The organism is Methylocella sp., assembly GCA_037200525.1.
GTDB lineage: Bacteria > Pseudomonadota > Alphaproteobacteria > Rhizobiales > Beijerinckiaceae > Methylocapsa.
In genome coordinates this window covers 2448879-2506549 of record JBBCGG010000001.1, presented here as the reverse complement: position 1 = coordinate 2506549, position 57671 = coordinate 2448879, and the positions used below count along the sequence as shown (strand labels likewise).

General features: G+C 61.0%; 46 protein-coding genes, 1 tRNA gene and 9 pseudogenes (2 of these 56 cut by a window edge). 23 read left to right on the top strand and 33 right to left on the bottom strand.

Going from position 1 to position 57671, the window contains the following annotated elements; genetic code table 11:
• The 3 genes in view from glgA to glgX are tightly spaced (at most 13 nt apart) and all read left to right on the top strand, a layout consistent with a single transcriptional unit that may run on beyond the window.
• On the top strand, window positions 1–518 hold the end of the coding sequence (gene glgA, locus WDN46_12265) for a glycogen synthase GlgA (protein ID MEJ0094171.1). Its footprint begins 961 nt before the window's first position; the window shows 518 of its 1479 coding nt (coding positions 962–1479); the start codon falls outside the window, past its left edge; the stop codon is at window positions 516–518.
• A 13-nt stretch (window positions 519–531) separates the two neighbouring features.
• The gene (locus WDN46_12260; protein MEJ0094170.1) at window positions 532–2160 is read left to right on the top strand and encodes an alpha-D-glucose phosphate-specific phosphoglucomutase; all 1629 of its coding nucleotides are present in this window, start codon (window positions 532–534) and stop codon (window positions 2158–2160) included.
• On the top strand, window positions 2157–6425 hold the full coding sequence (glgX, locus tag WDN46_12255) for a glycogen debranching protein GlgX (protein ID MEJ0094169.1): 4269 nt from the start codon (window positions 2157–2159) through the stop codon (window positions 6423–6425). The genes WDN46_12260 and glgX overlap by 4 nt, the downstream gene beginning before the upstream one ends.
• 119 nt (window positions 6426–6544) lie before the next feature.
• Here glgX and WDN46_12250 read toward each other — a convergent pair.
• A pseudogene (locus WDN46_12250) lies at window positions 6545–7215 on the bottom strand (IS5 family transposase).
• A 100-nt stretch (window positions 7216–7315) separates the two neighbouring features.
• Between WDN46_12250 and WDN46_12245 the strand changes: the two are divergent.
• Entirely contained in the window at window positions 7316–7705 is a 390-nt protein-coding gene (locus WDN46_12245; protein ID MEJ0094168.1) for a hypothetical protein, read from the top strand.
• A gap of 255 nt (window positions 7706–7960) precedes the next feature.
• On the opposite strand, the gene WDN46_12240 is transcribed toward WDN46_12245, so the two are convergent.
• Together WDN46_12240 and WDN46_12235 are read right to left on the bottom strand one after the other, a co-directional pair.
• Window positions 7961–8389, bottom strand: a complete 429-nt coding sequence (locus tag WDN46_12240) for a hypothetical protein (GenBank protein MEJ0094167.1) — start codon at window positions 8387–8389, stop codon at window positions 7961–7963.
• Window positions 8390–8450: 61 nt separating this feature from the next.
• Window positions 8451–8915 (bottom strand): hypothetical protein, encoded by a 465-nt coding sequence (locus WDN46_12235; protein ID MEJ0094166.1) that lies wholly within the window; start codon window positions 8913–8915, stop codon window positions 8451–8453.
• 68 nt (window positions 8916–8983) lie between these two features.
• Between WDN46_12235 and WDN46_12230 the strand changes: the two genes are divergently transcribed.
• On the top strand, window positions 8984–9673 hold the full coding sequence (locus WDN46_12230; protein MEJ0094165.1) for a hypothetical protein: 690 nt from the start codon (window positions 8984–8986) through the stop codon (window positions 9671–9673).
• Window positions 9674–9696: 23 nt separating this feature from the next.
• Window positions 9697–10140: a hypothetical protein gene (locus tag WDN46_12225; protein MEJ0094164.1), complete on the top strand. Its 444-nt coding sequence runs from the start codon at window positions 9697–9699 to the stop codon at window positions 10138–10140.
• A gap of 261 nt (window positions 10141–10401) precedes the next feature.
• Here the strand turns inward: WDN46_12225 and WDN46_12220 are convergent, their stop codons facing one another.
• The 3 genes and pseudogenes from WDN46_12220 to WDN46_12210 all read right to left on the bottom strand — a co-directional run bounded on the left by WDN46_12220 (window position 10402) and on the right by WDN46_12210 (window position 11834).
• A complete protein-coding gene (locus WDN46_12220; GenBank protein MEJ0094163.1) occupies window positions 10402–11046 on the bottom strand; it encodes a hypothetical protein in 645 nt (214 codons plus the stop codon).
• 60 nt (window positions 11047–11106) lie between these two features.
• On the bottom strand, window positions 11107–11730 hold the full coding sequence (locus WDN46_12215) for an IS5 family transposase (protein ID MEJ0094162.1): 624 nt from the start codon (window positions 11728–11730) through the stop codon (window positions 11107–11109).
• A pseudogene (locus tag WDN46_12210) lies at window positions 11697–11834 on the bottom strand (transposase). Before WDN46_12210 ends, WDN46_12215 begins: the two are co-directional and overlap by 34 nt.
• A 217-nt stretch (window positions 11835–12051) precedes the next feature.
• Between WDN46_12210 and WDN46_12205 the strand changes: the two are divergent.
• From WDN46_12205 to WDN46_12170, 8 genes are read left to right on the top strand one after another with little or no spacing between them, the layout of a single operon-like run.
• On the top strand, window positions 12052–12348 hold the full coding sequence (locus WDN46_12205) for a hypothetical protein (GenBank protein ID MEJ0094161.1): 297 nt from the start codon (window positions 12052–12054) through the stop codon (window positions 12346–12348).
• A gap of 9 nt (window positions 12349–12357) precedes the next feature.
• Window positions 12358–12780: a hypothetical protein gene (locus WDN46_12200; GenBank protein ID MEJ0094160.1), complete on the top strand. Its 423-nt coding sequence runs from the start codon at window positions 12358–12360 to the stop codon at window positions 12778–12780.
• Window positions 12781–12793: 13 nt separating this feature from the next.
• On the top strand, window positions 12794–15757 hold the full coding sequence (locus WDN46_12195) for a lytic transglycosylase domain-containing protein (protein MEJ0094159.1): 2964 nt from the start codon (window positions 12794–12796) through the stop codon (window positions 15755–15757).
• A gap of 2 nt (window positions 15758–15759) precedes the next feature.
• Window positions 15760–17859, top strand: coding sequence for a hypothetical protein (locus WDN46_12190; GenBank protein ID MEJ0094158.1), 2100 nt, complete (start codon window positions 15760–15762; stop codon window positions 17857–17859).
• Complete coding sequence (locus WDN46_12185) at window positions 17856–20336, top strand: hypothetical protein (protein MEJ0094157.1); 2481 nt, start codon at window positions 17856–17858, stop codon at window positions 20334–20336. Before WDN46_12190 ends, WDN46_12185 begins: the two co-directional genes overlap by 4 nt.
• 21 nt (window positions 20337–20357) lie before the next feature.
• A complete protein-coding gene (locus WDN46_12180; protein MEJ0094156.1) occupies window positions 20358–20876 on the top strand; it encodes a hypothetical protein in 519 nt (172 codons plus the stop codon).
• Window positions 20869–21393: a hypothetical protein gene (locus WDN46_12175; GenBank protein ID MEJ0094155.1), complete on the top strand. Its 525-nt coding sequence runs from the start codon at window positions 20869–20871 to the stop codon at window positions 21391–21393. The genes WDN46_12180 and WDN46_12175 overlap by 8 nt, the downstream gene beginning before the upstream one ends.
• Entirely contained in the window at window positions 21386–21766 is a 381-nt protein-coding gene (locus tag WDN46_12170; GenBank protein ID MEJ0094154.1) for a hypothetical protein, read from the top strand. Before WDN46_12175 ends, WDN46_12170 begins: the two co-directional genes overlap by 8 nt.
• A gap of 136 nt (window positions 21767–21902) precedes the next feature.
• On the opposite strand, the pseudogene WDN46_12165 reads toward WDN46_12170, so the two are convergent.
• The 6 genes and pseudogenes from WDN46_12165 to WDN46_12140 all read right to left on the bottom strand — a co-directional run bounded on the left by WDN46_12165 (window position 21903) and on the right by WDN46_12140 (window position 27568).
• Window positions 21903–22052: pseudogene (locus WDN46_12165) on the bottom strand (DUF4142 domain-containing protein).
• A 28-nt stretch (window positions 22053–22080) separates the two neighbouring features.
• A pseudogene (locus WDN46_12160) lies at window positions 22081–23233 on the bottom strand (IS3 family transposase).
• The gene (istB, locus tag WDN46_12155; protein ID MEJ0094153.1) at window positions 23214–24065 is read right to left on the bottom strand and encodes an IS21-like element helper ATPase IstB; all 852 of its coding nucleotides are present in this window, start codon (window positions 24063–24065) and stop codon (window positions 23214–23216) included. The pseudogene WDN46_12160 and the gene istB overlap by 20 nt, the downstream one beginning before the upstream one ends.
• A pseudogene (gene istA, locus WDN46_12150) lies at window positions 24055–25639 on the bottom strand (IS21 family transposase). Before istA ends, istB begins: the two are co-directional and overlap by 11 nt.
• A 318-nt stretch (window positions 25640–25957) precedes the next feature.
• The gene (locus tag WDN46_12145; GenBank protein ID MEJ0094152.1) at window positions 25958–26743 is read right to left on the bottom strand and encodes an SDR family NAD(P)-dependent oxidoreductase; all 786 of its coding nucleotides are present in this window, start codon (window positions 26741–26743) and stop codon (window positions 25958–25960) included.
• 24 nt (window positions 26744–26767) lie between these two features.
• Window positions 26768–27568 (bottom strand): SDR family NAD(P)-dependent oxidoreductase, encoded by an 801-nt coding sequence (locus WDN46_12140; protein MEJ0094151.1) that lies wholly within the window; start codon window positions 27566–27568, stop codon window positions 26768–26770.
• Window positions 27569–27674: 106 nt separating this feature from the next.
• Here WDN46_12140 and WDN46_12135 point away from each other — a divergent pair, with 106 nt between their 5' ends.
• From WDN46_12135 to WDN46_12125, 3 genes and pseudogenes are all read left to right on the top strand, one after another.
• Window positions 27675–28571, top strand: a complete 897-nt coding sequence (locus WDN46_12135) for a LysR family transcriptional regulator (protein MEJ0094150.1) — start codon at window positions 27675–27677, stop codon at window positions 28569–28571.
• Window positions 28572–28643: 72 nt separating this feature from the next.
• Window positions 28644–29988: pseudogene (locus WDN46_12130) on the top strand (IS1182 family transposase).
• Between the two features lie 142 nt (window positions 29989–30130).
• Window positions 30131–30897 (top strand): annotated as a pseudogene (locus WDN46_12125) (IS5 family transposase).
• A 360-nt stretch (window positions 30898–31257) separates the two neighbouring features.
• Here the strand turns inward: WDN46_12125 and WDN46_12120 are convergent.
• The 8 genes and pseudogenes from WDN46_12120 to WDN46_12085 all read right to left on the bottom strand — a co-directional run bounded on the left by WDN46_12120 (window position 31258) and on the right by WDN46_12085 (window position 37261).
• Window positions 31258–31935, bottom strand: a complete 678-nt coding sequence (locus WDN46_12120) for a hypothetical protein (protein ID MEJ0094149.1) — start codon at window positions 31933–31935, stop codon at window positions 31258–31260.
• A gap of 72 nt (window positions 31936–32007) precedes the next feature.
• The gene (locus tag WDN46_12115; GenBank protein ID MEJ0094148.1) at window positions 32008–32631 is read right to left on the bottom strand and encodes an IS5 family transposase; all 624 of its coding nucleotides are present in this window, start codon (window positions 32629–32631) and stop codon (window positions 32008–32010) included.
• Window positions 32598–32735 (bottom strand): annotated as a pseudogene (locus WDN46_12110) (transposase). The gene WDN46_12115 and the pseudogene WDN46_12110 overlap by 34 nt, the downstream one beginning before the upstream one ends.
• Before the next feature lie 68 nt (window positions 32736–32803).
• Entirely contained in the window at window positions 32804–34366 is a 1563-nt protein-coding gene (locus WDN46_12105) for a DEAD/DEAH box helicase (protein MEJ0094147.1), read from the bottom strand.
• A 40-nt stretch (window positions 34367–34406) separates the two neighbouring features.
• The gene (locus tag WDN46_12100; protein ID MEJ0094146.1) at window positions 34407–35129 is read right to left on the bottom strand and encodes a caspase family protein; all 723 of its coding nucleotides are present in this window, start codon (window positions 35127–35129) and stop codon (window positions 34407–34409) included.
• 8 nt (window positions 35130–35137) lie between these two features.
• The gene (locus WDN46_12095; GenBank protein MEJ0094145.1) at window positions 35138–35407 is read right to left on the bottom strand and encodes a hypothetical protein; all 270 of its coding nucleotides are present in this window, start codon (window positions 35405–35407) and stop codon (window positions 35138–35140) included.
• On the bottom strand, window positions 35382–36029 hold the full coding sequence (locus tag WDN46_12090; GenBank protein MEJ0094144.1) for an antitoxin: 648 nt from the start codon (window positions 36027–36029) through the stop codon (window positions 35382–35384). The genes WDN46_12095 and WDN46_12090 overlap by 26 nt, the downstream gene beginning before the upstream one ends.
• Window positions 36029–37261, bottom strand: coding sequence for a hypothetical protein (locus WDN46_12085; GenBank protein ID MEJ0094143.1), 1233 nt, complete (start codon window positions 37259–37261; stop codon window positions 36029–36031). Before WDN46_12085 ends, WDN46_12090 begins: the two co-directional genes overlap by 1 nt.
• Before the next feature lie 9 nt (window positions 37262–37270).
• Here WDN46_12085 and WDN46_12080 point away from each other — a divergent pair, with 9 nt between their 5' ends.
• Together WDN46_12080 and WDN46_12075 are read left to right on the top strand one after the other, a co-directional pair.
• Window positions 37271–38059, top strand: a complete 789-nt coding sequence (locus WDN46_12080; protein ID MEJ0094142.1) for an ImuA family protein — start codon at window positions 37271–37273, stop codon at window positions 38057–38059.
• Window positions 37974–38405: a hypothetical protein gene (locus WDN46_12075; protein ID MEJ0094141.1), complete on the top strand. Its 432-nt coding sequence runs from the start codon at window positions 37974–37976 to the stop codon at window positions 38403–38405. The genes WDN46_12080 and WDN46_12075 overlap by 86 nt, the downstream gene beginning before the upstream one ends.
• Before the next feature lie 13 nt (window positions 38406–38418).
• Here WDN46_12075 and WDN46_12070 read toward each other — a convergent pair.
• Together WDN46_12070 and WDN46_12065 are read right to left on the bottom strand one after the other, a co-directional pair.
• Window positions 38419–38595: pseudogene (locus WDN46_12070) on the bottom strand (IS481 family transposase).
• Window positions 38596–38623: 28 nt separating this feature from the next.
• A protein-coding gene (locus WDN46_12065; GenBank protein ID MEJ0094140.1) for an IS3 family transposase occupies window positions 38624–39792 on the bottom strand; the annotation gives its coding sequence in 2 pieces (ribosomal slippage) (window positions 38624–39528 and window positions 39528–39792; 1170 coding nt in all).
• 135 nt (window positions 39793–39927) lie between these two features.
• On the opposite strand from WDN46_12065, the gene WDN46_12060 reads away from it, so the two are divergent.
• Window positions 39928–40575 carry an alpha/beta hydrolase gene (locus WDN46_12060; protein MEJ0094139.1) on the top strand — a complete coding sequence of 216 codons (648 nt, stop codon included), beginning with the start codon at window positions 39928–39930 and terminating at the stop codon, window positions 40573–40575.
• Window positions 40576–41033: 458 nt separating this feature from the next.
• Here the strand turns inward: WDN46_12060 and WDN46_12055 are convergent, their stop codons facing one another.
• Both WDN46_12055 and WDN46_12050 read right to left on the bottom strand, forming a co-directional pair.
• Window positions 41034–41690: a hypothetical protein gene (locus tag WDN46_12055; GenBank protein ID MEJ0094138.1), complete on the bottom strand. Its 657-nt coding sequence runs from the start codon at window positions 41688–41690 to the stop codon at window positions 41034–41036.
• Window positions 41690–42193 carry a helix-turn-helix transcriptional regulator gene (locus tag WDN46_12050; GenBank protein ID MEJ0094137.1) on the bottom strand — a complete coding sequence of 168 codons (504 nt, stop codon included), beginning with the start codon at window positions 42191–42193 and terminating at the stop codon, window positions 41690–41692. Before WDN46_12050 ends, WDN46_12055 begins: the two co-directional genes overlap by 1 nt.
• Before the next feature lie 834 nt (window positions 42194–43027).
• On the opposite strand from WDN46_12050, the gene WDN46_12045 reads away from it, so the two are divergent.
• The gene (locus WDN46_12045) at window positions 43028–43411 is read left to right on the top strand and encodes an IS5 family transposase (protein MEJ0094136.1); all 384 of its coding nucleotides are present in this window, start codon (window positions 43028–43030) and stop codon (window positions 43409–43411) included.
• The gene (locus tag WDN46_12040; GenBank protein MEJ0094135.1) at window positions 43300–43794 is read left to right on the top strand and encodes an IS5 family transposase; all 495 of its coding nucleotides are present in this window, start codon (window positions 43300–43302) and stop codon (window positions 43792–43794) included. Before WDN46_12045 ends, WDN46_12040 begins: the two co-directional genes overlap by 112 nt.
• Window positions 43795–44106: 312 nt before the next feature.
• On the opposite strand, the gene WDN46_12035 is transcribed toward WDN46_12040, so the two are convergent.
• On the bottom strand, window positions 44107–47469 hold the full coding sequence (locus WDN46_12035; protein ID MEJ0094134.1) for a transglutaminase family protein: 3363 nt from the start codon (window positions 47467–47469) through the stop codon (window positions 44107–44109).
• Between the two features lie 174 nt (window positions 47470–47643).
• A complete protein-coding gene (gene aspS / locus WDN46_12030; GenBank protein ID MEJ0094133.1) occupies window positions 47644–49449 on the bottom strand; it encodes an aspartate--tRNA ligase in 1806 nt (601 codons plus the stop codon).
• 215 nt (window positions 49450–49664) lie between these two features.
• On the opposite strand from aspS, the gene rnd reads away from it, so the two are divergent.
• Window positions 49665–50843 carry a ribonuclease D gene (gene rnd / locus WDN46_12025; protein MEJ0094132.1) on the top strand — a complete coding sequence of 393 codons (1179 nt, stop codon included), beginning with the start codon at window positions 49665–49667 and terminating at the stop codon, window positions 50841–50843.
• Window positions 50844–50869: 26 nt separating this feature from the next.
• On the opposite strand, the gene ppx is transcribed toward rnd, so the two are convergent.
• The 7 genes from ppx to WDN46_11990 all read right to left on the bottom strand — a co-directional run.
• Window positions 50870–52387, bottom strand: a complete 1518-nt coding sequence (gene ppx / locus WDN46_12020) for an exopolyphosphatase (protein MEJ0094131.1) — start codon at window positions 52385–52387, stop codon at window positions 50870–50872.
• Window positions 52388–52394: 7 nt separating this feature from the next.
• Window positions 52395–54650, bottom strand: coding sequence for an RNA degradosome polyphosphate kinase (locus WDN46_12015; GenBank protein MEJ0094130.1), 2256 nt, complete (start codon window positions 54648–54650; stop codon window positions 52395–52397).
• Window positions 54651–54894: 244 nt separating this feature from the next.
• The gene (locus WDN46_12010; GenBank protein ID MEJ0094129.1) at window positions 54895–55377 is read right to left on the bottom strand and encodes a hypothetical protein; all 483 of its coding nucleotides are present in this window, start codon (window positions 55375–55377) and stop codon (window positions 54895–54897) included.
• Window positions 55374–56453 (bottom strand): enoyl-CoA hydratase/isomerase family protein, encoded by a 1080-nt coding sequence (locus tag WDN46_12005; protein ID MEJ0094128.1) that lies wholly within the window; start codon window positions 56451–56453, stop codon window positions 55374–55376. The genes WDN46_12010 and WDN46_12005 overlap by 4 nt, the downstream gene beginning before the upstream one ends.
• Window positions 56454–56588: 135 nt before the next feature.
• Window positions 56589–56662 (bottom strand) — tRNA-Gly (locus WDN46_12000).
• 106 nt (window positions 56663–56768) lie between these two features.
• Entirely contained in the window at window positions 56769–57392 is a 624-nt protein-coding gene (locus WDN46_11995) for a tetratricopeptide repeat protein (protein ID MEJ0094127.1), read from the bottom strand.
• A 7-nt stretch (window positions 57393–57399) separates the two neighbouring features.
• Window positions 57400–57671: the 3' end of an A24 family peptidase gene (locus WDN46_11990; GenBank protein MEJ0094126.1), read on the bottom strand. It continues 340 nt past the right edge of the window; the window shows 272 of its 612 coding nt (coding positions 341–612); the start codon falls outside the window, past its right edge; its stop codon occupies window positions 57400–57402.

Genomic DNA, 57671 nt, shown 5'->3' with positions numbered 1-57671 from the left:
ACGGCATCGGCGCGCAGCTCGCCGTTCTTGGCGCCGGCGAGCCCGCGATCGAACAACAATATCGCGCCGCAGCGAAAGCGCGTCCAGGCCGCGTCGGCGCCGTGATCGACTATGATGAGGCGCTCGCGCATCAGATCCAGGCCGGCGTCGATGCGCTGCTCATTCCTTCCCGTTTCGAGCCCTGCGGCTTGACCCAGCTTTGCGCGCTGCGCTATGGCGCGCTGCCCGTCGTTTCGCGAGTGGGCGGCCTTGCGGACACAATTATCGACGCCAATGAAATGGCGCTCGCTTCAGGAAGCGGGACCGGTTTACAATTTTCTCCCGTCACCAGCGAAATGTTTGAGGCGACGCTCGAGCGCGCCGGGCGGCTTTGGGCCGAACCAAAGGTCTGGGATGCGTTGATCGAAAATGGCATGATGACCGACGTATCCTGGCGACGCCCGGCAGCCGCTTACGCAAAGCTTTACCGCGACCTCATCGCCGAGCGGTGTCTGTCGCAGAGAGTCTCAAATTCCTAATCTGGAGAAACGTATGATCCGAACCATCGCCACAACGCCTTTCGAGGGCCAGAGGCCTGGAACCTCCGGATTGCGCAAGAAGGTTCCGGTGTTTCAACAACCCGGCTATCTCGAAAACTTTGTACAATCGATTTTCGATTGCCTCGAAGGTTTTCAAGGCGCGACTTTGGTGGTCGGCGGAGACGGGCGCTTCTTCAATCGCGAAGCGATCCAGATCGTTTTGAAGATGGCTCTCGCCAATGGATTTGGACGGATTCTGGTTGGCCGAAGCGGCATATTGTCGACGCCCGCCGCCTCGAATCTCATTCGCAAAACCCGCGCCTTCGGCGGCGTCGTGCTGAGCGCCAGTCACAATCCCGGCGGTCCAAACGGCGATTTTGGCATTAAATACAATGGCGGCAACGGCGGCCCCGCCCCAGAAAAAGTGACCGAGGCCATTTTTGCTCGCTCCAAGACCCTCTCGGAATATAAGATCCTCGACACAGCTGATGTCGATCTCGATCGGCTGGGATCCATGAGACTCGGACCCGGCGATGTCGAGGTGATCGATCCCGTCGCCGACTATGCGCAGCTGATGCAGCAGCTGTTCGATTTCGACAAGATCAGCGCCTTATTCAAATCCGGATTTCGCCTGCGCTTTGACGCCATGTCGGCCGTGACCGGTCCTTACGCCACACGGATCTTTCAGGACCTGCTTGGTGCGCCAGCAGGTTCAGTGATGAACGGCAAGCCGTTGGCCGATTTCGGCGGACATCATCCAGATCCAAACCTTGTCCACGCCAAACATCTGCTCGACCTTGCAATGACGCCGGGTGGTCCAGATCTTTGCGCGGCCTCCGATGGCGATGGCGACCGCAATCTCATCATCGGGCGCGGCCGCTTCGTCACGCCTTCTGACAGCCTTGCAATCCTCGCCGCCAATGCGCATCTGGCGCCAGGTTATGCGCAGGGGATCAAGGGCATCGCGCGCTCCATGCCGACCAGCCAGGCCGCCGATAAGGTCGCCAAGCGGCTCGGCATTCCACTCTTCGAGACGCCGACGGGATGGAAATTCTTCGGCAATCTGCTCGACGCCGGGATGGCGACCATCTGCGGCGAGGAGAGCGCCGGCACCGGCTCAGACCACGTCCGCGAAAAAGACGGGCTCTGGGCGATCCTGCTATGGCTCAATGTTCTCGCAGCGCGCGGCGAAAGCGTCGACGCTATCGTGACGAAACATTGGGCCGATTACGGCCGCAATTATTACGCGCGGCACGATTATGAGGAAGTCGAGGCCGACGGCGCCAATGCATTGATCAAGGCGCTGCGCGAAAGCCTTCCGAGTTTCAAGGGCAAACGCTATGGCGCGCTGACAATCGCCGCCGCCGACGATTTTTCCTATCATGATCCGGTCGACGGTTCGGATTCGAGCCATCAGGGCATCCGCCTGCATTTCGAGGATGGCGGCCGCATCGTTTACCGGCTGTCGGGCACGGGCACGTCCGGCGCAACTCTCAGAGTCTATATCGAGCGCTTTGAGCCCGACCCCACGCGGCAGAGCCTCGACACCGGCGTAGCGCTAGCCGATCTCGTCGCGCTTTCCAACGATATCGCAGGGATCAAACATTTCACCGGGCGCGAGGCGCCGACGGTAGTCACCTGAGCCCCGGAGCGCCAAAGGGTCTCTATCGCGTCGCTCCTGGCCGCCCCGAGCCGCTCGGGGTTTTTGTCGAGGATGGCGGGATCAATGTCGCCGTAGCGTCCAGCAGCGCCGAGGCGATCTTTTTCGCTCTGTTCGACGAGGCGGATCGCGAGATCGCACGGATTCGCCTCGCCAGTCGCACAGGAGATGTTTTCCACGCGCATATCGCGGGCGTCGGCGTTGGCGCCCGCTACGGGCTGCGGGCGAAAGGGCTTTTTGACCCTACCGCGGGTCTCTGGTTCAACCCCGAGAAACTGCTGGTCGATCCTTATGCGACAAGGCTCGATCGTCCTTTCAAGCTCGATGCGCGCCTGTTCGACGCGCGCCTTCGCGGCGATCCGGCGGACGACTCCGACAGCGCCTCCATCGTTCCAAAAGCGATCGTCGAGCCCCCGAGCCAATTGCCGCCGCCACGCCACCAGAACGTCGCATGGCGCGACCTGATCATCTATGAAATGCATGTCCGCGGCTTTACGCGCACACATCCGGATATCCCGGAGTCCATTCGCGGAACCTTCGCGGGCCTCGCGCATCCGGCCGCCATAGCTCATCTGACCCGACTCGGAATCACAGCCGTCGAGCTTCTGCCGATCGCCGCATGGATCGATGAGCGCCATTTGCCTCAATTGGGGCTGACTAATTACTGGGGCTATAATCCTGTCGCCATGCTCGCGCCCGACCCAAGGCTTGCTCCCGGCGGCTGGCCGGAGGTACGCCACGCCGTCCAGACGCTGCAAGCTGCCGGCATCGCAGTCATCCTCGACGTAGTCCTGAACCATACCGGCGAGAGCGACGCGCTTGGCCCTACCCTCTCCTTGCGCGGCCTCGATAACCTTGGTTTCTACCGTCTTCAAGCGGGCAATCCGGCGATCTACGAAGACCAAGCTGGCTGCGGCAACGTGTTGGCGCTCGAGCGGCCGCAAGTTCTGAGGCTCGCCCTCGAAGCGCTGCGCACATGCGCCATTCGAGCCGGCGTCGACGGTTTTCGCTACGATTTGGCGAGCGTTCTGGCTAGAAGCGAGAGAGGCTTTGATCCAGCGCATCCGTTTATCGCCGCGATAGCGCAAGACCCTACCTTGCGCGGCCTGATCCATATCGCAGAACCCTGGGATCTCGGACTTGTTGGCTACCAGCTCGGCGCCTTTCCGCCCGGCTGGGGCGAATGGAACGATAGCGCGCGCGATACTTTTCGGCGCTTTTGGCGCGGCGATGGCGGTCTTGCCGGGCCTCTCGCGACAAGGCTCGCAGGATCGGCGGACGTCTTCGCCCCACGCAATCGTCTGCTGTCGCGCTCGATCAATTTCGTCGCGGCGCATGATGGATTTACGCTCGCCGATCTCGTCGCCTATACAGCCAAGCAAAACGAAGCAAACGGCGAAGATAACCGCGATGGAGCCGACGAAAATCTGTCCTGGAACTGCGGCGTCGAAGGCGAGACGCTTGATCCCATCATGTTGGGCAGGCGCAAGGGCGACGTCCGCGCATTGCTCGCAACGCTGATCGCCGCGCGCGGTACGCCAATGCTCTGCATGGGCGATGAACTCGGCCGGACGCAGCGTGGCAACAACAATGCCTATGCGCTGGACAATGCGCTCGCCTGGGTCGATTGGGCCAGCGCCGACGCTGAGCTCATCGATTTTTCCGCGCGTCTCATAAAACTTCGACGCGCCGTCGCGGCGTTGCGCAGCGAACAGCCTTTGACAGGCGCTCCGCGCGACGCCTCCGGCATTCCCGACGTCGAATGGCTGACGTTAAACGGCGCCCCGTTCACTGTCGCGGACTGGGACGACCCAGACGCAAAGACGTTGACGGCAGCGTTTTATGACGCAGCCGATGCGGACTCGGAGCCGAGCCGAGCCGCCGTTCTGTTTAACCGTAGCTTCGGCGCCCTCGAAGCTCGGCTGCCAGAGCCGCGCGATGGCTATGCTTGGCGCCTCGAGATTGATTCCGCAGACCCTCGCGCTCAGGCGAAAGCATTCGACAATCGTAAAATTTCGCTCGCGCCCCGCTCCGTGGCGATCCTCGTCGAGAGCGTAGCGCCATCCATGCCGCGCAGCCGCGTCGATGATTATGCGCTCAATGCCCTCACCGCTGCGGCGGGCATTGCGAGCGAATGGTGGGACGTCGCGGGGCGCCGCTATCTTGTTCCAGCGGACACGAAGCTGGCGTTGCTGGCAAGCCTCGGCCTGCCGGCGGCGACGACCGGCGAGGCTCGCGCCCATCTCGCCGCGCTCGCCGAGGAGCGCGAGCTCCGCCCGTTGCCGATCGCGACGACGAGCGCGCTTGGCGGTGAGAGCAGCATTCGCCTTGGCGGAGCCCTCGCCGATCTGGAGCGGCGTTTTGCGCTGACGATCGCTCTGGAAGACGGATCGACCCGAGAGATTGAAATCCGTGCGGACGCCGGACGCCGCAGCGCCATTGCCGCGACGGACGGACGCCGGGCCGTTGTTCGCGACATTCCTCTGCCGGAGCTGCCGCTCGGCCGACATAGAATCATCGCCGATGCCGCGCCGGACTGCCCCGGCCATCTCGCCATTGTTCCGGCAACGGCGTTCCTGCCGCCCGCGCTGCAAAAAGGTCTGCGCGCTTTCGGCGTCAGCGCGCAGCTCTACGCCTTGCGACGCGATGGCGCAGAAGCTCATGGCGATCAGGGCATCGGCGATTTCACAACCTTGCGGCTGCTCGCGGAAGCCGCCGCGGGCGCCGGCGCGGCGACCATCGGCATCAATCCCCTGCATGCGCTTTTTCCAAGCGATCCTTCACGCGCGAGCCCCTATCATCCCTCCGACCGGCGTTTTCTCGACCCGCTGGCGATCGACGTCTTTGAGCCGCCGGCAGAATTGCTGACCGATGCGGTCCGCGCCGAGATTTGCCGCGTCGGGCAGCCGGCGACAAAGCTCTCCGCGGCGAGGATGGTCGATTACCCCGCCGTTGCGGCGCTCAAGACCCAGCTCTTCCACGCAATCCATAAGACCTTCGCCGATCTCGCGCTCGCCGCGCCGGAAAATCCCCTCGTCATCGACTATAAAAACTTCGTTGCAGCTGGGGGCGAAAGCCTTGAGCGCTTCGCCATTTTCACGGCTCTCGAGGACGCTTTTGGCGGGACGCTCGGCAAATTCCCAGAGGCGCTGTCGTCGGCCCATGCGCCGGGAATCGCCGCTTTTCGCGGCGCGCATGAAATGTCGATCGCGCGCGCAAAATTTTTGCAATTTCTGGCCGATCGGCAACTCGCCGCCGCCGCGCTCGCTGGTCGAAAAGCAGGTTTGACGCTCGGTTTCTATCGCGACCTCGCGGTCGGCTGCGCTCCGGACGGCGCGGAGGCTTTCTCGGAGGCCCATCGGCTGATGCGCAATGTCTCGATCGGAGCGCCGCCTGACCTGCTCGGGCCAAAAGGCCAAGTCTGGGGCCTGCCGCCGTTCGATCCCCGCGCGCTCGCCAGCGATGGTTTTGCCTCGTTCGGTCGCCTCATCGCGGCGAACATGGCTTACGCCGGAGTTTTGCGCATCGACCATGTGCTCGGACTGAAACGGCTGTTTCTCGTGCCGGACGGAGCGGCGGCATCGGAGGGCGCCTATCTCGCCTGCCCGTTCGAGCCGCTGATTGGTCAAGTCATGCTGGAAAGCGTCCGCGCCCAGACCGCCGTCGTCGGCGAGGATTTGGGCACCGTGCCTGAAGGTTTCCGCGCGCAACTGGCGAAAGCGCACATTCTCTCCTACAAGGTCATGCGCTTCGAGCGCCACGAGGCCGGATTGCTGCCGCCCGAGGCCTATCCGCATCTCGCCGCGGCTTGCGTCGCAACACATGATCTGCCGCCGCTCGCCGGCTGGTGGCAAGCATCTGATATCGCCGAGGCGGATGCGCTGGGCCAACTCGCCGATGTCGAGACCGCATTAGCCGTGCGTTCTGCGGAAAAAGCTGAGGTGATCGACGAGATCGCCAGCGCGGATTTTTCCGTGGAAGGCGTCGATCTCGATGCGCCGTTGAGCGAAGCCGCCGCCGCCGCCGTGCATGGCTTCATCGCGAAATCAGGCGCCGCCTTGGTGCTGATTCAGGCCGACGATCTAGCCATGGAGACGATGCCCATCAACCTGCCGGGCACAGACCGCGAGCGCCCAAACTGGCGCCGCAAGATTTTCGAGCCCGTGCAGGGGATGTTTGCGCTGCCCGCCGCGCAGGCGATCCTCAATGAGGTGCGGCGCTGGCGGAAGCCTTCGTCTGAAGCATGACTCGATCTAGGCAGTAGTGACGAATTACCTGAGCATGATAGCAATAGCGGCGAGCAATACGAAGCCTCGGTAGTTTGCGAGGAGCTTGTCGTATCGGGTTGCGACGCGCCGGAACTGCTTCATTTATTGAAGAAACGCTCGACGAGATTGCGCTCCTTGTAGAGCGCCTTGTCGTAGGGGAGCGGCGCGCGGCGATTGGATTTTGATGGGATCACCGGCTCAGCCTCACGCATAAGAACAGCCTTGCGCAAGTGATTGGCGTCATAACCTTTATCGGCGATGATCGCATCGGCCGCAAAGCCTTCGATCAGGGCGTGCGCTTTTGTGATGTCGTTGCGCTGCCCAGGTCCGAGAAGGAGCCGAACGGGGTTGCCGAGTGCGTCTGTCGCGGCGTGGATTTTGGTGCTCAAACCACCGCGAGAGCGGCCCAGGCCTTGGGCATCCGCCCCCCTTTGGCGATCCTTGCGCCGGCCGCGTGCTGATGGGCGCGCACGATTGTTGAGTCGATCATCAGCCATTCGAGATCGGCCTCGGCGGTGAATGCCTCAAGAAATCCGTCCAAGGCGCCGCGCTCGATCCAGCGATAGTAGCGGCGTTTCACCGCCTGATGGTCGCCGAAGCGTTCGGGCAGATCGCGCCAGCGGCCGCCCGAGCGGGCCATCCATAACAGCGCGTCGACGAAGCGTCGATTGTCGCAGCGCGGCCCGCGCTGGCCGGCTCTTCCGCCTGGCACAAGATCACAAAGCCGCTCCCATTGATCGTCTCGCAGCGCATCGACATCCCGAATCATCAAGGCTGATCTCCAAAAATCAGCCTTGAATCATGGAAAGATCCTCGCGAGAATCCCCCAAACGCCGAATTCGTCACCACGGCCTAGCGCGGCTACGCTCGTGCTTTGCGTCGCGGCGACGCCAGGTCTTTCGCTGAGTGCGTCCAGCGGGCCTTTCGACGGTTTGTCGGGCTATTGGAGCGGAGCCGGCACCATCACCATGTCGAACGGCTCCAGCGAGCGCATCCATTGCAAAGCGGAGTATGCGATCAACGATATGGGAAAGGCGCTCAATCAGAGTCTCCGCTGCGCAAGCGACAGCTACAGATTAGAAATCAGTAGCAACGTGATATTCAACAGCGGCGCGATTTCCGGCACTTGGGGAGAGGCGACCCGACACGTGACGGGCAATATCACAGGCCGCGCATCAAACGCGGAAATTCAAGCAAGGGTCGACGGAGCCGGTTTTTCCGCAGGGATACAGGTGCATTTCCATGGCGACAGGCAATAATCGGTCTCGATTAGACCGACCGGCGCCACAGAAGTCGCAGACGTCGCCATTACCATGCGCAGAGGATAGATCGCGCCAACTGGGCGCTCACCATTTGCCGCGACGAGATCATGCTGGTGGAATCGGCACCAAGTCATGGCAGCGGCCGGTCGATTTCGATGATAATCTGCCGCCCTGGTGAACTATGGAACGTCCGCAAGAAGCCGGGCCCGCGAAAGACGCCCTAGCGGACGGAATCGCGCGGTGACGGCTGAATTAGGTCACATCCATTCGCGCCATGGCGAAGTTTCGCAGCCGCGTATGCAGCGTGATGGGAGGCCGTCGAATCAGGCGCAACAGTAGCCCCCCCAACGGGAGCTGTTCGGCCGGCGTTGAGGGGTTATTGCGCCGGAAGTCACGGATGGCTGCGGCGCCTACTTTCCAGATTCGAGTTGGCTGGGGACTCCGTCGGATATACCGAAGCTCTATCGAGCGATAATTGGACACGCCGAAGACTGATCGGCTATCGGGAACGCTGCGGACGGCCTGGGTGAGGGCCTCAAGGTTGCCGTTCATCAGGACTAATTGTCTTGCGATTTCTATCAGGGCCTCGGCGTTTTGGTTTCCGAAGAGAGCGGTCCGTAGTCCAGCGACAATTTCATCCGCATTGTCTAACGTTTGCGTGCAAGCTTCAACGTCGTTCATCGATATCCCTTCCTCCGGCCGACTGCAGCCCGTTCTCGCAATGAACGCTGCGGGAGCGGATTTATTTCGGCTCACCCTTCTTTATTTTCGCGCGGCGATTTTTAAGCTTCGTCCGTTCATTTTGCACGAGCGCCTTTTTCAATCGATTCATCCCGATCTCAGGGCTGGGGTCGCCGTCAACTTTGATCGTGGCGATTTTCTCGTCCAGCGCCTGGATCTTCTCGTTGATCTCGCCGATTGCTGGGGGCTTCTTCTTCAGTCGGACCCCCGCTCCTTCGCCATTTTCCTCAACGAAGATCACGCCCGCGCTGGAGAAGGCGGCAACGATTGCGTCGACCGTACGCGCCTGCGCCGCAAGGGGGCCGGGCAATTGCTCAAGCCGTTTAACGGTGGGGAGCGATAGTCCAGACGCGTCGCTAAGGTCACTTTGATCCCATCGCAAGAGACCACGAGCAGCCCTTACCTGTTCGCTAGTAATCATATTCGAGCCCTCAGGAATAAATAAGTGGCCTTTCGGCGTTGACAAGCCCCTAGAGATTATCTTATTCCTTAGGGATCGCACAAGGCGATTTAGAAAGTCAAGGAGCAACAGCAATGCCGAACAACACAGTTCGGGCAGCCGATACCGGCTTGCCAAATCTCAACCGCCGCTCAGCCCTCGCAAAGGTGGGGTTGGGGATAGCCGGCAGCGCGGCGCTTGCCTCCGGGCCTGTCGCGGCCGCGGCGCGGGGCGGCTCAGTCTCGCCGGAGTTATTGCGCTTGATCGAGACGCACCGCCGCACTTGGGCCGCGGTGGAGGAAGCGTCGTCAAAATTCGCTACTGCCGAGGTCGCTTACCGCATGCATTCACCTCCAGAGTATGCCCCTCTCAGCCCGGCCGGGAAGGACTATCATGCAGGCCGCGATCATGCGGCCATTAAGGCGCAGATCAACAAGTCCCATCAATTCCGTTCCGACGACTCATGGATAATCAAACACGGGTCTCCCGAAAGGCTCCAGCAATACGTCGACCTCTGCGACGCGGTTAAGGACGAGGCGGTTGCCGGAGTCGATCGCTTCTTCGCCCAGGATGAGGAAGCCAAAAGGTTGAGCGGTTTGGGCGTCGTCGAACATGAGGTCTCCGCCGCGTCGGCGGCGGAGACCAATGCGTTGTTGATGCTGTGCGAATACCGATGCTCAACACCCGGGGACGAAGCCGCACGGCTGCGATATCTTGCCTGCGTAGAGGATATCTGCGATCGCAGTGACGCACTTGAGGCGCTTTTTTTGGCCGCCGGCGACTAGGCAGTCTAGAGTATGAAAGCGAGATGAACGAGATCATCGGCATTGCGTCGGATTACGTCGAGCTCCGCACTCTCATCGCGACGCGGCGGAAGCCACTCGGGCTCTCTCAGCTTGCCGTCGACGAACTGGCAGGCATGCCAGGTGGCCTGACCGGCAAGATCGAAAGTGGCGCCAAGTATTTTAGCGGCTATTCCCTTGGACCGATCCTTGGCGTCTTGGGAATCGCCATCGCGGCTATGCCAACCGCACCTCCGCATGGCGATACCGCAGACGGATCAGGAAATTACGTCGAGAATTACAAAATAGTCCGAAAAAAATCGGGAGCGAAAGGCGGCCGCGCGTACGTCAATAACACGACGCGAGAACAGCGCCGTAAATCAGCCAGCCATGCCGCGAAGACGAGGTGGCGCAAGTGGCGCAAGGCGAAGGCGGTGTTGGACGCACGGGCGAAGCGAAAGGGCAAGTGATTATACTGTCGTCGCTCCAGCGGCTCAAGTTGTCTACGACTGGCCCTCACTCTTTTGCCCGACAGTTGCTTCTTCGGCTGTTCTTCCGCTGAAATGTCTCGGTGATTAAAATGCAGGGTCCACCTGTAGCTGATTCCCAGGTCGTTCGGGACTCGCAAAGTTGTACGGACGTACCGGATGCCCTTCGGACGGCGTCGCGCAGCGGCTTTCGCTGTCGCCGGGCGGCTCTATCGCTGACCGAACAGGGGCGGAAGGCCCGAATCAATCTTGGGGCAAAAGCTCACCCTCCGATCGATCAACTTTGTCATGTCTCTCGCCTCCATCGCGCTGTCTCTCCCGAAACGCCGCCCGCGCCATAGCGACGCGATTGGAGCCTGCAAGAACATCGCGGTCGTAGACCGAGCGTGTCATATTTCGGCTAGAATGCCCGGCGAGTTTGGCGCGATCGTCTGAGCTCGCGCCAGCCTCGCCGCCTTCAGTGATCCCCCCGGCGCGGATGTCTCGGTTCCATAGCTTGGGAGATAAGCCAGCGCGATCTCTAACCATCCGCCAGGCGCGCTGGAATGCTACCTCCCCATACGGAAAGCCGGTATTTTCGTTGATGATCAGCGGCCCGGTCCGCGATTCCGGAGGGATCAAGGCAAGCTCATCCACGACCATAGGGCAAAGCTTAAGGTCGATGTGCGTCCGCTTCGCGGTGGTCTTTTCGGTTTTCGTCGGCGTCAGGGTCAGGACCATATTGGCGTCAATGGCGGCCCAGGTCGGCCCGATCCACTTCTGGCCTCCTCCGATAATGGTGGAAGGTCGCGGATCCGAAAGTGGAACCCATTGGCCTACGATGTCCCATTGCCGAGCCGCTGTTTCGAATTGGAGCGCATAACACAAGGCAGCACCGTGGCGGCCCATTGCGTGCGCCGCTGATCGAGCTGCCTCGATATCACCCGCGACAGGGGCTAGGCTCAGGACTCATTGATTGAGATAGAAGAGGACGGCGGCTGCGATGCAGATGGCGGAGAAGAAGGTGTGGGCGCATCGATCATAGCGGGTTGCGATGCGCCGCCAGTCCTTGAGCTTGGCGAACATGTTCTCGATTTTGTGACGCTGGCGGTAGAGCGTCTTGTCATAGGCAATGGGAAGCTTGCGGCTTCTGGTTGGCGGGATGCAGGGCTCGACGCCCCTGGCCTTCAGCGCGGCGCGGAACCAGTTGCTGTCGTAGCCCCTGTCGGCGATCAACATTGAAGCGGGCGGTAAAGCCTTGAGCATCAGCCGCGCGCCCTTGTGGTCGCTCATCTGGCCCTCCGAGAGCAACATGACGAGGGGCTTGCCGGCGCCGTCGCAAACGACGTGGAGCTTCGAGTTCAGTCCGCCTTTCGTGCGCCCGATACGGCGGGGAAGAGCCCCTTTTTGAGCAGGCTCGCCGCTGTGCGATGCGCCTTCAGATGCGTGGCGTCGATCATGATGCGCTCGGGCTTTGGACCTTCGCCAGCGAGCGCGGCGAATATGCGGTCGAAGACGCCGAGCCGGCTCCAGCGGATGAAGCGATTGTAAAGCGTCTTGTGCGGCCCGTAATCCTTGGGCGCATCTTTCCATTGCAGGCCGTTGCGGATCACATAGACGATTCCGCTGACCACCCGACGGTCGTCAACCCGCGGAACGCCATGCGACAGAGGAAAATGCGGCGCAAGCCGCGCCATCTGCCGCTCGCCCAACAAAAACAAATCACTCATCCCAGCCTCCCCATGCGGAGACCAGGAATCACATCTCAGGCAAATTTAATAGGTCCTGAGCCTAGGCGTCTTTGGCGCAGTCCAGCAGGGCAATGCGAATGCCGAGGGATCGGAGTTTCAGGCGCAGCAAGCAGAGCGCGCGTCGCAGTTCGGCCAGATCAAGGCCTTGCAGACCTCGACATTCATGTCCCGGAACTTGCAAACGTCGATCGATAATATTCAGGCGGTGCGCGCTTCGGCGAACGTCGAGGGCGATAGCCCGACCGGCGAGGCGATCGAAAACAATGTCCGTACGACCGGTCAGCAACAGATCTCGCAAAAGGTGCAGAATATCGACGCACAGTCACAACAGGATCAGGATGCGGCGCAGTTCTACACGCAAAGCGCGAATAACGCGTTGCTTGGTGGGTTGCTCGGCGGCGCTGGTAAGGCTCTCGGCGGCTTGGCGTCCGCAGCCCCGGCCCTCCTCGGTCTGCTATAGGATTCCCCGATGGCTCTCGAAACCACTTCGCACCAACGCTGGGGTTATACGCAGGCCTTGCGGCTCGATTTCATCGAATCCACTATGATGGAACTTGCTCACAGTCTGATGATGAACAGATGGCAGGGGATAGCGGCGCGCGAAGAGCGACGGAAGTTGCTCGATCAAAAGGTTGCGGACCCGCGCCAAGGCTACACCGAGGCCGCGCGCAACGCTGACGACGCGGCATTCATCGCAAAGACCCTCGATATCATAATGGCCAGCACCGCGCGTGCGATGTTTCTGGAGACCGACGACGCAGCTCTTACGCGAGCCGACCACGACGTTTTGATTATGTGCGGATCGTTCACGGAATCTGAGCGCGTCCGGCTCATAGGCCTCGTGGAGGACTGTCTTCATCAACTCGGCGCGCCACGCCCGGCTTTTCATTGAACAGGATTCCCCGATGGCTCTCGTAAATATTCCACAGCAGGGCGACATCACCGCAGAAGATCCGACCTCGCGCGTGTCCGGCGGCGACGTGACCCGCTCTGCCGACTTCGTTGCGCAAGGCGCGGAACAGCTCGGACCGGGGCTCGAGGATGTTGCCGTACCGCTGGCCGAACAAGCGGGCCGAGAAGATGCGCAGAATGCCTCCGTCACCCGCGATCCGAGCGGCCAAATCCAAATACTGACGCCGCAGACCAGCGTGATCCTGGGTAAGGCTGGTGACGAATATGAGCATGCCGTTTTGGCCGGGACGGTAGCCCGCGGACAACTTAATACATCAGCTGATCTGGCTGACATGCGCGCCCAGCATGACGGCGATCCTGCCGCCTTCAAAGCAGCTTACGCAAGCTACCGCGCAGCCTCTCAGGCGGCCTATGGGCCTAGCGCGATCGGTCAGACGCTACTTGCCAATGCAGATTCACTTTTCGACCAGAATTACCACAGTCTCGTTGATCAAAAAGCGAGAGTTGACGTTTCGAACGCGAAAGACGATCTCCTTGCGCAAAGACAGGCGACGATAACCGATCTAAGCCAGATGGCCTCTTCCGGCGTGACCAGTGGGCCAGTTTTCGAGCAGAAAAAGGCGCAGCTCGCTTCGCTCCACGACGCGCTTGAGGTCAATTCGCTCTATCAGATGCCGAAAGCCGTGGTCGATAATCTGCGCACGGAAGCGACCAATGCGGTCTCCGGAGATGCAATTATCGGTCATGTCGATGCAGTCGCTCAGTCGCGCGGCATGATCATGGCGCAGAAAGATGCCTATGATTCAATCGACAAGATCAGCGGATTTTCAGACGCTGATCGCGCCGTTGCAAAAAGGATGGTGGACGCTCGAATCAGCTTCCTGACGAACCAAAACTCGGTCGCCATCCAAGCCAATTCGCAAAAGATGCAGCAGGCGCGAGATGTCATCGCAGCCGGCGGGACGCTGCCCGGTCCCGTTTGGGACGATATGCGCCAGTCGGCCAAGAATACCGGCGATCCCGCGGCCGTTCAGCAATTCAATGCCCTCGAACAGGTGAACCGATTTCATCGGGCCATGCCCGGTCTGACGCCGAACCAGCAGGCGGCGCAAATGGGCGTCGGCGGTGCGCCGTCGCTTGAACAGGTTCACGGCGCAATCATCGGACAGGAATCGGGCGGGAACCCGAATGCTGCGACCAGCTCGACGGGAGCCAAGGGGATTGGGCAAATCGAGCCCGCGACCTTTGCCCAATATGCGAACCCCGGCGAAAACATCAACAATCCAGCCGATAATCTTGCGGTCAGCAAGCGGATCATTCACGACTATTACACGCGCTATAACGGTGACGCTGCGCGCGTGGCTGTGGCCTATTTCTCGGGGCCGGCGAACGTTGCGCCGGTTGGCAGCCCTACGCCATATATCCGGAACAGCGCCGATCCGACAGGAAAAACCACATCCTCCTATGTAGCTGATGTGACGGGCCGGCTCGCCGGCGGCGCGCCGGCGAGCGTCAATGGCGTCCCATTCACGCCGCAAGAGTTAGCCGCTAACCCGTTCCTTGGCTCGGAAGCGCTGCGCCAGGTCGCGAGCGATCAAAAGATGCGTTCGAATCTCTACGCGAATTTGCTCACGCAGGCCGATGCCCAGATCAAAAATGGCAATACTCCGTCGCCGCAGGTCTTCGCGCAGATCGACCAAATCGGACGCACAAGCACTGATCCAACGATCCAACAGCATTACCAGGAGCACTTACAGACGGTCGCGGCAGCTCATGTCGCGCAGATCGCGTCATCAATGCAGCAGGCGGAGGGACAGGCTTTCCTCGATGATTATTCACGAGCTCAGCAGGGCGCCGATCTGACACATATGCAAATCGCGAGCACGGCAAACGAGATCTTCAAGAAGAGCCAAGACGAGTTCAAAAACAATCCGTTTCAATATGCGGCCAAGCGCGGCATAGCGGCCCCTGTTCCTCTGCTCGACTTCACGCAGGGGCCGGATGCCGTTGCTGCTGCCCTCTCGGCGCGCAGTGCCGCCGCTTCCGCACTATCAACGAAGACTGGCGTTCCGCAATCGGTGGTCGCCCCTAAGGAGATCGACCAAGTCAAAGACGTGGTGGCGAACGGTCCGCTAGATCAGCGCATGGGCCTCATGGGAGCGATTTCAAACTTGCCGGAAGCGCAGCAAAAGGCGACGCTAGCGGCTATCGGTCAAACCGGGAAGGCTGGGCAGATCTTCACGGTCGCCGGTTCTGTCAATCGCTACGCGCCCGCGGCGGCGACGGACATTGTGCAGGGCGCCGCTCTTCTCCAAACCGAACCGCGCCTCGCGCCGAAAGCCGCCGACATCCAAATGAATACCATGCGGACGTTCCCCGCCAACGATTTCCCGTCGCCGGTTATCCGCGGCGCGGTGCAGAACGCGGCAGAGGCCTATTATGCTGCGCAATCAGCCAAGACAGGCGACACTAGCCAGGTATTCAATTCAGACCGTTGGAAGTCCTCTGTCGACGCAGTGACCGGCGGCATTCTGAGCTATCGCGGTTCGAACGTGATCGCGCCGACCTATGGCGCGAATGCGGGACAGCTTCAGGCCGCGGTTATCGGCTTGACCGATGATGACTTTAGGGGCGCGAAGACGGCGGACGGTTCAACCTTCCCGGCGGCGGCGCTTAAACCCTCCCTGGGCGGCATTTTCAGAGGCTCGAACTGGCGGCTTGAATCGCGCGGCGAGGGAACCTATCGCGTGTTCTCAGGAGACGACAAGGCGCGCCAATATCTTCAGAATGCGGACGGCGGCGCATTTGTCCTCGATCTTCGATCAGCCATGAACCGTCCGAGCGTCGGGCCATATCTCGGTGACGATACGTCGAATGCTGTCGAACAGCCCCCGATGAGCCTTGCCAGCAAGACCGGCGGCGGGTTTGGCGCCCCCTCGAATAACAGGGGCCTTTGACCATGCTCGATAGCTTTCAAACCGAGCAGCAAGACGGCGACGCCGCGGCGGCGCGCATGCCGGCGCAGACCATCGAGACAACGCCGACGCAGGCATTTTCCGCTGCGTGGGACGCCAGCACGCGCAACGATACCGTCATGGCGTCGGTCAACAATATGGCCGACGCGGCGCAGGACCATTTAGATCGCGTCGAGCAAGTCACCGGAGAGCGCCTGCCCAATCCCTATCGCAGCGGCGCGAAAATGTTCTTCCTGGGAGCTGGAGACCAGCAAGGCGCGCTCGATCAGGTTCAGGACCGGACGCAAGATCTTGCAGAAAAGTTCAACGATCCCTCGCTGAATTTCCCCGACAATGACACCCTATATCAATCGGGGCTCGCCAAGGCGCGCGCCGCCCAACAGAACGTCGCCAGGATCAGCCAGGGCGCGCAGGGATTTGGATCAGGAATTGCCGGGATTGCAGCTGGCCTTGGCGCGCAATTCTCGGATCCCGTCACCGCCGGTCTGAACATCGCAGCGCTGACTACGTTGCCGGAAGGCAACGGGTTATTGCGCTCGGCGCTGCTGACCGGCACTTCGATGGCCGCCCAGCAGGCCGCGCAGGAAGCGCTCACCTTTAATTACAAGAGGGCCGTAAAACCTGAATACGGGTTCGGAGATTCGGCGGAGGAGATCGCGACGGCTGGGCTTGGCGGCGTGGCGCTTGATCTCGGCGGCAAATTTCTCGGCATGGGCGCCGGGGCGATCTGGAGAAGTCTTCGCACCACGGCGCCCGACGTTGCCGCTCGCGTAGCGCCCGAGCTTCAAGATGCCGCCAATGTCGCGGAGCGCGTGCAGGATATCGCGGCGAACAACCCCTTCAGGACTGGCGTCGATGGCGCGGCCGCACATGGCGAAGCGGTGACGAAGATCGAAAACGACCTTATGACGGGACAGACGCCAGAGCTTCCGGCCTCGGCTGCGGACCATGCGCGGACCATCCCCGACCACGTGCAGCAACTCGACGCCTCGGCGCGTGCGGCATTTCCAGATCTGTATCAACGCGCAGATGGTCTTGACTCGGACATTGCCCAGGGTCGCGCGGAACTGGCGCGGATCGCCGAAGAGCGCGCCGCCGGTCCTGCCGATCTTGGCGGCGAGCGCATTGCCGATCTTCAGAGCCAACTTGCCGCATTTACGGGAAAGCGCAGATCCTCGCCGGCCGCGCAGGATATCCGCGACGAGATCGACCGCCTACAAAGCGAGAATGTGGGCATCGGCGAGTCGAGCCAGCAGGCGCTCGACGATCGGGAAAATCTGGTTCGGATGCGGCTTCTCGACAAGACGACAGAGCGGGCGCGGCTTGGACCAGAGATCAACGCTGCCCGAAATAATGCGCCGCTCATCCCCGAAGCTCCCGTTCGCGAAGATCCGATCGTCAAAGCCTATGGCGACCAGACCAGCGTTAGCGGCCTCATCGGTCATCCCGATAAGCATATCCAGGCGATCGGCGAGGCGCTGTCCGAAGTTGCACCAGAGTGGGGCCGGATCAAAGACGCTGTTTCTGATGGCACGGCATTGCCGGGTCACGATATCACGCCAGACGTATTGCAGGCCGCCGCCGCGGTGCGCGCCGCCAAGGACAAAGGAACGTCTATTTGGGATGAGCTTCACGATAGCTTCGCCTCGGACACTGCGACCCAGGCTGCGCGCATGTTTTATCGCGATGAGGCTATGACGAAGCCCGCGACGAAAAACCGGATCGCTGGCAACCTTAGATCGTTCGCCGAGGGGATCGCGGGATCACCGGAGGAGATCGCACCTCGCGCCGTCGAGTCGATTCGACCTATCGCCAAAGAGCAGAATGTCACAGCGATGACGGCGCAGGCGTCGGCTCCTGAAGCAATCGATAAGGCTTTCGTCGATCCTAAAACCCATGACGCTATGTTCGCTGATCTTGACCGCTCGATCTCTGTTGGCCGTAACCGCGTTCCGATTGAGGATGAAAACGGCGGCGTTTCGCTCGGGTTTGCTGACAAAGAACTAAACGACATCAACAATCAATTGAGCCTCGCCGACGAAGTTCGGGGATGCGCCGGGCCAGTGCAAGAAGCCGCAGAATGAGCATTTCAAGCTGTCTCTCTCGCCTTCTGAAAGAGGGCAAGATCTCTCAAAAGCAGGCCGATGATGCCCGCTCCATTTTCGACGGCGTTCTGAATGAAGGCCTTCAGCAGCAGATGGACCAGGCCACGGCAGAGGGCTATGCCGCGCTGAAGGCGGCCGAGATATTGGAGAGCACGGCACAGGCGAAAAAGGTCGAACTGGCGCGGAGGATGGCGCTCTATAACTCAAACATCGACAGGATCAACGCGCATCCGAATGGTCCGCTGGCCGGCTTCATGGGTCTTTTTGACCGCGATATCAGGAATGCGCCAAGCGTCGATCGCCAGAATGTGACCAGCCTCGAGCGGGAATTCTACCAGCCGCAGATCGCGCAAAAGATGCACGCGGCCGACGAAGCCTATCGATCGAAGGCAGCAGGACTTAAGCAGGATGTCGCCGGCGTCCGCAACATGATCGGCGAGCTTTTCGGGGTTAAGAGCGGGGACGCCATCGCCTCGAAAGCAGCGGCAGGCTGGAAAGCCGCGACCGATTGGGGAACGAAGCGGGCTGAAAACCTCGGCAAGGTCTTCGACACGGCCGAGGATTGGCGTTTGCCGCAGTTTTGGGACTCTGCGCGCGTCAGCAAGTTCGGCGATGCCAGTTTCAAGACCGATCTTCAAAAGCACATTGATGCCGGTGGAGTGAAAGTTTTCGATCCAGAAACTGGAAGGATGGTCGGCGGCGCTGATCAGGCGCGCGTCATTGACCAGGCGTCGAAAAATATCCGAAAGGATCTGTCGAGCGGCGTTGGTCCGGGCAGCATCTTTAAGGATGAACAACGCGTCTTCCGGTTTCAGGAAGGGCAGCGCGGCTCTGACGCCTATCTAGAGTTGATGGATAAATACGGGCCAGGCCAGGGCCGCTATTTCGCCATGATGCAGAACCACGCCGAGAAGATGGGCCGCGAGCTCGCTATGCTCCATGTTCTGGGGCCTGGGTTCCGTTCCTCGAGCGAACAGCTTTTGAAGGACGCGATCAACGAGGACGCAGAGCGCGCGCTTCAGCCATCCGGGAAAAACGCCTTTGAGAAGATCGGCGACGGTCTTCTGAAGATGGTCGGCCTCGAGGGTCGCACCGCGGCGAAGCGGATGCAGCAATATATGACTGGGCAGCTTTCCGGCGTCGAGGGCGACACGTTCGCCGGCGTGATGCAGGGCGCGCGCTCCTTCATGACCGCGACAAATATGGGCTCGGCTATCGTGACCGCGATCCCTTCCGATACGGTCAACTGGGCAATGGCTGCCAACTTTCGCGGGCTGAACATGGGACGGCTCACCGCGGCGATCACCGATCAACTTTTCAAGGATATCCCCGACAAAGAAGCGTTTGCCTCGAGGCTTGGGATCGTCGCACATGCATCGTCACGAGCTGCCCTGGCGACTAAGCAATATGGTGATCAACTCGTCGGGTCCGGCGTCTTTCAGCGGATGGCTGACTTCGTAGTACGCGCTCAGGGGCTTCATGCGTGGGATCAGGCGATCAATCGCGCCTTCACCATGGAATTTATGGCCTCGATCGCCGAGCGCTCAGGCAAAGCCTTCGGCGATTTGGACGCGCCATTCGCGCGCTTCATGAAAGATTACGGCTTCACGGAAGCGGATTGGGCGAAGCTCTCTGCCGGTGAAACCATGTCGGCCGGCGCCGCGCGGTTCCTCATGCCAGATAGGCTCGACGATGACATTCGAGCGAAGCTGATGAGCGCAGTCGGAGACGAAAAGCAATTCGCCTATCTTGCGGGCGGATCGAACCGCGTCCGTGCCCTGACTACGGGCGGCGTCAAAGGCGGGACTCTGGGCGGCGACGCGGCGCGGTCATTCTTCATGTTCAAGAGCTTCCCGATTTCTATGTTGGCGACGCATGGCGTGCGGGCGGCACAGGAAGCGGCCGATGGTCAGTGGGGGCAGGCTGCGCAGCTCGGCCTCTTTATGACTATGGCGGGCGCCGTGGCTTTGCAGGCGAAGCAAGTTCTCCAAGGCAAAGACCCTCAGCAGATGAAAGATCCATTCTTTTGGGGCGAGGCAGCAGCCCAGGGCGGCGCCCTCGGCATCTATGGAGACTTCCTGAAAGAAGGATTCTCTCGCTCAGGAACCAGTTTGACGGAGGCAGCGATCGGCCCGCTCGCGCAGATCCCGGCATCGGTTCAGCGGCTCACTTCCAGCGCACGACGAGCGGCAGAGCAGGGCGATCATTTCAACTTCGGAGCCGCGCTCGCAGACGATATTCAGCGCTATACGCCGGGAAGCACGATCTGGTACACGCGGCTCCTCGCGAATCGTTTCCTGTTCGACAACATTCGTAAGCAAGTAGATCCTGACTATGCGGGCTCATTCGGTCGCCAGCGAGAGACCGCTCAACGTCTTCATGGGCAAGATTTCTGGTGGGCTCCCGGCGAGAGCGCGCCGAGCGCTGCGCCGAATCTCACCTCGGGTTTCCGATAGTTCTTTGATGCGAGAACGGCGATGACCCATGAGCCTGCAGAAGTACCGGTGATCCTTGGTCGCGACGGCCGGCCAACACGCAAGCGCGTTGGCGGTCCCGTCGCGCTCAACGCACGGATGGTCAAAATGATCTCCCTCATGATTGACGGCCATTCCGACGACCGCAGCCACACGCCGTATGGACTTTATGACGCTGCGGAAGCGGTAGGGTATCGGCGAAAGGCGGCCCGTGAGCTGACCAAAAGCCCAGTCTTCATCGAGGCTTATAATGCTGCTTTTGACGCGGCTGTCGCCAATCAGTCGCCGCCGAACCCCTGCCCCAGACTCGCCGATGTTCGCGTGGACGTGGCCTGGCGCGATGAGCGACATAAACTCCTGCAAGCGCGGCGAGATGCCGATGCCCGATGCCGGCGGCTCGAAGAAGAACTCGCCGAGATGCGGTCCGCGCACCCTGAGCGACCTGCGTTCATCCGGTCCGCCAACCCCGGCTTTATCATCAGGTCTCGCCGGTCCGAAGCAGAGGCTAGCGAGAATGAGTGACCCGCGTCCTGCTATTGCTGTCGGGCAAATCCGTAATCGCGCGGAAGGACAGCGCATCAAGCCCCCGCTCGCATCCCTCAGAGCGCTCCCAGATTACGCAGCCGCTGTCATCGATTGCATGGTCCATGGTCTCGACAATGATCAGCACATAGACGGAAAGCTCATCGAAGCCGGGACGCCCCTCACGCTGAAACAAGCTGCCCTGGCCTGCAGCGTCCGCACCCGCCAAGCCCGCGAGCTGGCGTCAACCGAGCTCTTCGCGAAGGCGCTCAACAAAGCAGTCAGCGATAGACGCAACGCCGAGCGCCCTCGCAATCTCGCTACAGCAATCGAAATCCGCGATGACCCTGGCGACGGATCAGCAGCAACAAAAACAGTGCGCCTCAAAGCGATCGACTCCATCGAAGGAAAGTCCTCGTCCGGCAACACCGTCAACGTCAACGTGCAGCAAAACAACGTCGCGCCCGGATACGTCATCCGCCTCGGAAAGAGAACAGAGGGATTTCCGAATGACTGACACAGTCGAACGCATCGTCGAACCGATGATCATCGTTCGGGATTATGCCGGACTTCGCGCGGCCGTGGCGATGCGGCGCAAGGAACTCGGTCTATGCCAGCTCGACGTGGACGCCATAACCGGCTTGCAATCGGGATATTACTCGAAACTCGAAGCAGGCATCAGAGGATTTGGGCCGATGTCTTTCGATTGTGTAATGGTGGCGCTTGGCCTGGAACTTGCGGTTGTACGGCGTCAGCCGCATCACACCACGCTCCTCTACAACATCCATCCTGAGGTTTTGGCTCGTCGGCAGCGGCAGTGGGAAGGGTTAGATCGCCGCCTCAAATTGCTTAGCCCTTCATCGCACGACACGGTTCCTACGGCTGAATGAGCATGGGAAGCCTCCTACGGATTTCTCCCTTCAAACGCGCGACCAAAAATGAAACGAATCGCTCTAGGCACTTTCAGATTTCCTGGGAAGCGCCTGGTGGTTTGCGGAATCAGCCACGGGCTGGCACATCAATTCCCTAGTGGTCCGCGCTGAGAGTTTCAGCCATGCTTAGGTGTGATTTCAGTGCTGGCACTGTCTTCGCCGCCCACTCCTTCACCGCCTCGTTGTCGCCACCCTTGGCGTAGCGATCGAACAGGTCGACGGCGCTCTTATGAGCTTGCACCTGGCCTGCCGCCGGTTTCATGGACAGGCAGTTAAGCTAATCCGACCTTCCTTTCGAACTCAACCGGGCTGAGATAGCCGATGGTCGAGTGCCTGCGCACCGGATTGTAGAACCGCTCGATGTAATCGAACACGTCTGCCCGGGCGTCGTCGCGCGTACGGTAGATCTTTTTGCCGACCCGTTCGGTTTTCAGCGACGAGAAGAAGCTCTCCATCGCGGCGTTGTCCCAGACGTTGCCGGAGCGGCTCATAGAACAGATCACGCCGTTATCGGTCATCAACCGTTGGAACTGGTCGCTCGTGTATTGGCTGCCGCGATCGGAGTGATGTAGCAGGGCGTCCGGCTTGCCGCGCCGCCAGATCGCCATCATGAGCGCATCGGTGACGAGCTGCGCCGTCATCTCCGCCTTCATCGACCAGCCGACGACCCGTCGCGAGAAGAGATCGATGACGGCGGCGACGTACAGCCAGCCCTCGGCCGTCCAGATATATGTGAAGTCAGCGATCCATTTGCGGTTTGGTTGACCAGCCGTGAACTGCCTGTCGAGCGCGTTCGGCGCCTCGGCCGAAGTCGAGCGTTCGCCTTCGTCCTTTGGCAGGCCACGGCGACGCGGCCGCGCCCGCAGGGCGTTGGACCGCATCAGCCGCTCAATCTTGTGCAGGCCGCAGGAAACGCCATCGGCAAGCACATCCCGCCAGACTCTTCGGGCGCCATAGGTGCGGGCGCTGCCGATGAAGCTCGCACGGACCTTCGCCGTCAGTTCCTCGTCAACGATCGTTCGGGCGCTTGGCCCGCGATGCAGCCAGGCATGGAAGCCAGATCTCGAGACGCCCAACGCTTCGCACAGCCATGCCACCGGCCAGATCGACGGTGCTTCGCGATAAAGCCGAACTTCATGTCAACTCCCTCGCGAAGTAGGCTGCGGCCTTTTTTAGGATGTCGCGCTCCGCCTTCAGCTTCGTTACTTCGCGCCGCAAGCGCTCGATTTCGAGTTGCTCGGGCTTCTGCTGTCCGTGGCCAGGGAAGGCCTGCTTCGGGTCGGAGCCCAACTCCCGAAACCATCGCCGCAGAACGTTTTCATGCACATCCAGGTCACGGCATGCTTGTGCGACGCTCACACCCCGTTCGCGCACAAGACGAACCGCCTCGACCTTGAACTCCCGACTAAATACGCGCCTCGCCATATCCCACCTCCAGATTCATGAAGCACCTTTTTTCGGTGTCCATGAAACCGGCGGCAGGCCATTTCTCCTTGGTGGGTTTGGCGGGCTTCGCCGAGCTGTTTTTGAAGCGGAAGCTGTCATTTCCGGTCTCAACGATGTGGCGGCGATGGGTGAGGCGGTCGAGCAGCGCCGTCGTCATCTTGGGATCGCCGAACACGGTCGCCCATTCGCCGAAGCTTAGGTTCGTCGTGATGATGACGCTGGTTCGCTCGTAGAGCTTGCTCAAGAGATGGAAGAGCAGCGCTCCACCGGAGGCGCTGAACGGCAGGTAGCCAAGCTCATCAAGGATGACGAGGTCGGAATAGGCGAGCCGCCCTGCGATCTGGCCAGCTTTCGCTTGGCTCTTCTCGTGCTCGAGGGCGTTGACGAGTTCGACGGTGGAGAAGAACCGGATGCGCTTTCGGTGATGTTCGATGGCCTGGACGCCGATGGCCGTGGCGAGATGCGTTTTGCCCGTGCCTGGGCCGCCGACCAGGACGACGTTGTGCGCGTCCTCGAGAAACTCGCAGCGGTGAAGCTGGCGGACGAGCGCCTCGTTGACCTCGCTGCTGGCGAAGTCGAAGCCGGCAAGGTCACGGTAGTTCGGGAAGCGGGCCGCCTTCAATTGGTAGGCCGTCGACCGCACCTCCCTGTCGGCGGTCTCCGCCTTCAGGAGTTGCGACAGGATCGGCAGAGCGGCCTCGAAGGCGGGAGAGCCTTGCTCGGTCAGTTCGCCGACCGCTTGAGCCATGCCGTGCATCTTGAGAGCCCGCAGCATGATGACGACGGCGCCGGCGGCGGGATTATGACGCATGACGCGCCTCCCGGGTCTTGCGCAGAGCGTCGTAGCGCTCGACGTTGGCTTGCGGCTCGGTGGTCAAGGTCAAAGCCTGCGGAGCCTTTATTGGAGGCGTGTCCATGGGCTTTCCGTCGACCAGCCTGTGGAGCAGGTTCAGAATATGTGTCTTGGTCGGCGCGCCAGCCTCCAGCGCCAGTTCGACAGCCGTGAGCACGGCTTGCTCGTCGTGCTGGAGAACCAAGGCTAGAATCTCGACCATCTCGCGGTCGCCGCCCGGCGTCTTGAGCAGGCGCTGTTGCAAAGCCCGGAAGGCAGGCGGCAGTTCGGCGAAGGGCGCGCCGTTACGCAAGGCTCCGGGCTTGCGCTGTATGACCGCGAGATAATGCCGCCAATCGAAAACGGTCGCCGTGGTCTTGCGTTCGTGGGAGCGGGCGAAGACGCGGGCGTGCTCGCAGACGATCTGCCCTTCGGCAGCGACGACGATACGCTCGGGATAGACCCGCACGCTGACCGGGCGATTGGCGAAGGACGCCGGCACGCTGTAGCGATTGCGGTCGAGATGGACCAGGCACGTCGGCGAGACGCGCTTGGCGTATTCGACGAAACCGTCAAACGGCCTCGGAAGCTGCATCAGATGCCGCGTCTCTTCGGCCCAGGCGTCGGCTACCGAGCCCGCCTGCGAGTTGTGCGCCGTTTGCGCCCACAGTTCCCGGCAGCGCGTCTCCAGCCAATTGTTCAGCGCCGCCAGGGAGGGAAAGCTGGGCGTCGGTTGCCAAAGCCGATGGCGGGCGTCCTGGACGTCCTTTTCGATTTGACCTCCGCCCGCCATCCAACATGCTTCGCATGCCGGACCCTTGGCGGGCTCCGCCTTTCTCCCACCCGGACGCCGGATTGCAGAACCCGGCCTCGAACAGGAAGTGACTGACCATGGCTAAGAAGCGGGCGTTGACCTTGCGCTCCTTGCCGCGTCCGATCTTATCGACGGCGGTTCGCATATTGTCGTAGATGCCGCGCCGCGGCACGCCGCCCAGGACGCGGAAGGCGTGATTATGCGCGTCGAACAGGATCTCATGGGTCTGTTGCGGATAGGCGCGGAGAAAGAAAGCGCGGCTATAGCTGAGCTTGAAGTGAGCGACCTGGAGCTTGGTCCGCTCGCCCGCGATGACCGCCCAGTCCTCTGACCAATCGAACTGGAACGCCTCACCGGCCATGAACGCAAGGGGCACGAAGACGCCGCGGCCCGTGGTCTTTTGCTCTCGCTGTCGGGCGTCCTTCCAATCCCGCGCGAAAGCCGCCACGCGATTGTAGGATCCGTCGTAGCCCAGCGCCGCCAGATCGGCGTGCAACTGCTTGATCGTGCGCTTCTGCTTGCGCGACTTCCCTGCCTCCTGTCGCAGCATATGCGACAGCTTGTCGGCGTAGGGGTCCAGCCCGCTCGGCCGCTCAGGAAGATTAAACTTGGGCTCGATGCTGTCAGAGCGCAGGTACTTGCGCACCGTGTTCCGCGACAGACCTGTGCGCCGCGATATCTCTCGGATCGAAAAATGATCCCGATAATGCCAGCGCCGGATGACGCTCAATAACTCCATGTCGATCACTCCATCGCCCCCCCGGCCACGCCAAAGGGGTAAGGTTCGAACATGGGTCAGTTCTCGGCGGAAAAACCCGCGCTGCCTGGGTCAGTTCTCAGTGGAAATCAACAGTGTTCATCCTGCCCGCGATCCGGGTGACGATCTTTCGCGGAGCTTCGACGATTTCGCGATCGTACGATTTCCTGCGGGAAGACTTCCGGCCAGCGAACTCGATATCAGCTCCAGTGGGTCGTTCCCGGGACCGGTAATAGCTGTCGCGCCGCGGCGAAGCCCGTTGGTCCTCAGTGCACGGCTCCGGCGACCAAGCGATGTAACTCAGAACATCGAGGCCGCGTGGCGCGTAAGGTTCTGGACCGCAACTTTGAGCGCGCCGCAGCCAAACCCAACATCGTCTCGGCTGAGGCCGGCGATATGAACGATGGCAACGGCCGCCTTGGCGGGATCGCCGGGCTGCCTGCCGTTGAAATCGCGTTGGAAGCGGGCGGTGGCGCCGACGGTTGCATCATATACCGGACGTCCCTCGCGGATGACGGTCGAGACACCGGCGAAGTCGGTCCGGAAGCCGCCCGGTTCGACGATTTTGACCTTGATGCCGAGCGGCCCAACCTCCTTGGCCAGCACTTCGGAGAATCCCTCGACGCCCCATTTGGCGGCGGAATAGGGCGCACGGCCCAACGCGCCGACCCGTCCGCCGACCGAGGAGAACTGGACGATGTGTCCGGAGCCCTGCTCGCGCATCAACGGGATCGCGGCCTTCGTCATGATGATCGTGCCGAAAAGATTGGTTTCGATCTGCTCCCTGAACTCGGCAAGGCTGGTGTCCTCGATGGCGTTGACATTTCCATAGCCGGCATTGTTGATCAGCACGTCGAGACGACCGAACGCGTCGATGGCCGTCCGGACGGCGCGTTCGGCCGCTGCTTCGTCGGTGACGTCCAGAATAACGGTCCGAACCCGGTCGGCGTACCGTTTGGCAAGGTCCGCAAGCTGGTCTGGATTGCGGGCCGTCGCGACAAGCCTATCGCCGTGAGCCAGAACGGATTCCGCCAGCGCCCGGCCGAGCCCGCGTGAACTGCCTGTGATCAACCAGACCTTTGGCATGGAAATCTCCTTCGAAGGCAATTCTCAGTTGACGGAGCGGATGGTGCCGCCGTCGACGCGGAGGACCGCACCGCTGACGTAGTCGGCAAGAGGGCTGGCGAGGTAGGCAACTGCGGCCGCAATCTCCTCCGGCCGCCCGAGGCGTCCGACATCGTTGGGCACCATGTCCCGCACCGCTCCGCGTTCGATTTCGTCCCAGCTTTCGCCCCATCCGAAACGCGGCGCGACTTGCGTGAGGAGGTCGCCGACCGACGGTACGAGGATGGCGCCAGGAGCCACCACATTGGACGTCACGCCGGACTCCTTGAGTTCACGCGCAAGGGAGACGGCGAGGTTATGACGGGCCGCGAGCGAGGCTTCGTAGTGCGGCAGCATGGGGATCGGCTGGATGGCGAGACCGCCACCGATCTGGATAACTCGGCCCCATCGGCGTTCGCGCATTGCAGGCACTAGGCGCTGGATCATCCGCACGCCGGACAGCACATTGGATTGATAGGTCTCAATCCAGCGCTCGGGCGTTGCCTCCATCCAGGACAGATGATGATACGCGCCTGCATTATTGACCAGGATGTCGACGGGACCGCCCTTGAGAGCCGCCGCGGCGGCGGCATCGGCCCCCGCGTCGGTCGCGAGATCACCGATAGCCGTCTCTGCATTGCCGCCCTCGGCACGGATGGCCTCAGCTACCATGCGCGTGCGCTCTTCGTTCCGCCCATGGACGACGACGGTCACGCCTTCGGCTGCCAAAAGCATGGCGATCGCCCTGCCCAGGCCTGAACTCGACCCAGTCACCAAGGCCCGCTTGTCCGAAATCCTCAAATCCATTGCGCCGCTTCCTTCGTGGTTCCTGGAGATGAAGCAGCAGATAGGATTCGCTAATTGCGCAGATAAGTGATATGAAACGGCATGAGTTATCTGGAAAATCGGGACAATGCACAAAAGCGGACTGGTTGAGTTGGAGGCGGTCATCGCAGTTGCGAAGCACAGGAACTTTCGCGCTGCCGCGACCGAGCTCGGCATGTCGTCGACGGCGGTGAGCAGTGCCGTGGCAGGGATCGAGGCTCGGCTCGGCGTGAGGCTCTTCAACCGGACGACGCGGAGCGTCTCGCTTTCGTCGGCTGGCGAGGAGTTCGTCGCGCAGGTGGCCCCGGCCGTTTCCAACATTCAAAGCGCGATGGAATCAGCCAACAGCCACGGCGCGACGCCGAGCGGAACATTGCGCATCAACAGTTCGCTAACGGCTGCACACCAGATCCTCTCGCCTATCGTCCTCGATTATCTTCGCCTCTATCCCGGCATAAAGGTCGACCTCGTGACGGAAGCGCGCCTCGTCGACATCGTGCTCGACGGCTTCGATGCGGGCATCCGGCTTGCGGAATCGGTCCCGCGCGACATGATCGCCGTACCGCTGGGATCGGCGCTCAGCTTTTCGGTGGTCGGTTCGCCGGCCTATTTCGAAAACAAACCGATACCTTCGACACCAGGCGATCTAATGTCCCACCGCTGTATCCGAGCGCGCTGGCCGAGCGGTGGACTCTATCGATGGGAATTCGAGCGGCAAGGGGAGAAGCTCAGCCTGGATGTTCCGGGGCCGCTGACGCTCGACGAACCATCACTGATGCTGAAGGCTGCGATCGAAGGGGCTGGGCTCGCCTATCTTTCCGACGCTGCGGTTGAAACCGCGATTGCCGAGGGCCGGCTCGCGCGCGTGCTCACAGACTGGATACCTACCTCGCCGGGCCTTTGCCTTTACTATCCAGGGCATCGCCATGTTCCTGCCGCTCTGCGCGCATTCATCGCAATGGTCCGGGAGGCGAACGTCGCATAATTATGGACACATCTAGGAGCCTGTCCGAGTAATCGTCTCGACAGGGCGGCGGCGGGGTGATTCACTTGGCTTATGGCCAAGACATTTCGCTCATGGGATGTAGATCAGGGCTGGCTTCTGCCGCCTTCTCTGCATGAGTTTGGGCCGCCGGATCATCTGGCGCATTTCGTCCGGGACACGGTGCGAGAAGGGCTCGATCTTTCCGCGATCCTTGACTGCTATGGCGAGGAGCGCGGTTTTCCGCCCTACCATCCCGGCATGATGGTCGCCCTGCTGCTTTACGGCTACAGCCGGGGGATCTATTCCTCGCGCCAGCTTGCCCGCGCCTGCGAGGAGCGGGTCGACGTGATGGCCGTCACCGGCCTGAACCGTCCCGATTTCCGGACGATCGCCGATTTCCGCAAACGCCATTTGGACGCCTTATCGGATCTGTTCGTGCAAGTGCTGCGCCTTTGCCGGGCGGCGGGCCTCGTGCAGTTAGGGCATGTGGCGGTCGATGGAACCAAGCTGAAGGCCAACGCCTCGCGCCACAAGGCGATGAGCTATGGCCGGATGAAAACGACCGAGCCGGCGCTCGCCGCCGAGGTCAAGGGCTGGCTGGACCGCGCCGATCACGCCGACGCCGCCGAGGATGAGGAGCACGGCGAGGGGCGGCGCAGCGACGCAACGCCGGACTGGATGGCCGACAAGAAGCGTCGGCTGGAGGCGATCCGGGCCGCCAAGGCTGCTCTTGAGGCCGAAGCCGCCGATCCGCCCGATCCTGAGGACGAAGGAGGACCGGGCGCGTCGTCGGGCATGCGCTGGCAGGGCCGCCCGCTGCGTGGCGATGACGGAGCTCCGCCTGAACGGGCGCAGAAGAATTTCACCGATCCGGACAGCCGCATCCTGCCGACGCGCGACGGCTTTATACAAGGCTACAACGGCCAGATCGCCCGTCGACGCCTCGCATCAGATCATCGTGGTGCATCGTCTCGTGACGACTTCAGCCGACTATCGCGCGCTCCTGCCTCTCGTGGACGACGTGTCGACCCATCTCGGCCGCAAGCCAAGGGAAATCTCGGGTGACGCCGGCTTCGCGACAGAGGCCAACCTGACCGCCCTGAAGCAGCGGCGCATCCGAGGCTTTCTCCCGCCAGGGCGCGCCCGGCACGGGCAAGCCCATGCCGCCGGACATCGCAAATTGACGAAGACCCCTTTGATGAGCGCCATGGCCGCGACGCTCAAGCGCGCCGGACGGCGCAGTCGCTACCGCTTGCGCAAACAAGTTGTCGAACCGGTGTTTGGTCAGATCAAGCAGGCGCGAGGCTTCCGGCAGTTCCTTCTTCGTGGCCTCGAGCGCGTTCGCGCCGAATGGGCCATGATCTGCACCGCTCACAACCTCCTCAAGCTCGCAAAGGCGACGCAAAAGCGAGCCTGACAGCTCCGCTCCACCGTGTACCCCTTTCATCAAAAGTCGTTACCAGGACAGGCTCCTAGGCCGTGGTGACGAATTCGGCGTTTGGGGGATTCTCGCGAGGATCTTTCCATGATTCAAGGCTGATTTTTGGAGATCAGCCTTGATGATTCGGGATGTCGATGCGCTGCGAGACGATCAATGGGAGCGGCTTTGTGATCTTGTGCCAGGCGGAAGAGCCGGCCAGCGCGGGCCGCGCTGCGACAATCGACGCTTCGTCGACGCGCTGTTATGGATGGCCCGCTCGGGCGGCCGCTGGCGCGATCTGCCCGAACGCTTCGGCGACCATCAGGCGGTGAAACGCCGCTACTATCGCTGGATCGAGCGCGGCGCCTTGGACGGATTTCTTGAGGCATTCACCGCCGAGGCCGATCTCGAATGGCTGATGATCGACTCAACAATCGTGCGCGCCCATCAGCACGCGGCCGGCGCAAGGATCGCCAAAGGGGGGCGGATGCCCAAGGCCTGGGCCGCTCTCGCGGTGGTTTGAGCACCAAAATCCACGCCGCGACAGACGCACTCGGCAACCCCGTTCGGCTCCTTCTCGGACCTGGGCAGCGCAACGACATCACAAAAGCGCACGCCCTGATCGAAGGCTTTGCGGCCGATGCGATCATCGCCGATAAAGGTTATGACGCCAATCACTTGCGCAAGGCTGTTCTTATGCGTGAGGCTGAGCCGGTGATCCCATCAAAATCCAATCGCCGCGCGCCGCTCCCCTACGACAAGGCGCTCTACAAGGAGCGCAATCTCGTCGAGCGTTTCTTCAATAAACTGAAGCAGTTCCGGCGCGTCGCAACCCGATACGACAAGCTCCTCGCAAACTACCGAGGCTTCGTATTGCTCGCCGCTATTGCTATCATGCTCAGGTAGTTCGTCACTACTGCCTAGCTGTTTGCACGCGTGGTCGTTGATAGCCCGCCGAACGGCCGAAGTCAGCGGGACGATTCCCTCCTTGATGAGATAGAGAACGAACGCCTTCGCGGCCTCTTCCTGCGCGATGATCAGCAGGAAATATCGTGTGGCGGACGGAAGCCGGAATTCCAGATCGTAAGTCTCTGTGTGCAGGCGCTGGGCGTTGTCGATGCATGCCCGAATGGCCTTGGCAAGATTGTCCCGAATCTTCTCGGTTCCCGATGACATTCGAACTTTCCTTTTGCACGATGCGACTTGAGCGGGTGTCGATTTCCGCCCTTCGTGCATTGGACGGCCCCGCGCATCGGCCACGCATCATCACTCTGTTGTAGCCGCCGTAATCCCTTTGGGCGCATCCTGCTTTCCTCTGATAGCCGCCGCCGCGACGGCGCCCACAGACCGCGTAAGCGTGTCCCGATCAAGAGCTTTGGCAGCAGCCGCCGTGCCCGCGCCGGCGGCAAGCAATGCGAGATACTGGCCGCGCGAGAGGGCCGCCGAAAGGTCAGTCAGACCAAGCGCGGCCGCCGGCAATCCGAATTCCAGCCGACGTAGGAGTTCATCGAGCGCCGTGAGAAATACCGGCTGGTCAGGGAACAGCGCGGAAAGAATCTGATGGGCGGACCGGAGATGGAAACGCGCGCCGTCGGCTATGCGAAGGATATCGCCGTAACTGATTGCACCTTGGAACGGTGTCGTCGAATAGCTGCGCTCGAGGTCATCGATAGATGTGCCCGCGATCCAGTCGAAAAGGATCGACGCCCGTTTGCAGCGCGCCCAGAACTCGAATTGGTCTTGGCAGTAGCGCTGCAGGCCCTGAGCCGTCACGTGACCGAAGCGCTGGGCAGCTTGACTCGGCCGTACGCTCTCGGACTGGCCGCGCTTCATCACCGGCGTGTAGATTCCGTCCATCTCAGCCAAAACCTGGACGATGGCGAGTACCTGCACCGGGTCCGCCTGTGCGACGTCGAGGTGACGCATTAGCTCAACGAGGCGCAAGCTCGACTCGAACGACAACGACGATGCCCCACAAGCTCGCCCGAGTAATGTCAGGTGGACTAGGCTCAGGACTCATTGATTGAGATAGAAGAGGACGGCGGCTGCGATGCAGATGGCGGAGAAGAAGGTGTGGGCGCATCGATCATAGCGGGTTGCGATGCGCCGCCAGTCCTTGAGCTTGGCGAACATGTTCTCGATTTTGTGACGCTGGCGGTAGAGCGTCTTGTCATAGGCAATGGGAAGCTTGCGGCTTCTGGTTGGCGGGATGCAGGGCTCGACGCCCCTGGCCTTCAGCGCGGCGCGGAACCAGTTGCTGTCGTAGCCCCTGTCGGCGATCAACATTGAAGCAGGCGGTAAAGCCTTGAGCATCAGCCGCGCGCCCTTGTGGTCGCTCATCTGGCCCTCCGAGAGCAACATGACGAGGGGCTTGCCGGCGCCGTCGCAAACGACGTGGAGCTTCGAGTTCAGTCCGCCTTTCGTGCGCCCGATACGGCGGGGAAGAGCCCCTTTTTGAGCAGGCTCGCCGCTGTGCGATGCGCCTTCAGATGCGTGGCGTCGATCATGATGCGCTCGGGCTTTGGACCTTCGCCAGCGAGCGCGGCGAATATGCGGTCGAAGACGCCGAGCCGGCTCCAGCGGATGAAGCGATTGTAAAGCGTCTTGTGCGGCCCGTAATCCTTGGGCGCATCTTTCCATTGCAGGCCGTTGCGGATCACATAGACGATTCCGCTGACCACCCGACGGTCGTCAACCCGCGGAACGCCATGCGACAGAGGAAAATGCGGCGCAAGCCGCGCCATCTGCCGCTCGCCCAACAAAAACAAATCACTCATCCCAGCCTCCCCATGCGGAGACCAGGAATCACATCTCAGGCAAATTTAATAGGTCCTGAGCCTAGCTCACCATCCGCCTCCGCAAGACCCGCCTGCAGGAGGCGCGCGACAAGCGCCGAGACCTCCCCTTCGACGAGCCGCACCCATTGCGGGTTGGCCCGTGAAGCGGAGTAACCGCCGAATGTGTTGACCAGGAGGCTCGGAATCTCTTCCGGTCGGACGCCCCGGACCTGACTGAGTAAGCGTAGCGTCCAGGTCGGGAGGTCGCGGTGCTGGAAGGACGAGATGACGTCTTCTGGCGTCCCCAGCACATACTTTTGAAACAGCCGCGCACGCTCGATCGGTGTGTCGGCCAGGATGATCGCCTTGCCGATCTCATTGTAGCCCAAGCGACCCGCCCGCCCGGCCATGTTTTTGTACTCGGCGATGGTGAAGGGCCGTCCGTCTTCGCCGACGAATTCGTTTTCGGCCAGGACAACGGTGGAAGCTGGCGTGTTGATTCCAGCCGCGAGCGTTGTTGTGGCCGCCAGGACATGGATGCCCCCGTCGGCGGCTCGATATCCCCGCTCGATCGCCTCGCGCTCGGCCCGCAGCAAGTTTGTGTTGTGGAAGGCGGTGCCTCCCTGCAAACACTCGCGCAGATCTTGAGAAGCGGCTGTCAGGTCCTGGGTCGGCAGGACAGCGATCACGCCGGTTGCGGGCGGAAGACCAAGTTCCTTCGAGAGATACCGTGCACAGCCCTGAGCGGGACCGCGCATGTTCCGAAAGACAAGGAGCTTTTCGCCTTTCGCGACCAACTGCTTGGCAACGGGAACGATGACGTCTTGCGAGGATGGCTTATCCCGCCGTTGCACGATCTGATGCGGCGACAGCAGCGGCTCCGTCTTCGTCGTCCCGTCTACGTCGACAAATTGGAAGACACCTCGCCGGTCGAGCACGCCTTCGATCAACGGAACCGGCCGCTCCCGCGAGGTCAGGAGGGGTAAATCCAGCCATCTGTCGAAGTTGTTGAGGTTGCCGATCACGGCCGACAAGACGACGAGTTGGGGCTCGATCCCGCGCTGCCGCGCCCGCAGCAGCAGCGCAAAGATGAGCTCGACCGTGATGCCGCGATTGGGATCGGTGATGAACTGACCTTCGTCGAGCACCACCAGACCGAGTTGATTCAGCAGACGCGGCGATGCAAGCGCGAGGTTCAGGAACATCTCGTACGTGAAGAACCCGAGATCGTATCGACCGCTCAGAACGGCGCCGACACCGTCAGACGCGTCGCCGCTGCATCGCACGACCCGCAGACCGGCGGGCGCGAAGCGAGCGCTAAAATCCTCGAACTTTTCGCTCACGAGCGCTCGGTACGGCAGAAGGAACACGGCTTTCTCGCCGGCCACTACTGCCCGGATCGCGGCCAATTCTCCGATCAGTGTCTTGCCAGAGCTTGTCGGCGCCACCACCAGTAACGATTTGCCCTCGAGTACGCCACGGTCATTCACCGCCCTTAGCTGCAGCGGGTTCAGTCCCTGCGGGAAGTGCGTAACCCACTGGTCGACGATCTCATGGGGAAACCCGTGCTCGACCAATTCGGCGAACGATGCCGACATCTGGCGGACGGCGACCGCGGGGAAAGCGGCGACGAAGTTGTCACCACGTCTCAGTATTGGGAATACGAGTCCGCCCTGAACGCTCCCGAGAAAGACGGGCGTCTGGGTCACACCGATCCGCTCTGCCTCGACCCGGGTAAGGCGAATAATCTCGCCGGCTACCTTGGGGAAAGCTGACTGTCTCTCCCGTGGCCTTGGTGAGCGCCTCGATCGCTGCGAAGGTGAGAAGCCCGTGCCCGGTTCCCGGTTGTTCCCAGGCGGCCTCGGTTGTGGAGCAGGCGGCTAGTAGGATCCTGCCTTCACCATATACTCCGGTTAGCGCGAACGCGTTCCGCGGTCGCGCTTCCACTTCAAGGACGCGTGCGGGAGCCTGTCCGCTGAAACAGCAGTCGAGAATGCACAATACGGCCCGAGCCTTCGTCTTCTTGAAGGCGTCGGCCAAGGCGGCCATGGGAAGTGCGGTGCCTGCCAAGTCGCCGGCATCTGTATCAAACAGCACCAAACTGCCGTCTGGCGAGCCATGACCGGCGAAGCCCACGATGACCACGTCGTCCTCTCGCGCGGCATCGAGCGTGCCGAGGACCGCTGCGGATACCTCCGCATGCGTTGCGCGCTCATCGACAAGTAGGCGCGCTGCAAGGCCGTCGATCGTATCAGTGAACAGAGCCCAGAGGGCTGTAGCATCGCGTCGCGCACTACCGAGTTCCGGAATCGCCGGATCGCGGTGTTTGTTGATGCCTACAAAGACTGCGCTCGTCGCCATATCATCCCCTAGCCGGTCAGAGCGAGCAAACGTTCGACCAGATCGCTCGACTCGCGTTGCCGCAGCACGCGCGCCTCGCGCATATCGGGTTCTTCGCCTTGCTCGAAGAGGGCGACCGCAACCGGTCCATCCTTGCGGTAGCCCTCAACCTTCTCATCCGAACAGAATCTGCGTCGGAGGATCGCGAGCGTGTCACCCAGTACCGCGCCATGTTTTCCGGCTAGGGCTTCACGGAACGCCGCCGCAGCGGCGTCAAAGCCCTCGGGGGGCATGCTCAATGCAATAGATTAGGTCATGCGCATCCTTGCGCTCGAACCTCTGGTCAAACGCGAACGCCTTCAGGCAGGTGAAGCTGACAAGATTGGCGTGCCTGACAAGTTCAGTCGCGACACCGGCCCCTCCGAGGAGCTCGGCTTGGATCTCGGCCGTCTGATACAGGTCGAAAACGATCGACGAATGCGGTATGTTCAGGGCCGAGATCTTACCGTCCGTCGGCAAGGGCTGCACCTTGCCGCCGGCGATCTCTGGGGCGTCAGCAAGCAATTCGAGAATCATCAAGGCGCCATGCTCCGTCCGAGTCTGCCACCGCCACGAGAGCTTTTGGCCCTTGTCATTGGTCGCTCGCTCGAACCCGAGCTTCCGCAGGTTGTCCTCGAGCGTGTGATAGGCGTCGGTGTCGGCAAGAAGCTGAAGGTCGATGACGATGTCGACGTCCTGGGTGCCCGCATGCGGCGGAACTTCTGGCGGTCGCGCTCTGACGAGATATCTCGGTGTCAGCCCGCCCACCAGAAAGACCGAATTCTTCCACGGGCCGAGACCACGGAGGAGCGTCAGTAGCACCCGTTCACAGTCGAGTGTGTAGGCGTCGGCATATCCATCGAGAGTAGCGGGCTTGGCCATCAGAACCCGATCCTCTCGCGGCGCAGGTGCTCGGCCATCTCCTTTGCGCGACCTTCGCTGCGCACGAGGTCGAGATAGACCTGGACGGGACTGGCAAGCCACACCCCGTCGACCTTTTCGCGAAACAGCAGTTCGCCCGAAGACTTTATTTCGATGACCGCGAGGTTTGCGCCCTCCGTGACGACCCGGGCGTCGAGCGCGCCAAGCGCCTCTTCCACCGGTCGCCCTGGCATCAGGCGGCAACGGACCTGCGAGACACTGGAGAGAAATGGCGCGTAGCGTTGCGCTGCTGCTTCATGCGTAATCGCGTAAGCCGCTTGGTGCTGCTCGAACACACGATCCAGCCGCTCCGGTAAGTCCGTGGGCTTGATTGCCGGTACGTAATAGCGGCGGAGCGCAGGTGAGCGACCTAGTCCGAGCTGCTTCGACCATGCGTCGAGCAAGGCGCCCGGTTCTCGCAGAAGGCGCTCTTTGCTCGGCCCCTGGCCCCGAATCTCCAGCCAATCAAACCGCTCAAGCTCGGTCATGACCTGCGATACCGTCGCGGGCGAGGCTTGCGATTGCTCAGCGAGCTCTTTGACGCTCACCCATGTGCGGGGACGAACAAGGAGCGCATGGAGCACCTGTGTTCGGCGGCCGGAGAACAATGACCGCAACACCTTCGCTACCGGCTTCGGCGGTGGTTTTTCGATGTAGACGTAGGCGCCGCGCGCAGGAATAAATAGACTTCCTCCGCTGTCGAAATAACCCACCTGCTCTTCGCGGAGCAGTTCCTTCGCACCTGGGGAGATCGATTCCGCAACGATGAGAGGGAGCCGCTGCTCGTTGGCTCGTTCCGACGGCGCATGGTCCATGTATCGGCGCATCTGCCAGATGATCTCCCGCACATCTCTGGGATAGACGGCGCGCTTCGCTTCAATCAGAAGGCTCACGGACTCGCCCCCGATCTGCAGATCGATGCGGGCGTCGTAGCCGCGATCACGGCCGGTCGGCTGTTCCCACAGACCGAGTTCAGCGTGAGCTTGTGGCAGCCCGCGAAGGGTCTCCAGAACGCTTTCTACCAAGGCTCGCTCAGAGTGCATGGATGTGATCGTAGCTTTCTTCACTGCGCAGTAAATATGCCTCTTATGGCGAATCTTCTCCGATATGGCAATATTTACTGCGCAGTGAACATGGATGCCATCCTCTCTGATAACAGTCGCCTTCACTCTTTCGGCCCATCCATCGAACAAATAGAGAACATGACTCGTCACTGTGCCGAGGAGGACACTTTACGCCGTGTGGCCCCGTCCGCCCTTGAGTCGCTGCGCTTCCAGGTCCGGCAGATCGAAGGCCGGCACCGGCGCACAACAACGGTGTTGCCCTTCGGTCTCGCCGCGGTGGACTCACGACTTCCAGGCGGTGGGCTCCCCCGCGGTGCATTGCATGAGGTCGCCGGCGGGGGAAACGGCGCGATCGACGGCGCGGCCGCTGCGCTATTCGCCGCCGGGATCGCCGCCCGCACGCAAGGCAAAGTTCTCTGGTGCATTACGCGGCCAGACCTTTTCGCGCCGGCGCTCTCTCAAGCCGGCCTGAAATCCGATCGCGTCATCTATCTCGAAGGCGGCGACGACAAGACCGTCCTCGCTTGCTTTGAAGAGGGACTTCGGCACGGCGGCCTGGGCACCGTGGTGGCCGAAGTCGCCCGCCTGCCGATGACCGCTTCGCGGCGGCTTCAGCTCGCTGCCGAAGGATCGGGGACCCTCGGCATCGCGCTCCGGCGCTGGTGCCGACAGACCGAAGCATCTGATTTCGGGCAACCGACGGCCGCGACGTCGCGCTGGCGCGTCTCGGCGCTGCCGTCCACACCACTCCCCGTCCCAGGGGTCGGCCGGCCGCGCTGGCTGATCGAGCTGATCCGTTGCCGCGCCGGTCAGAGCGCCGATTTTGAATTGGAGGCGTGCGATGACACGAGTCATCTCCGTCTTCCTGCCGACCTTGTCCACGGACCGGGTCAGGCGGAAGACGGGCGACGCAGCGCCTCCGCCTGAGGCGCCGCTCATCCTGGTCGGACGGGACGGGAGACGGCGGGTGGTGCTGGCGGCGGACGCTGTCGCCCAGGCCGCCGGCCTGCGCGTCGGCATGCCCGCCACCAAGGCTCAGGCGCTGGTGCAGGGACTGATGATCCAGGACGCCGATCCCGCCGCCGACGCCGAGGCGCTGGAGCGGCTGGCGCTGTGGATGCTGCAGCGATATGCCCCGATCGTCGCGGCCGATGCGCCTGACGGGCTGGTTATGGATTCCACTGGCGCCAACCAGCCCTTCGCGTCGATCGACGACCTTTGGCGCCGCGCCGGCGACGGCGGCCGACTCGTCCGAGATGACGGTAGCCGCTAGTTGTTTGGTCCCGAATGAGGTGACGCGGGTTGATTTTGAAGATTGAAGGATCGGTTGTCCAGGCGTGAACCATCGCCTCGAACGGCGTTTTCCACCGCAAGGCCTTGAGATGCTTGGCGAAGTTGTAGGCTGCGACGAAGGCGAGGACATGCGCTTTGAGGCTCTCGCTATTGGGGTAATGGAATGGCCTGCCCCCATGGGGTGATCCAGTTTGAATGTTAGTGCATTGTCGGCCCTGGCGCTATTGCTGGCGTGGCGGGCGAAGCTGGTCCGGATTGCGAAGCCGGCCATTGCAGGGTCTCCGGGACTGGCGGCTTGTAGCCCAGCGATGAGTGCGGGCGCACGGTGTTGTAGTGGCGTCGCCATCGCTCAATGACGACCTTCGCCTCCTTGAGAGTGTAGAAGATTTCACCATTCAAAAGCTCGTCGCGCAGCTTCGAGTTGAAGCTCTCGCAATAGCCGTTCTCCCAGGGACTGCCCGGCATGATGTAGGCGGTCTTCGCGCCGACGGCGGCAATCCAGTCACGCAACGCCTTGGCGATGAACTCCGGGCCGTTGTCGGAACGAATGTGGATCGGAACCCCTCGCAAGATGAAGAGGTCCGAGAGAACGTCGATGACGTCCGCTGCCTTCAGCTGCCGGTTAATCCTGATCGCGATGCATTCGCGGGTAAATTCGTCGATGATATTCAGCATGCGATATTTCCTGCCATCATGAGTGCGGTCCTCGACGAAGTCATAGGACCAGACGTGGTTGGGGCATTGCGGGCGCAGCCGGACGCACGAGCCGTCATTGAGCCAGAGACGCCCGCGCTTGGGTTGTCTGGCCGGAACTTTCAGCCCCTCGCGTCGCCAGATCCGCTCGACCCGTTTGACGTTGACCTTCCAGCCTCGCTCCCACAACATCGCCGTGATGCGGCGGTAGCCATAGCGGCCGTACTGGATGGCGAGCGCCGTGATGTCGGCGATCAATGCCGCTTCGTCATCGGGCTTGGTCGGAACCTTGCGCTGCGTGGAGCGATGCTGACCGAGAACCCGGCAAGCGAACCGCTCGGAAACGCCATGTTCGGCGATCACATGCTCCACGCAGGCGCGACGACGCGCGGAGCTCAGAAGTTTCCCGAGGCAGCCTCTTTCAGGATCAGCTTCTCAAGCGTCAAATCGGACACCGCTCGACGGAGCCGCGTATTCTCCGCCTCCAGCTCCTTCAGCCGCTTCACCTGATCGCCCTTCAGGCCGCCGTATTCCGACCGCCATCGATAGTATGTAACTTCCGTCACCCCTATCGAGCGGATCGCCTCCGCGACCGGTCGCCCTTGCGCGCTAAGCACTTCGACTTGCCGTAGCTTCGCGACGATCTCTTCCGCCTTGTGTCTTTTCCTCGGCATTGCGCAGTCCTCCATCAGGCTCATAAGCCCATACTTCACGGAGGATCACTTTTCAGGGGGCAGACCAGTTTTTATGAGTAACGCTGCACACCGCACTTTCGTCCTTGTCCACAGCGGTTTTCTGGGCGGCTTTGCCTGGCGAGACGTGCTCGTTCGCCTGCGGGCGCTCGGCCACACGGCGACCGCGCCGACCCTGACAGGCCTTGGCGAGCGGGGCATACCGGCAATGACACCGCTGATCTGGAGACCCATATCCAGGACGTTGTCGCGCACATCGAAATGGAGGGTTTGCGAGACATCACTTTGGTTGGCTGGAGCTACGGCGGCATGGTGGTCACCGGGGTTCTCGCGCGCATCCCCGAGCGCATCAAAGAGCTGATCTATCTCGACGCCTTCATGCCAGAGGACGGACGAGCGCTCGTCGATTATCTCACGCCAGATCAAAGGGCGTTCTTTGACACCTATAAGGACAAGAACCTGCCGTTGCCGCCATTTCCATTGTCAGTGTTCGGCGTGAACGATCCGGCGATTGAAGCGTACCTTGAACCGAGGTTCACCGCGCAACCCTGGCGCACCGTTTATCAACCGGTGACGGCCCTAAAGGTCCGCCCGGATATTCCAGTCTCTTACGTGGTCTGCACAGGGTATGGCGAGTCGCCCATGACCACCCGCCTTGCAGAGATGGAATCCGACCCAGCTATGCGAGTCATTACGATCGATACGAGCCATTATCCGATGCTGACGGCTTTCGAAGAGACGATGGCGGCTTTGGTCAATGAGTAAGCGATCGCAGCGGGATGTCGACAGCTGCGACTGTAGGCTGACCTCTCCGGGCAACTTGTCGCCGATATCCCCAACTACCTGGACTTGCCGCGCGGGATCGATTCGCGCCACCTTCAGCAGAACAGATTGGTTATCGTCGAGCCCGGCCTCGCGCGCTGCCTCTTTGGCATCATCAAAGAGCGAAGCGATTCTATCAGCCCGACCGACCGCTTTGCGCTCAACGCCAATCTCGCGAGCGGCCAGGCGAGTTCCGCCCTCGTTTCCGCGACCACCTTTAGAAACTGGCCCAAGTTGGGCCAGTTTACCAGTTTATCTGCGAGCCGCACCCACTCCGCTATATGTTCGGACCTCTCGAGCGTGGTCAGATCTGCCCGATGCAAATTCTCGGCTATCTCCCCCCGGAACCGATCCTTTATACGGCCTATCTCCGGCCTAAATCTAAGATTCGGAATACGAGCTCACGCTTTTCCGAATATTGTTTCGATATGCTGAAGAAGAAGCTCATGGTCCGTGGTACTTAGGGGAGCAAGCGTAAATATTCTTTCGTCCCCATCAATGATAGGGAACCGTCTTTCAAACGTAAATTGATTAACTGAAGGCTGGCCGCCATCCAAGGCCATAAACCGCACAGAAACAGGCGCCATTGTACTTCCGTTATCCCCTTGATACTTTTTAATAAAGTCCAAGACACCGCTCCACTTCGACAGCGCCTCAGAAATACGAAAATCCAATTGTGATACTATTGTGCTCGCGTATTTTCTGGGCCGGTCAGGCGGCGTACGAAATCCAAACTCGGATTCCAGACTGCTCATCACATCGTCGAAAATTTCGATGGCGGCTTCCGTCGTCGATGACGAAACAACGATTGCTGCCGGCTGAAAATCTATTTGTCCGATCGGCGAGGGGGGCGAGCGTCCTTCAAAGCTGCCAATCTGCAGGAATGGCGTTACGAAACCCGTAGCCTGGCTCGATGGAGATTGGCTAGCACTCGCAAACGAATACCGCTTCTGAAGGAATTCAAGAACGACCCCGTGCGCAGCGCCGGCTAAAGGACGTACCTCGTCCCAGGAAGCGGTCCATGTTACGCTTGCTTCGAGGTAGGAAAGCACTCTCATTAGGCGACCATTTGCGAAATCGTACCGGCGTTTTGCACCGAAGGCGCAGCCAGGGGCAGAGAGACTTGAGGACTGGCTAATTTCGGGATGTTCGTGCTATTCCGATGCCACTCTTCAACCATCATCCCACTATTCGCTCCACCCATTGAGTTCATGTAACCTTGAGCGGCTACATTAACGGGGAGGTAATTAATCCCGGTAGGCGTGAACGCCCGATATGGATTGTACCGATCGACGAACGTTATTTGCACATCCAGTTCAAGCGCGTTTGCAACATCGGAGATGGTTCGCGTCGTCCAATTTCCCGGCCCGCTCAGTAACTTACTAACGCCCGTTTTATCGCGCCCGGTCCGGTCGCCAAAATCGACGCGACTGAGACCCTGCGAGGCTTTTCGAAATTGAACCGCCAAATAGAGCGCACCAAAAATTTGGCGCGCGAGGGTTAACCCCAAAAACTCGCGTTCGTTTTCATCAAATTTTGAGGTCTTAAGAGAATGGGTCATCTCGATCCTGCACGGGTCCGGTTAGATAATCTGTCCAGTGATTTCCCCTCAACGGCGCACGACCGTGAAGGGTTGAATTCCACTTCGATATAAAAGCTTGAGCTGCGGAGTTGTACTTTTTCCACGTATTAATTTCGCCTCGACGGTGAATGGAAAGGCCCACAAACGTGTTCGGTTTGCTGAACCTGCCTATCACGCGCCATTGATTTAGTTGGACTCGACGGAAACATAAGACCCAAACCTCATCGACGGCTCGAAGCCTTTTTAGATCTGCCTCGTGATCACCGCATAGGCAAACCGACACATATTCACCGAGCAAAAACGAATCGATAAGACTGTGAGCGTGCGCGTCTGGGAAGTCAGCAGTGGCCGCTGCGGAGCCACCAGCAAGCAGATCAAAGATATCATCTGTTACATGCAAGTCTCTTCGCACAACGCGGGACGCCCTGCGCGGGTGGACCGGCCGGAGGCGTTGCATAGGCACTATAGTAGGTGTTGAACTCAAATTCAACTAGGGGTGATCCAGCGAATCAGCCTCGCTGTTCAGTGCTACAAAACGGCCACGGCTAAGTCAAAAATGTCCCTATGACATTGGCCGAAAAGCTCTGCGTGACAGTCTGCTGTCCCGCGGGCCGAATGATCGCGGCCAGATAAAAAATTTGGGTTAGCGTGATTTTGAGGCGTAAGGCGCGCGGCTGAGGGTCGAGCTCACGGTCGACGACCCATTTTTGGGGGGTGGGGTGCCTCCTAGGCCGTGGTGACGAATTCGGCGTTTGGGGGATTCTCGCGAGGATCTTTCCATGATTCAAGGCTGATTTTTGGAGATCAGCCTTGATGATTCGGGATGTCGATGCGCTGCGAGACGATCAATGGGAGCGGCTTTGTGATCTTGTGCCAGGCGGAAGAGCCGGCCAGCGCGGGCCGCGCTGCGACAATCGACGCTTCGTCGACGCGCTGTTATGGATGGCCCGCTCGGGCGGCCGCTGGCGCGATCTGCCCGAACGCTTCGGCGACCATCAGGCGGTGAAACGCCGCTACTATCGCTGGATCGAGCGCGGCGCCTTGGACGGATTTCTTGAGGCATTCACCGCCGAGGCCGATCTCGAATGGCTGATGATCGACTCAACAATCGTGCGCGCCCATCAGCACGCGGCCGGCGCAAGGATCGCCAAAGGAGGGCGGATGCCCAAGGCCTGGGCCGCTCTCGCGGTGGTTTGAGCACCAAAATCCACGCCGCGACAGACGCACTCGGCAACCCCGTTCGGCTCCTTCTCGGACCTGGGCAGCGCAACGACATCACAAAAGCGCACGCCCTGATCGAAGGCTTTGCGGCCGATGCGATCATCGCCGATAAAGGTTATGACGCCAATCACTTGCGCAAGGCTGTTCTTATGCGTGAGGCTGAGCCGGTGATCCCATCAAAATCCAATCGCCGCGCGCCGCTCCCCTACGACAAGGCGCTCTACAAGGAGCGCAATCTCGTCGAGCGTTTCTTCAATAAACTGAAGCAGTTCCGGCGCGTCGCAACCCGATACGACAAGCTCCTCGCAAACTACCGAGGCTTCGTATTGCTCGCCGCTATTGCTATCATGCTCAGGTAATTCGTCACTACTGCCTAGAACGTTCTGTGGTTTGCCGGAGCGACGTGTGCTTACCGGAGAGGCGGCGAAACCCCTGATCGACGAACTTCGGTGGCAAACTGCCAATAGACGCTGCAGACGCGAATGGCCGCTTTGGTGCCCCGCTCGCCCAAAGCGGACCGCCCGCTTCCGGCCAAAACCGGCCCCTACACTAGAATTTTGCGGATGTTCGCTGGCGACGCATCCTGCTCGTTCAATGGACGAAGCAAAGGACCGCCGCCCCATCGTAGAAACTCTACCAGTTCCATCACCGCGCACCGCGACAGCTTGATTCTATGCCCCCTGCGGACGGCGCAGATCCAAGGTCAGCGGAAAATCGGCGTTGCGCTCTTCGGCGGGCGTCGCGATGGGGCCGGGCGTGTGGCCAAAATCCTGGAAACGCGCGAGGCGGCGCGCCTCGGCCTCATAGGAATTGACCGGAAACGTCTCATAATTGCGCCCACCGGGGTGGGCGACATGATAGACGCAGCCGCCGAGCGAGCGCCCGTTCCATGCGTCGATGAGATCGAAGGTCAAAGGCGCATGGACCGGCGTCGTCGGATGCAGACCCACGGCGGCTTGCCACGCTTTGAAGCGCACGCCGGCGACCGCCTCGCCCAAAACTCCGGTCGCCGTCAGCGGCATCCGGCGGCCGTTGCAAGCAATGACATGGCGCCCCTCGACGAAGCCCGTCGCTTTCACCTCCAAACGCTCGATGGAGGAATCGACGAAGCGCACGGTGCCGCCAATCGCGCCCGTCTCGCCCATCACGTGCCAGGGCTCCAGAGCCTGACGAAGTTCAATTTTCACGCCGCCATGCTCGATGGCGCCGCAGAAAGGAAACCGAAACTCGCGCTGCGCCTCAAACCAGACCGGATCGAACGCATAGCCGGCCCGAGCGAGATCGGCGAGGACGCCCAAAAAATCCTCCCAGATAAAATGGGGCAGCATGAATCGATCATGCAGGGCGGTGCCCCAACGCACCAGATTGCCTTGCTGCGGCTCGCGCCAAAACCAGGCGACGAGCGCGCGCAGCAGCAATTGCTGCGCAAGACTCATCCGGGCGTCCGGCGGCATTTCAAATGCACGGAATTCGAGCAGCCCCAGCCGCCCCGTCGGCCCATCCGGCGAGTATAGTTTGTCGATGCAGATTTCCGCGCGATGGGTGTTGCCGGTCACGTCGACCAGAAGATTGCGGAACAGCCGGTCGACCAGCCAAAGCGGGATCTTCTCGCCGCGGCTCGGGACGCTCGCCAAGGCGATTTCGAGTTCATAGAGCTGATCGTGACGGGCTTCGTCGATGCGCGGCGCCTGGCTCGTTGGGCCAATAAACAGCCCCGAGAACAGATAGGACAGCGACGGATGGCGCTGCCAGTAGAGCACCAGGCTTTTTAACAAGTCTGGCCGCCGCAGGAAGGGCGAATCGGGCGGCGTCGCGCCGCCGAGCACGACATGATTGCCGCCGCCGGTGCCGGTATGGCGCCCATCCAGCATGAATTTATCGGCCCCGAGGCGCACCTGACGCGCGTCCTCATAGAGGCCCTTGGTCGTATCGACGGCGGCGCGCCAGCTTGCGGCCGGCTGAATATTGACCTCGATAACGCCGGGATCGGGGGTCACTTTGATGACTTCGACGCGCGGATCGAACGGCGGCGGATATCCCTCGATATAGATTTTTGCGCCGGTCGCCTTGGCGCTGGCCTCGACCGCGGCGAGAAGTTCAAGATAGTCGTCCAGTTTTTCGACAGGAGGCATGAAGACGCAAATGACGCCGTCGCGCGGCTCGACTGAAAGCGCCGTGCGGACGGCGCCCTCGATCGCCTCCTGCTCGATGCGCTCCTGCCGCGCCGTCGCCGGTTCGGCCGAGCGCTCGAAATGTTCGACCCGCTGCGCCAGTTCGCGCGCATCGGGCAACGGCCCGCGCTCCTCAAGCGGATCCTGCGGGTGCGTGTAAGGATAGGCCGAGGGCGGAACCCACGGCAGCGACGACAGGGGCAGCCGATATCCAACCGGAGAATCGCCCGGCACGAGGAAAAGCTTGCCGCGTCGAAGGGTCCATTTCTCGCTCTTCCAGCGCATGTGGGGCTGCGCGCTGGCGACGGCGTTCCAGCGCTGCACCGGAAGCACAAAGCCCGAGGCTTTGGTCAGGCCCCGCGCGAAGGTGCGGACCATCCGGTTGCGCTCTTCGGCGTCCTCGATCTTGGGATCGAGCGGATCGGCGTTGTCCGGCAAATTGCCTTCCTTGAGGATCCAGGTCGCCGGATCCTCAAAGGCGGGCAGAACGCAATCGGCCTCGACCCCGAGGCGTTCGGCTATCCCGATGGTGAGATTTTCCGCTTGCTTTCGTTGCGCGGCGGCCAAGGCGATGTCCGCGCTCGCCGCCTTTTGCGACCCAGCCGCGGGCGTCTTGCCCACCTCGCCGATGAGGTCGGGATTGGTCCAGATCGGCTGGCCGTCCTTCCGCCAATAAAGCGAGAAGCCCCAACGCGGCAGAGTTTCTCCCGGATACCATTTGCCCTGGCCATAATGCAGCATGCCGCCCGGCGCCACCCGATCGCGCACGCGCCGGATCAAGGCGTCGGCGAAAGCGCGTTTGGTCGGGCCGACGGCGGCGGTGTTCCATTCTTCGGACTCAAAGTCATCGACCGAGACGAAGGTCGGCTCGCCGCCCATGGTCAGGCGCACGTCCTGGGCGACGAGATCGGCGTCAACTTGTTCGCCAAGCGCGTTGAGCTTTTCCCATGCCGCGTCGGAAAATGGCAGCGTGATCCTTGGCGCCTCGGCGACGCGCGTCACTTTCATGTCAAAATGGAAATCGACATTGGCCGGCTCGACAACGCCGGAAATCGGGGCGGCGGAGGAAAAGTGCGGCGTGGCGGAAACCGGAATATGTCCTTCGGCGCAGAACATGCCCGATGTTGCGTCCATGCCGATCCAGCCCGCGCCCGGCAGATAGACTTCAGCCCAGGCATGCAAGTCGGTAAAATCAACTTGCGTTCCTTTTGGCCCCTCGACGGGTTCGATATCGGCGCGCAATTGGATGAGATAGCCGGAGACGAAGCGCGCCGCGAGGCCGAGGCTGCGGAGCATCTGAACAAGGGTCCAGGCGGAATCGCGGCACGAGCCGGAGCCTAGTTCAAGCGTTTCCTCTGGCGTCTGAACGCCGGGCTCCATTCGGATCACGTAGCGGATTGACTTCTGCAGCCGCGCATTGAGATCGACGAGAAACGTGACGACGTGGACTGGATCCTTCGGCAGCGCCGCAATATAGGCGGCGAGCCGCGGCCCGAGCGGATCGAGCTGAAGATAAGGCGAAAGCTCCGCCCGAAGATCAGGCTCATAAGCGAAAGGAAATTGTTCAGCGTAAGGTTCGATGAAGAAATCGAATGGGTTGATGACCGCGAGATCGGCGGTCAAATCAACCTCGACTTTGAACTCAGTCACCTTCTCGGGAAAAACAAACCGCGCCTGCCAATTGCCGTGCGGATCCTGCTGCCAATTCACGAAATGATCCGGCGGCGTAACCTTGAGGCTATAGTTGAGGATTTTGGTCCTGCAATGCGGCGCTGGGCGGAGGCGTATGATCTGCGGTCCAAGCGCGACTGGCCGATCATATTTGTAGTGCGTTACGTGATGGATTGCCGCGGATATGGACAAAGATGCTGATCCGATTGCTACGGTCCGGCCCGTCTTCCGCAGAGCGCCTGCAAGACTTCAAGCCGCCAACAGGCCCGCGCGAAGAATAGCAATCATTCGCTGCGGGCGATAGCTTCGGTTATCGAGCAGGCGCCTCACTTTTAATCACAATCGCGGAGTCGCCCAAGCGCCGCTCTATTTCTCCGGCAAGTTCAGCCGGATGTGCAATTCGCGCAACTGCTTCAAGGAGACGTCGGAGGGCGCGTCGAGCAGCAGATCTTCGCCGCGCTGGTTCATCGGAAACGCCACGATCTCGCGCAAATTTTCTTCAGCCGCCAGCAACATGACGATGCGATCAATGCCGGGCGCTATTCCGCCATGCGGCGGCGCGCCAAATTGGAACGCTCGATACATTCCGCCGAATTTCTGCTCCAGCACCTGCTCATCATATCCAGCAAGCGCGAAGGCCTTGCGCATGATGTCGGGACGATGATTGCGGATCGCGCCAGAGGATAATTCGTAGCCGTTGCAGACAATGTCATATTGGAAGGCGTTTATGCCGAGAATGGTCTTTTTGTCTGATGGGTCGAGCGCGAGGAACGCGTCATGATCGAAATTGGGCATTGAAAAGGGGTTATGCGAAAAATCGATCCGCTTTTCGTCCTCGTTCCATTCGTACATCGGGAAATCGACGATCCAGCAAAATTCGAAAACGCCTGTATTCGACAGCTTCAACTCCGCGCCGATGCGCAAACGAGCGGCTCCGGCGAGTTTTGCGGCCTTTTCCTCCTGATCGCACGCGAAGAACACGGCGTCGCCAGCTTTGAGGCCCGCCTTCGCCGCGATGCTTCGCTGCACATCCGCGGGCAAAAATTTGGCGATCGGGCCTTTGCCGACAAGCGCGTCGGCCTCGCCCTCAAAAATCACATAGCCGAGCCCCGCGGCGCCCTCGCCTTTCGCCCAATCATTGAGCTTGTCGAAGAAAGAGCGCGGCTGCGCGGCTGCGCCGGTCGCTGGGATGGCGCGCACGACGCCACCTGCTTTGATGACGTTTTTGAAAGCGTTAAAGCTTACATCGTCGCGCGAAAATTCTTCTGTAACATCCGAGATTATCAGGGGATTGCGCAGATCCGGCTTGTCCGAACCATATTTCAGCATCGCCTCGGCATAGGGAATTCTCGCGAATTTCTGCGTCACCGCAAAGCCTTCGCTGAATTCCTCGAATATGCCGCGCAGAACCGGCTCAACTGTAACGAAAACATCCTCTTGCGTGACGAAGCTCATCTCGATATCGAGCTGGTAGAATTCAAGGCTTCGATCGGCGCGCAGATCCTCGTCGCGGAAACAGGGCGCGATCTGGAAATAGCGATCGAAACCCGCCACCATGAGCAGCTGTTTGAATTGCTGCGGCGCCTGCGGCAAAGCGTAGAATTTTCCAGGGTGGAGACGTGAGGGCACCAGGAAATCGCGCGCGCCTTCCGGGCTCGACGCGGTAAGGATCGGCGTCTGAAACTCGAAAAAGCCTTGCGTTTTCATGCGCGCGCGCAGCGAGTCGATGACTTTTCCGCGCAACATAATGTTCTGATGCAGCTTGTCCCGCCGAAGATCGAGGAAACGATAGCGCAACCGCATGTCTTCGGGATAATTCTGGTCGCCGAAGACGGGAACCGGCAATTCGGCGGCGGGTCCAAGAACCTCGATTTCCGTCACATAGACTTCGATCAGGCCGGTCGGCATTTCTGCGTTTTCGGTGCCGGCGGGACGGTGGCGCACGACGCCGTCGACGCGAATCACCCATTCGGAGCGCAATTTCTCGGCGAGCGCGAAAGCATTGGAATCGGGGTCGACCACGCATTGGGTGACGCCGTAGTGGTCGCGCAGATCAATGAACAGCACGCCGCCATGATCGCGAACGCGATGACACCAGCCAGACAGTCGGATCGTTTCGTTGGCCAGCGCCTCGCGCAGGTCGCCGCAAGTATGGGAACGGTAGCGGTGCATCATCTCATCACGTGAAAGAGGTCAAAGCCATGGGCGATGAAGCCTTGCGGCCTTCGCGGAGCGCGGAGAACCGCATGGGCCGGGGATTATGTCAAGGCGCGCCTCTGCGAAGGCCGCGAGGTCTGCCGCAACCTCCCGCAGGGCGCGAGGCGAAGGCCGAACGAACCGCGTTTGTGCCTATAGGCGCCTGCGCGGCTTTGCTTTATTGAGCGAATATGAGCCTTATTTCGACAACGCAATCCCTAGCGGAGGTCTGCCGACGCCTCGCGACGCACCCCTTCGTAACGGTCGACACCGAATTTTTGCGGGAAACGACCTTCTGGCCGTGGCTCTGCGTCGTCCAGCTCGCCTCGCCCGAGGAAGCAATCGCCATCGACGCCATGGCGGAAGGGCTCGATTTGACGCCTTTTTTCGAGCTGATGGCTGATCCCAAGCTCACAAAAGTGTTTCACGCCGCCAGACAAGATATTGAAATCATTTGGAATCTGGCTAAGATTATCCCTGCCCCGCTGTTCGACACGCAAGTCGCCGCCATGGTCTGCGGGTTCGGCGATCAAATCTCCTATGGCGATCTCGTTCAGACCATCGCCAAGGTTACTCTGGATAAATCGTCGCGGTTTACGGATTGGTCGCGGCGCCCGCTGCTGCCGGCGCAGGTCGATTACGCCATCGCCGACGTCACCTATCTGCGCGACATCTACGTGTTCCTGGGCCAGAAGCTGGAGGAGACAGGCAGGCTTCCCTGGCTCAGCGATGAGATGGCGCTGCTGACTTCGGCGTCAACTTACGAGCAGCATCCAGATAATGCCTGGGAGCGCTTCCGAAACCGGGTGCGGAAGCCGCGCGATCTCGGCGTGCTGATGGAGGTGGCCGCATGGCGCGAAGCCGAGGCGCAGGCGCGCGATGTGCCGCGTTCGCGGGTGCTCAAGGATGATGTTCTTATCGAGCTGGTGCTTGCCGCGCCCCGAACGGCGGACGCCCTGGGCAATTTGCGCGCTTTTCCGCGCGGCATGGAGCGCTCGCGCGGGGGCGTCGATATTCTTGCGGCGATCGAGCGAGGCCTTGCTCGCGACCCCAAAACCCTGCCGAAGCTGGATCGCGAACGGCGTTCCGGCGGCAATGGCGCAACGGTCGAATTGTTGAAAGTGCTGCTGCGCCATGTCAGCGAGAGTCACGGCGTCGCAACCAAAATGATTGCGACGGTCGAGGATCTCGAAGCCATCGCCGCGGAGGACGACGCCAAGGTCGCGGCTTTAAGCGGTTGGCGACGCGAATTATTCGGCGCAAAGGCGCTGGAATTGAAATATGGCCGTCTGGCGCTGACCGTCGAACAGGGCCGGGTTGTCACCCTCGAATGGCAAGAGGCCGAGCCGCGCGAGAAAGCCGCGGAATAATTGCCTCCCGGTCCGGGCTTATGCGCTCACCCGGCGATCGAGACGACTGGCTCGCGCCCGATGAGCCGCGCCAGCTGCTTCAGACGGTTGTATAGCCTGTCGCTGACAAGATCGGCGAGATCGGCCGGGAGCGTCAAGACTACCTTGTTGGCGACGCAGGCAACCGGCGCGCGCGGCAAAACATCGGGCATGGCGGCGGAGACGAGATAAGCAAGGCGGGCCGACGCGGCCAGAATGCGCGCCCTGTCGAGCATTCGCGAAGACACCAGCGTGCGGAGTTGCGGACTGACGTCTTCGTCAAGGCCAAGATAGCGATAGGAAATGGTCAATGCGAGAAATGACCGGCCGGGGTGATCAACGCCGGTCAAGGCCATGTTCTCGACGAGGTTGAGCCCCTCCTCGGCGCGATAGTCCGGATGAGCGCGCCAGTTCACATCCGCCAGCAGGCAAGCGGCGTGACGCAACCGCCTTTCCTCAGACGTTTCCTCCAGATGCGAGGATTTCATGAAACGGTCGGTCCAGGCGCGGAGATCATCGGCATGACGCGGCGCGCGCGCAAGCAGGGAATTGGCTTCGGCCGCCGCGACGATGAGCGGATCCTGCCGCCGCTGCTCTAAATCGAGCTTTTCATAAAGCAGCCCTTCCCGCACGCCGGCCGTGGAAATCATGATCTCTTTCGGCTGCGCGCGGCGAATGATCTCCTCCAGCACGACCGCGCCATAGGGAAGCAGCGGCCGGCGGCCCGAACTCACTGACTCGATCGACATCAGGGTGTCGGTATTGACCCGCTCGACAAGACCGGCGAAATCGGCGGCGTCCCGCGCCGGTATGATGTAGCCATGCATCACGGTCAGCGGGTAATTGCGTTGGCTCATGTGCAGCTTGGCGAGCGCCCGCCAGGTGCCGCCAACCGCATAGAAGGTGCGCCCGGCGAGCCGTTCGACAATGCGCGAATCGGCGAGGGCCTCGCGCACGATTTTCATGGCGGCGCGGGTCGAGTTGTTTGAAGCGTCCATCAGGGTGAGGCCGCCGAGCGGCAAGGTCGCGCCTTTGCTAAGCTGGGAGCCTTTGACGTCGATGAGTTCGAGGGAGCCGCCGCCGAGGTCGCCGACGACGCCGTCGGGCTTGTTGATTCCCGAGATGACGCCAAGCGCCGACAGCTCCGCCTCGCGATCTCCTGACAATAGGTCGATCGGCGCGCCTATCGCTTGCGTCGCCGCCTCAAGGAATTCAGGGCCGTTCGAGGCGTCGCGCGCCGCAGCGGTCGCCAGAACATGCAACTCCCCAACTTTAAGCAGGTCGTTCATCACCCTGAATCGACGCAGCGCCGCGAGCGCCTTCTCCATGCCGCCCTTCGGCAGCCGGCCCGTCGTAGCAACGCCATTGCCGAGCGCGCAGAGAGATTTTTCATTGAAGATCTGCCGCGGCGAACGGCTAAGACTCTCATAGGCGACAAGACGAACCGAGTTCGAGCCAATGTCGATGATTGCGACCGGCTGCTTTATCGGATCGTCCGGCGCAACGCCTGAATGGTCTTCGGGCATGGGCGGTTCAGCGGCTCTCCAGCCGCTTGAAGAGGGTTTTGGGACTTGACGTTTTGAGAGATTTGCCACGACCGGACAGACTCGGGTTCGTCATGAAGTAGGAATGGGCGTTGAACGGTTCTTCGTTCGGCGGCGCATGTATGCGCGCGCTGGAGCCATCCGGCAAGACCCTATAGCTTTGCTGATTGTCGATCAGATTGGCGACCATGATTTGATCGAGGATCTGCTCATGCACGGTCGGATTGAGGATCGGCGCCATGACCTCGACGCGCCGGTCGAGATTGCGCTGCATCAGATCGGCGGAAGAAATATAGACATGCGCCTTCGGATGCGGCAGGTCGTGACCGCCTCCGAAGCAATAGACCCGCGCATGCTCGAGGAAGCGGCCGATGATCGATTTGGCCCGGATGTTTTCGGAAAGCCCCTGCACTCCCGGCCGCAGGCAGCAGATTCCGCGGACGACGAGATCGATTTTGACGCCGGCGCGGCTCGCCTCGTAAAAAGCGTCGATGATTTCAGGGTCGACGAGAGAATTGCATTTCGCCCAGATTGCGCCCGGCTTGCCGGCCTTCACGAAGGCGATTTCCTCCGCGATGTGCTGGAGCAGACGCGCTTTCAGCGAAATCGGCGAAACCGCCATGAGTTCGAGGCGGGCCGGCTCCGCGTAGCCGGTGATGTAGTTGAAGATACGCGAGATATCCCTGCCAATCGCGGGATCGGCGGTGAAGAACGAGATGTCGGTGTAGATCTTCGCCGTGACGGGGTGATAATTACCTGTGCCGACATGACAGTAGGTCGTCAGTCCGCCGCTCTCGCGTCGAACGACCATGGACAATTTGGCGTGCGTCTTCAATTCGATGAAGCCGAAAACAACCTGCACGCCGGCGCGCTCGAGATCGCGCGCCCAGCGGATATTGGCCGCTTCGTCAAAACGCGCCTTGAGCTCCACTAGCGCCGTGACCGACTTACCCGCTTCCGCCGCCTCAATGAGGGCGCGCACGATCGGACTGTCCGAGGAGGTGCGATAGAGCGTCTGCTTGATGGCGACGACATTGGGATCAGCGGCGGCCTGGTTGAGAAACTGAACCACGACGTCGAAGGATTCATAGGGGTGGTGAACGACGAGGTCTTTCTGCTTGATGGTGGCGAAACAATCGCCGCCATTATCGCGCAGACGCTCTGGAAATCGCGGATTATAGGGTTTGAACTTGAGCTCGGGCCGATCGAGGCCGACGAGTTCGGACAGTTCATTCAGGGCCAGCATTCCATCGAGGATAAAGACTTCCTCCGGCACGACGTCGAGTTCCTCGGCGACGAAAGTGCGCAACTCTTCCGGCATGATGCTGTCGAATTCAAGCCTGATGACCGAGCCGAGACGGCGGCGTTTCAGAGCGCTTTCGAACAAAAGCACGAGATCCTCGGCCTCCTCCTCGACTTCGAGATCGCTGTCGCGAATGACCCGGAAGAGCCCCAGTCCACGCACGTGATAGCCGGGAAACAGGCTTTGCGTGAATAAGCCGATCGCGCTTTCGAGCGCCACGAAGCGTTGATTTTTGTCGATGGGACCGTCCGGCAGGCGAATGAAGCGCTGGATCTTGGCCGGCAGGCGAATGAGAGCTTTGGAGTTTTTGCTGTCTGTTGGTCCAATCAACTCCAGCGCGATGGTAAAGCCGAAATTCGGGATGAACGGGAAAGGATGCGCGGGGTCAATGGCCAGCGGCGTCAACACTGGAAAGATATGCGATAGAAAATGCTGCTCGAGCCAGGCCTTTTCAGCCTCGCTCAGTTCGGACGGGTCGACCAGTTTTATTCCTGCGTCGTCGAGTTCTACGCGGAGCTCACGCCAGCGGCGCTGCTGCTCCACCGTCAGAAGAGTGACGCGCTCGCGGATGCGAGCAAGCTGCTCGGGCGGCGTCAGTCCATCCTCCGAGAGGATCGCAACGCCGGCGCGCAACTGACCGCGCAAGCCAGCGACGCGGACCATGAAAAATTCATCGAGATTGGTGGCCGAGATCGAGAGGAAGCGCAATTGCTCGAGCAGCGGATGATTGCGATTGGAGGCTTCCTGCAAGACCCGCCGATTGAATTCGAGCCACGACAGTTCGCGATTGATGAAGCGGTGCGGCGATTGCGAGAGGTCGGCGGCCGTTTCTGGGAAGACGCCGGATTCGTCCGCGAGCGAAGCCGCGCCAGCGGAGGACGCCTCGAGGGCGATCTTCTCGGCGCGCAAAGCCGATCCGGCGTTGAGAACGGGCTGAGCGATCTTCTCCGAGGAAGCTGGTTCTTTGGAAGCTGGCTCTTTGCGGTCGGCTGCGACGCCCGCGTTCTGCTTTGCAACGCGTTGCGACTCGGTCGCACGTTTGACTTCGACAGGATTGGGGCGATCCGCCTGCGAGCTCAATATAGCCTCCTCGTTCAAATATGACTGGAATTTCGCCATTCTTCATGACGCCAGCGTGACCGCGCTTCATCTATTAACGGATCGCGAGCAAGCTGCTCGCGATAGCTCAAATCAAACGCCGCTTCCGCATTTTAAAAGTTGCACCGGATTGGACCGCCTGCCAAGTCAGGACAAAATAGGCGACGATCAAGACGCAATTGACGGCGATCCAAGCCATATTGAAAAAAGACCGGATTGCGAGAGCGACGACGATTTGTGCGACGGCTCCAAACAGCCAAAGCACGCCGCCCCAGGGCGTCGCAAGCCAGAGGCCGACCGCCGCGACGAGATCGATGATTGCGAAAAAAATCACTGCCGCGCCCCATATCGGCGTCACGTTCTCAAGCAAAGCCTGCCGCGGCAGCAAAATCGCGCCCCATTGGGTCAATCCCTGAAAGACCCAGAGCAGCGCCAGCAAACGCATGAAAAGCACGAGGATCAGGCCCCAAGAGACGCCTTCGCCAAGTTCGCGACCGCCGTCGCCAAGCCGGATTGCGGCGCCGGAATCGGCGCGCTCCGTTTTTCTGTCGAGGCCTTTCAAAAATTTCATCGGTTAACGGCCAGCCCGGGAAACTCCAGCTCCTCCCCTTCAGAACGATACAGAAGGGGCGCGAAATAAGCGTCAATGTCAGCCGGTTTGACTGCATTGATTTCCGCCGGACTCCATTGCGGGCGGAAATCCTTGTCGATGAGGGTCGCGCGGACCCCCTCATAAAAATCGGCGCTCTTGACGAGGCGCGCAGCTATGCGGAATTCGGCGCGCAGGGCCTCATCGAGGTCGAGCTTACCGTCAATCTGCATTTGTCGGAGCGCGATGGCAAGACTCGTCGGCGATTTCGAACGGATCGTGGCGTAGGCCGCGCGAGCGAACTCCGATCCGCCGCAGACGGCTCCATCAATCGCCTCGAGGATCGCTGGAACCGTTCCCCCGGCGAAACAGCCATCGATAAAATGCCTTTGTCCGGTCAGCGATGAAGGCGGCGGCGGCGCGCTTTCCGCCGCAATCGCGGCTGCTGGATCCTCGCCGTCGATCAGTCTCTGAGTGAGCGTCGCATGCCGGGATGACGGGACGTAGGCGCTGGCGAGCCCCAGCGCGATCGCATCGCCGCAATCTATGCGCTCGCCCGTCAGTGCGAGGTAGACGCCCGCCTTGCCAGGCAGACGCGGCAGAAAAAAAGTCGCTCCAACGTCGGGGAAAAATCCGATTCGCACTTCCGGCATGGCGAAAGTGAACGTATCGCCCGCCACGCAATGCGCGCCATGCACAGATAGGCCCGCGCCGCCGCCCATGACGATTCCATCCGCCAGAGCGACATAGGGCTTGGGGTAGAACTTGATGCGGCGATTGAGAAGATATTCCTCCCGCAGGAAAGCAAGTTGTTCGGCGCCCTGCCCTGTCCTTCCCAGCTGGTATAAAATCCTGATGTCGGCCCCGGCGCAAAACGCGCGGCTTCCCGCGCCCCTGATGAGGACGCAGCGAACGGCGGGATCATTTTCCCAGGAGTCGAGCGCGCAGGCGATAGCCCGGACCATCGTCAGAGTGAGCGCATTGAGCGCTTCAGGACGATCGAGCGTAATGACGCCGCAATGGCCGGCTGTCTCTATTCTAATTTCCGGATTGGGCATCGTTCATCAAACTGGCGTTGCGTTGGCCGCCAGCGGCGGCGCCTCAAAGGAGGCCGCGCCGGAACAAAATTGAAACTGGTTCCGAACCGTAAGCCCGGCGATTCCGAACGAAGAAACGTAAGTATCTGAAAACTCTGGAGCGGGTGAAGGGAATCGAACCCTCGTATTCAGCTTGGAAGGCTGCTGCTCTACCATTGAGCTACACCCGCATCAGCGTCAGTTTCCTGAAGCTGCAAAGCGGCTCCAAGTTCGATGAATCCGCTATACGCTATCCTATCGCACGGTGTCAAAGCATCAGCCGCGGCCCAATGGCAGTCATTGAAGACCGGGAATCGGGATGGGCGGAACGATACCCGCCCCCGGCCCTCCATAGCCGGCGACAAGCGGCAGACAGGGCTTTGGCGGCGGTCCCTCGATGGCCAAGGTCTGCGCCTTCAATCGTTCCGCGAGGCTCAGCTTTGAAGCGACCGCATCGCGGACAGGCGTCCAGTGCGCCCGCTCGGGGCCAGCGCCTGCAACTGCAAGATCCAACCATGTGTAAGCCAGGACATAATCCTGCGGAACGCCTTGGCCGATGTCATACATCAGCCCGAGTTCGTACTGCGCGTTGGGATTACCCTGTCCGCCGGCGCAGCGATACCACTGGGCCGCCACAACGTAATTTTGCGGCACGCCCTCGCCATGGGCGTACATGAAGCCGAGATAGGCCTGAGCCCTGGGGTCGCCCTGAGCGGCGAGATCGAGAAATATACGCGCCGCTCGGAAATAGTCATGAGCGGCGGCGGCGGCGCTCGCCTCCGCCAACCGATCCGCCGCAACGCTCTGGAAAGCGCCTGAGACGCACAGCAAGGTCGCGACCGCGACTCGCGCTCCCCCCCGCGACGCCCGCCGCCGCAGCGTCGCGACTGCTTGTTTCAGAATGGAACTTTTGATGGCCATAGCGCCCTCAGAATTGCAAAACGCGTACGTCGAGCAGCCAGCATAGCCAAATCGCCGGCGCAAAAAACAGCCCAAACGGCAATCTGACAGTGAGGCGAAGCGAACGCCGGTGGACAAGTTGGCGGACCCCATAGACCGCCAGAGCGGAAAGCGCCGCGAGTTCGATCGCCACCGGAATTAAAGTCCAATCAAGCCACGCGCCCGCCACAACGGCGAGTTTGACGTCGCCGAGCCCGATTCCCTGGCGACCGCGCAGCCGGCGGTAAATTTCGCGCAGCG

Bases quoted from the DNA above. Each gene is read 5' to 3' on its own strand.
- istB (MEJ0094153.1), bottom strand. From the start codon at position 24,065: ATGCGTCATAATCCCGCCGCCGGCGCCGTCGTCATCATGCTGCGGGCT.
- aspS (MEJ0094133.1), bottom strand. From the start codon at position 49,449: ATGCACCGCTACCGTTCCCATACTTGCGGCGACCTGCGCGAGGCGCTG.
- WDN46_11995 (MEJ0094127.1), bottom strand. From the start codon at position 57,392: ATGGCCATCAAAAGTTCCATTCTGAAACAAGCAGTCGCGACGCTGCGG.
- WDN46_12225 (MEJ0094164.1), top strand. From the start codon at position 9,697: ATGAACGAGATCATCGGCATTGCGTCGGATTACGTCGAGCTCCGCACT.
- WDN46_12205 (MEJ0094161.1), top strand. From the start codon at position 12,052: ATGTCCCGGAACTTGCAAACGTCGATCGATAATATTCAGGCGGTGCGC.
- WDN46_12140 (MEJ0094151.1), bottom strand. From the start codon at position 27,568: ATGGATTTGAGGATTTCGGACAAGCGGGCCTTGGTGACTGGGTCGAGT.
- WDN46_12180 (MEJ0094156.1), top strand. From the start codon at position 20,358: ATGACCCATGAGCCTGCAGAAGTACCGGTGATCCTTGGTCGCGACGGC.
- WDN46_12105 (MEJ0094147.1), bottom strand. From the start codon at position 34,366: ATGTCGGCATCGTTCGCCGAATTGGTCGAGCACGGGTTTCCCCATGAG.
- WDN46_12220 (MEJ0094163.1), bottom strand. From the start codon at position 11,046: ATGGGCCGCCACGGTGCTGCCTTGTGTTATGCGCTCCAATTCGAAACA.
- WDN46_12075 (MEJ0094141.1), top strand. From the start codon at position 37,974: ATGACACGAGTCATCTCCGTCTTCCTGCCGACCTTGTCCACGGACCGG.
- WDN46_12050 (MEJ0094137.1), bottom strand. From the start codon at position 42,193: ATGACCCATTCTCTTAAGACCTCAAAATTTGATGAAAACGAACGCGAG.
- WDN46_12190 (MEJ0094158.1), top strand. From the start codon at position 15,760: ATGCTCGATAGCTTTCAAACCGAGCAGCAAGACGGCGACGCCGCGGCG.
- WDN46_12090 (MEJ0094144.1), bottom strand. From the start codon at position 36,029: ATGGCCAAGCCCGCTACTCTCGATGGATATGCCGACGCCTACACACTC.
- WDN46_12215 (MEJ0094162.1), bottom strand. From the start codon at position 11,730: ATGGAAAGATGCGCCCAAGGATTACGGGCCGCACAAGACGCTTTACAA.
- WDN46_12145 (MEJ0094152.1), bottom strand. From the start codon at position 26,743: ATGCCAAAGGTCTGGTTGATCACAGGCAGTTCACGCGGGCTCGGCCGG.
- WDN46_12100 (MEJ0094146.1), bottom strand. From the start codon at position 35,129: ATGGCGACGAGCGCAGTCTTTGTAGGCATCAACAAACACCGCGATCCG.
- WDN46_12010 (MEJ0094129.1), bottom strand. From the start codon at position 55,377: ATGAAATTTTTGAAAGGCCTCGACAGAAAAACGGAGCGCGCCGATTCC.
- WDN46_12200 (MEJ0094160.1), top strand. From the start codon at position 12,358: ATGGCTCTCGAAACCACTTCGCACCAACGCTGGGGTTATACGCAGGCC.
- WDN46_12080 (MEJ0094142.1), top strand. From the start codon at position 37,271: ATGACTCGTCACTGTGCCGAGGAGGACACTTTACGCCGTGTGGCCCCG.
- WDN46_12260 (MEJ0094170.1), top strand. From the start codon at position 532: ATGATCCGAACCATCGCCACAACGCCTTTCGAGGGCCAGAGGCCTGGA.
- WDN46_12175 (MEJ0094155.1), top strand. From the start codon at position 20,869: ATGAGTGACCCGCGTCCTGCTATTGCTGTCGGGCAAATCCGTAATCGC.
- WDN46_12055 (MEJ0094138.1), bottom strand. From the start codon at position 41,690: ATGAGAGTGCTTTCCTACCTCGAAGCAAGCGTAACATGGACCGCTTCC.
- ppx (MEJ0094131.1), bottom strand. From the start codon at position 52,387: ATGCCCGAAGACCATTCAGGCGTTGCGCCGGACGATCCGATAAAGCAG.
- WDN46_12135 (MEJ0094150.1), top strand. From the start codon at position 27,675: ATGCACAAAAGCGGACTGGTTGAGTTGGAGGCGGTCATCGCAGTTGCG.
- WDN46_12045 (MEJ0094136.1), top strand. From the start codon at position 43,028: ATGATTCGGGATGTCGATGCGCTGCGAGACGATCAATGGGAGCGGCTT.
- WDN46_12230 (MEJ0094165.1), top strand. From the start codon at position 8,984: ATGCCGAACAACACAGTTCGGGCAGCCGATACCGGCTTGCCAAATCTC.
- WDN46_12195 (MEJ0094159.1), top strand. From the start codon at position 12,794: ATGGCTCTCGTAAATATTCCACAGCAGGGCGACATCACCGCAGAAGAT.
- rnd (MEJ0094132.1), top strand. From the start codon at position 49,665: ATGAGCCTTATTTCGACAACGCAATCCCTAGCGGAGGTCTGCCGACGC.
- WDN46_12240 (MEJ0094167.1), bottom strand. From the start codon at position 8,389: ATGAACGACGTTGAAGCTTGCACGCAAACGTTAGACAATGCGGATGAA.
- WDN46_12170 (MEJ0094154.1), top strand. From the start codon at position 21,386: ATGACTGACACAGTCGAACGCATCGTCGAACCGATGATCATCGTTCGG.
- WDN46_12040 (MEJ0094135.1), top strand. From the start codon at position 43,300: ATGGCTGATGATCGACTCAACAATCGTGCGCGCCCATCAGCACGCGGC.
- WDN46_12185 (MEJ0094157.1), top strand. From the start codon at position 17,856: ATGAGCATTTCAAGCTGTCTCTCTCGCCTTCTGAAAGAGGGCAAGATC.
- WDN46_12115 (MEJ0094148.1), bottom strand. From the start codon at position 32,631: ATGGAAAGATGCGCCCAAGGATTACGGGCCGCACAAGACGCTTTACAA.
- WDN46_12005 (MEJ0094128.1), bottom strand. From the start codon at position 56,453: ATGCCCAATCCGGAAATTAGAATAGAGACAGCCGGCCATTGCGGCGTC.